Raw genomic sequence first — 53,881 nt, 5'->3', positions numbered from 1 at the left:
GACAACTATTTTTTCGCCGGCAGCGGCGCGGCCTGGACAGGGATTTGCATCCTCGTGGCTGGATTCGCAGCCTGCGCATTGTGTTCGCCGGGCCCGCCCGCGTTAAATACCCCCCACTCGAACAACCGCATCGAACAGGATGAATGATGGAGTTTACCAGCGGCTTTCTGCTGAGCCTTTCGCTGTGCCTGGACATAGGCGTGGCCAATATCGCGATGATTACCCTGGCCATGCAGCGTGGCTACTTCCAGGGTTTCTGCCTGGGCCTTGGCACCTGCGTCGGTGACCTGGTCTACGCGGTGCTGGCGCTGGCCGGCATGACCGTGCTGCTGCAGTACGAGATGGTGCGCTGGGTATTGTGGATCGGCGGGTCGGCGCTGCTGGTGTATTTCGCGGCGAAGATGATCTATTCGGCGATCCACCACAGCGCCGTGCTGGCCGAGGCTGGCGAGGTGGACAACGGTTCGCCGCGCAAGGAGTTTTTCCGCGGCATTTTCCTGGCCATGTCGTCCCCCAGCGCGATCCTCTGGTTCGCCGCGGTGGGCGGTACCCTGATTGCCCGTTCCGGTGGCGGCGACCTGCTCAGTTCCGGGCTGTTCCTCAGCGGTTTCTTCTGCGCCGGGCTGGCCTGGGTCGTGGGCCTGTGCTTTGCCGCGACCCAGGGCGGCAAGCTGCTGGGGGACAAGTTGTTGCGCTATTCCTACCTGGCATCTGCGGCGATCTTCTGCTATTTCGCGGTCTACGTGATTCTATCCGGTTACCAGGAGTTCATCGTCGGCGCGGCGGTCGCGGAACTTCCCGCACTCTGATGCAGGCGATTCGGGTTTGGCCTCTATACTCCCTGCCGAACCCATTTTTCAGGCAGGAGTCGCATCATGGATGAGCAAAAACAGGTCAGCGGGCCGGTGCCGCGCTTCGAAAAGGGGCGCTTTCTGCTGATTGCCGGCCTCGGCGGGCGTTTCACTCCCGAGACGACGCAGCGCATTCCTGAACTCTGGGAACGCTTTATTCCCCATCTCGGCAAGGTCCCCGGCCAGGTGGGGGAGGAGACCTACGGCCTCTGCTGCAACCCCGACGGCAAGGGCGGCTTCGAATACATCGCCGGGGTCGAGATCAGCAAGCTCGACGATTTGCCCGAGCTGTATCGCTGGATCGAGGTGCCGCCGCAGCATTACGCGGTGTTCGAGCACAAGGGGCCGCTCGCGAGCCTGCCGCAGACCTTCCAATACATCTGGAAAACCTGGCTGCCACAGTCCGGGCGCGAAGCCGCCGATGCGCCGGAATTCGAACGCTACAGCGCCGACTTCAACCCCGACACCGGCCAGGGCGTGTTGGAGATATGGCTGCCGCTCAAGGAGTAGTGAGGCGCATCGCGAGTACAGGCCGGGCCCGCGGCGGGCCCGGTCATTTGCCCTTGCCCAACCGGCGGGCGCGCCACAGGTCGATGGACAGGGTGACAAAACCGAACGCACTGATGCCGAACAGCACCAGCAAACCGATCTGAACATTGCTCATGGCGACTTCCGTACTCGACCAGGATGGGATTGATTGAGCCCTGATAAATAGCCTGATTGGCATGCGGATGACAGCGACTATATGCAGGTTTTACGGGCTTGCCGCCATTCGATATGCAAGCCTTATTACTTTATGATCGGCGACATTTCCCATAGCCGATCTGTTCCCCATGACCTTATCCAACCTGTTGATCCGTCAGGTCGCCGCCGCTGACCTGGACCGCTGCTTCGCCATCGAAACCCTGGCCTACGAAGGCGACGAAGCCGCCACCCGAGAAAAGATCGCCACCCGCATCGCCACCTGGCCCGAGGGTTTCATCGTCGCCGAGGTGGATGGCGTGGTGGCCGGTTTCATCAATTCCGGCGCGGCCTTCGAGGTCGAGATGGCCGACGAGGCCTTCAAGGAACTGATCGGCCACGACCCGGCCGGGCCTCACGTGGTGATCATGTCGGTGGTGGTGCATCCGGACTATCAGGGCCAGGGTGTTTCCCGGCGCTTGCTGGAGGCCTTTATCGAGCGCATGCGCGGCCTGGGCAAGGCCAGCATCAACCTGATGTGCAAGGAGCGGCATGTGCCGCTGTACGAGCGCTTCGGCTTCGTCTACCTCAAGGCCTCGGCGTCGGACCATGGCGGCATGGCCTGGCATGAGATGGTGCTGGAGTTGTGAAATCGAAGGGCTGCGACGAGGCAGCCCTTTTTTCTGCTTGCGATTCCACGACAGCGCCCTGTAGGAGCGAGGCTTGCCCGCGATAGGGGCGTCGCGGTCTGGCTGATGTACCGCGTTAACCTTTATCGCGAGCAAGCTTCGCTCCTACAGAAGCATTCAATACAGGCTGTTGCGCACCCGTTCCGGCATTTCCCGGTCGTAGCGGTCGGCGTCGAACTGGCCGTCGCAGAGGCGCTTGAGGATGGCGCCGGCCGAGGGCAGGGCCGAGCGTTCCAGGTAGTGCTCGGGGTTCCACAGGTCGGAACGCACTATGGCCTTGGAGCAGTGGAAGTAGGCCGCCTCGACGTCCACCAGGATCACCGTGCGCGCCGGCTTGCCGTTCACCGCGAAGCTGTCCAGCAGCGCCGGCTCGGCCGAGATCCGCGCCCGGCCATTGACCCGCAGGGTCTCGCCGATGCCCGGGATGATGAACAGCAGGGCCACCCGCGGGTCGCTGACGATATTGCGCAGGCTGTCGATGCGGTTGTTGCCCGGGCGGTCGGGCAGGGCCAGGGTGCGCTCGTCGATGATCCGCACGAAACCCGGGGCATCGCCGCGGGGCGAGCCGTCCATGCCGTCGGGACCGCTGGTGCTCAGGATCACCAGCGGCGAGGCGCGCACCATGGCCTGATAGTCCGGGTTGAGGAAGGGGATTTCCTTGCGCACGGCCCGCTCGAGGGGCAGGCCGTAGATCGCTTCCAGTTGTTCGAGGGTGGTCAGCATCATGCTTCTCCTGGGTAACGTCAGAAAATCAGGGCCAGGCGGCGTTCGTAACCGATGCGGCCCCGGTAGGCCTCGCCGCTGTCGACCCAGCCTTGCTTCAGGTAGAGGTTGAACGCCGCTTGGTTGTCCGCGTCCACCGACAGCATCAGCCCCTTGATCTCCGGCCACACCAGGCGCGCGGCGGCGGGCAGGGCTTGCAGGCAGGCGCGGCCGTAGCCTTTACCCTGGACCCGGTGATCGACCTGCAAGGCATGCAGGGTGGCGGTGTCGGGGTCGGCCCAATGGGGTAGGAACGGCGGGCGCTTGAGCAGCAGGAACGCCACCGGGACTTCGTCGGCCAGCAGGGCGAAGCCCTTGATCCCGGGTTCCGGTGCCTTGAGCAGGGTATGCAGCGCGGTGTAGATGTCGCCGGAATAATTCTTCTGTTGCGGGTGCACCTCGAGCGCGTCGAGCTGCTGCAATTGCGTGGCATCGAGCTGTTCGTAGGGCACGAGTCGGGTGGTCGTTGGGCTATCCATATCCAAGCACTAGGGGGAGGCTGTAGGAGTGGCGATTCTAGCGATTTTGCCCGGGGTCCCGGTTTTTTTTCCTGGCCTTGTCGATTTGCCCGGCGGCCAGACGACTAAGGGTGTCTTCACGATTTAACGGTCGCCTCTGGCGGCCACCTTGAGCCCCTGTCACTCAATCGCAAGGAGAATCGCCATGAACGCCCAAACCACCGAAAGCGAAATCCGCAGCCTGATCGACGCCTGGCGCCAGGCCGTGATGGTCAAGGACATCGATCGTATCGTCAGCTACTACGCCGACGACATCACCTCGTTCGACGCCGTGACCGCGTTGCAATTCAAGGGCAAGGAGGCCTACCGCGCGCACTGGAAGACCTGCATGGAAGTCTGCCCCGGCCCTGGCATCTTCGACTTCGAGCAACTGCACATAGTCGGGGCCAACGACATCGCCTTCGCCCACTGGCTGGCCCACTGCGGCGGCACCGACGACAAGGGCGAGACCAAGGCCTGCTGGATGCGCGTGACCGCGGGTTACCAGCGTATTGGTGGGCAGTGGAAAGTGGTGCACGAACACTGGTCGGCGCCGTTCGACATGATGAGCGGCACCGTGCTGTTCGACCTGCAACCCTGATCGTCGGGTTTTTCGCCAAAGCCTGAAACTGCAGCCATAGTTGATCAGCCCGATCAAGGAGAGCCCCATGAAATACCTATGCCTGGTCTACAGCGACGAACAGCTGTTGCACAGCCTGCCGGAGAGCCCGAAGGACGCCGAGTGCATGGCCTACGCCGAGTCGGTGCAGGGCAGCGGCCGGATGATCGCCGCCGAGGCCCTGGAGTCGGTGCAGACCGCGACCACGGTGCGCATGCGCGGCGGCCGGCTGTCGATCACCGACGGCCCGTTCGCCGAAACCAAGGAACAGTTGGCCGGGTTCTACCTGATCGATGCCAAGGATCTCAACGAAGCCATCCAGGTCGCCGGCAACATCCCGGCGGCCCGGGTCGGCAGCATCGAGGTGCGCCCGGTGCGCGAGTTGAATCCCTGATCGCAACCTTTGCAAACGAGTCCTGAAAACAAGCATAAGCAGGAGTTTCGCAATGACCGAGCACAGCGCGGGCCGTGCGCCCGCCCAATACGAGTTGTCCATCAGTCGCCTGATCGATGCGCCGCCCGGCAAGCTGTTTCGCGCCTGGACCGAACCCGAGTTGCTGGTGCAATGGTGGGGCCCCCACGGCATGACCACCCCCGAGTGTGAAATGGACCTGTGGGTCGGCGGCCAGTTTCGCACCCTGATGCGCGCACCGGATGGCAACGAGTACCCGACCATGGGCGTGTTCCTGGAGATAGTCGCGCCGCGGCGGCTGGTGTTCACCGACGCCTTCCTGCCGGGCTGGATCCCTTCGGGCAAGGCCTTCATGAGCGCCGAGGTGACCTTCGACGAAGTGGATGGCAAGACCCTCTACACCGCCCGCGCCATGCACTGGAGCGAAGAGGATCGCCAGGCCCATGAAGCCATGGGCTTTCACGAGGGCTGGGGGCAGAGCCTGGATCGCCTGGAAAGCCTGGTGACCCGAGGCATGCCGGACTGATGCCGACGGCCGCGCAAGACAGCGTCAAGGCGCTGGTGGAGAGGGTCTACCGCAACGAGTCGCGGCGGATCCTGGCGACCCTGATTCGCCTGCTGGGGGATTTCGACCTCGCCGAGGAAGCCTTGCACGAGGCGTTCTTCGTCGCGGTCGAGCGCTGGCAGCGCGACGGCGTACCGGACAACCCGCGGGCCTGGCTGGTGTCGGCCGGGCGTTTCAAGGCCATCGACGGCTTGCGTCGGCGGGCGCGGTTCGCCGCGTCCCAGGCGGCGCTGGTCAGTCAGCTGGAAGAGCTGGAGCAGGCTGACTGGAGCGAGGAAGACCTGGAAGACGACCGCCTGCGCCTGATCTTCACCTGCTGCCACCCGGCGCTGGCGGCGGACGCCCAGGTGCCGCTGACCCTGCGGGAAATCTGCGACCTGACCACCGAGGAAATCGCCCGGGCCTTTCTCTGCGCGCCGGCCACCATCGCCCAGCGCATCGTGCGCGCCAAGGCCAAGATCCGCGATGCGCACATCCCTTATCAGGTGCCGTCCCTGGGCGAACTGCCCGAGCGCCTGGACAGCGTGTTGCGGGTGATTTACCTGGTGTTCAACGAAGGCTACTCGACGTCGATGGGCGCGGAGCTGACCCGCGAGGACCTGACCCAGGAGGCGATCCGCCTTGGGCGCCTGTTGCTGGAACTGCTGCCGGAACCGGAAGTGATGGGCTTGCTGGCCTTGATGATGCTGCATGAGTCGCGGCGCCCGGCGCGAACCTCGGCCACCGGGGAGCTGGTGCTGCTGGACGAACAGGACCGCTCGCTGTGGGATCGCGAACTGATCGCCGAAGGTTGCGCCCTGGTGGAGCACGCCCTGGGCACCCGACGTTTCGGCCCCTACTGCCTGCAGGCGGCGATCGCCGCGGTGCATGCCGAAGCGGCGACGGCCGGGGAAACCGACTGGCAGCAGATCATCGGCCTGTATGACGTGTTGTTGCGCGCCATGCCGTCGCCGGTGATCGAGTTGAACCGCGCGGCCGCCATCGCCCAGCGGGACGGGCCCTTGGCCGGCCTGGAGCGGGTCGAGGCGATCCTGGCCCGGGGCGAGTTGCAGGATTACCACCTGGCCCATTCGGCGCGGGCCGAGTTCTGCCGGCAGTTGGGCCGGGTGGAGTCGGCGCGGGAAGCCTATCTGCGAGCCCTGGAACTGACCCGGCAAGAGCCGGAACGGCGTTTTATCGAGAACAAGCTCGAAGCACTGAAAACCCTCTGAATTGAATCCTGCCGAACCCTGTAGCCGCTGCCGCAGGCTGCGATAAGGCCGAAGGCCTACGGCGATTTCGAATACGCCGCAGCCGTTCCGGCCGATCGTCGCGACTATTCCAGCATCCGCCCCAGCAACCAGCTGCCCGCCGGGCCAGGCGGGTGCAGGCGCGACCACAGGGCATCGACCGCCACGTTACGCGGCCAGCCACGGGCATCGAGTTCCACCAGGCTGTCGGCGCCGAAACGCTCCACCAGCCAGCGCGGCAGGGGCGCCCAGCCAAAACCGCCCTGGGCCATTTCCAGCAGCATCAGGTAGCTCGGCGCCGACCATACCCGGCCCTTGGCCCGGCTGTCGTAGGGATTGACGATGGTTGCCAGGCGCAGTTCGCGGTGCTGTTGCAGCCGGGCCTGGTCGATATTTTTCAGCGCCGCCAAGGGGTGCTTGCGCGACACGAACAGGGCGATTTCCGTGCGCTCGTCCACCGTCGAATGGTCCAGGTCCGCCGGGTAGTCGGGCTGCATTTCGGCGAAGGCGATCTGCGCCCGGCCGCGCTGGACCAGCTCGATCAGGTCGTCGCATTCGGCGATCAGGCATTCCAGTTCCAGGTCCGGGTAGCGTTGTTCGAAGGCGCTCAGCGAGGTTTCGAAACGATCCGACTGATAGGTGTCGGACAGGGCCACCGTGAGCTTGGCCTCCACGCCCTGGGCCAGCTGGCTGGCGGCCATTTCCAGGCGGCTGGTGGCGGCCAGGATGTCTTCGGCCCGCTGCAGCATGACGTGGCCTTGCGGGGTGAGGGCGGGCTTGCGGCTGCTGCGGTCGAACAGTTGCAGGTCGAGGTCGATCTCCAGGCTCGCCACCGCCGCGCTGATGGTCGACTGACTCTTGCCGAGCTTGCGCGCGGCCGCGGAAAACGAGCCTTGGGTGGCGGCCTGGACAAAGGCCAGCAGTACTTCGTGTGAGGCCATGAACTATCGCCTTGATCGATGGTTAATGATTATGAAGTATCGGTAGTTGAGGTGATCATGGCAACCACATTCACTGGCGGGAGCCGGATCATGAGCACTACCAAATCTTTGACCGAGCGGGTTTTCCAGGCCGTGGGCTTCGAGTTGCTGGCGTTCGCGCTGTGCACGCCGCTGCTGGCCTGGATCATGGACAAACCCTTTGTCGACATGGGTGTGGCGACCATCGCCATCGGCCTGATCGCCCTGGCCTGGAACGTGGTCTTCAATGGCCTGTTCGACCGCCTGCTCAAGCGCCTGGCCCTGGCGCCCAGCGGCTGGACCCGGGTCGCCCACGCGCTGCTGTTCGAGGGTGGCCTGGTGGCGGTGAGCGTGCCGCTGATTGCCTGGTGGCTGCAGGTCAGCCTGATGCAGGCGCTGATTCTCGACATCGGCGTGCTGCTGTTCTTCCTGCCGTACACCTATGTCTATCACTGGGGTTACGACCTGGTGCGGGAACGGCTGATGCTGCGTCGCCCGCTCGATAGCGCCAGTTGAAAACAGCAGAGGTCAGCGGGCGGCGTGGTGCCGCTCGATGGCCTCGAGGTAGGCCTTCATCGCCCTGGGCACTTCCTGCAGCAGCAGAATGCTCTTGAGCTGGCTATGCTCCAGAGCAACCTGGAACAGTCCGATGGGCAAGCCAAGCATCGCTGTCACATAGGTCTCGCGTTGCGCGGCAGTGGCGCCGGGCAGGCGCAGGGCGAGCATCCGGGCGTAGGTTGCCTGGATTCGCTCCCGCGCCTCTGGGGCCTGGAGCTGGCCGGGGGCGAAGGCGGGGCTGATCATCTGCAGCAGGTCGGGATGGGTCTCGAGGTATTCCATGATCGGCATGATCATCCGCTCGATCACCTGCTGGCTGCTCGATTCGACCCAGGTCGCCGGGTCGATGGCCAGGAGGTTGGCGGTGATCTGGTCGATGGCGTCGATGTGGCGCTGGCCGAGGGCGTCGAGCACGCTCTGCTTGTCGCTGAAGAAGTGGTACAGCGAACCGATGGAGGTGCCGGCTTCGCGCGCGAGGCCATGCATGGTCAGGCTGGCCACTCCCTGGCTGACCAGCAGGTGGGCGCAGGCGTCGAGAATCGCCGTGACTCGTTCATGGCCACGAGTCTGTTTCGGCGAGCGCGGGGTTTTAGCCGGGAGCATTTTTGAATCGTTCATGGTCTGAGTGGCAGCAAGGGGCATACATTATGGCGCACCAGAGCGTTTGCAGTCCTCAGGTAAAACTAGACACCATCCTCTACTTTTGCAGAGAATACGCGCCATGGATCAGCGCCCTCCGCTGTCCCACCTGACTCGAAGACCATGACACTCTCTCCCAACTGGATCATCTGCGAGCATTGCGATTCGCTGTACGAATCCGTGCCGCTTGCAAAAGGCCAGACCTCCCAGTGTTCGCGCTGCGGGGCGGTGCTGGAGCGCGCCCGGAACCTGAACGTGCAGCAGCTGCTTGCCCTGTCGATCACCGCGGCGCTGCTGTTCGTGTTCGCCAATGCCTTCCCGGTGATCGGCATCAGCCTCGAAGGCCTGAGCAATGAAGCCACCCTCTGGCAGTCGGTCGAAGCCCTGGCCCAGGGCCGCATCAGCCTGATCGCCGCCGTCACCGGCCTGGCCATCATCCTTGCCCCCGGCTTGCAGATCCTCCTGCTGTGCTGGGTGCTGGGCTTCGCCAATATCGGGCGCGCGGCGCCGGGCTTCAAGGCCTGCATGCGCGCCCTGGAACACCTGCGGCCGTGGAGCATGCTGGAGGTGTGCCTGCTGGGCATCCTGGTGGCCATCGTCAAGCTGGCCGGCATGCTCGACGTGCACCCGGGCCTGGGGCTGTGGTCGTTGTCGATGCTGACGGTGCTGATCATCCTGATTTCCGGCAAGGGCATCCGCCGCCTCTGGGACGACCTGGAGGGCCGCTACTGATGCACCAGCCTCCCTACGCCCGCGACCTGGGCCTGATGCTGTGCCACACCTGCGGCCAGACCTGCCCGCAGGACGTTCACTACTGCCCGCGCTGCGAGGCGGTGGTGCATGCGCGCAAACCCAACAGCCTGAGCCGCACCTGGGCCTTCCTTGTGGCCAGCCTGATTCTCTACATCCCGGCCAACGTGCTGCCGGTGATGTACACCCAGATATTCGGCAGCGGCAGCGAAAACACTATTCTCAGTGGTGTGCTGGAGTTCTGGCAGCACGGCTCCTGGGACATTGCCCTGCTGATCTTCATCGCCAGCGTGGTGGTGCCGTGCATCAAGTTCTTTGTCCTGGGGATGCTGCTGATCACCTGCCAGCGTCGCAGCCATTGGGCGATGCGCGAGCGCGCCAAGCTGTACCGCTTTATCGAGGTGATCGGCTACTGGTCGATGCTCGACGTGCTGGTGGTCGCCCTGGTGGCGGCGCTGGTGCAATTCCACGCCCTGAGCTCGATCGAGCCGCGCATGGGCATCCTGTTCTTTGGTTTGGTCGTGGTCCTGACGATGTTCGCGGCCATGAGTTTCGATCCCCGGCTTATCTGGGATGTAGAGGTTGAAGATGTCTGATCATCCAGGTTCCAACGCTTCAAGCGCGCCAGCGAGGCCGGGCACCCCCGCGGTCAGGACGCGCCGGTTCAATATTTCGCTGGTGTGGATCGTGCCCATAGTCGCGGCCCTGGTCGGCCTGTCGATGCTGGTGCACAAGTCGCTGTCGGCCGGGCCCGAGATCTCCATCAGCTTCCAGACCGCCGAAGGCCTGGAAGCCAACAAGACCCAGGTCAAGTACAAGAACGTGGTGATCGGCAAGGTCACCTCCATCGCCTTGAGCAAGAACCGCAGCAAGGTGATCGCCAAGGTCGAGCTGGACCAGTCGGCGGAGTCCTTCACCGCCGCCGACTCGATGTTCTGGGTGGTGCGCCCACGCATTGGTGCGGGAGGCGTGTCGGGTGTCGACACCCTGCTGTCGGGGGCCTTTATCGGCGCCGACGCCGGCCGGGAAGAAAAACGCAAGAAAAGCTTCGTCGGCCTGGAAACGCCGCCACCTGTGACTTACGGGCAAAAGGGCAAGCGCTTCACCCTGCGCACCGATGACCTGGGGTCGCTGGACGTCGGTTCGCCGGTCTATTACCGGCGCATCGAGGTAGGCCAGGTGATTTCCTACAAGCTCTCGGAAAACGGCAAGGGCGTGGACGTGCGGATCTTCGTCAACGCCCCCAACGACCAGTTCGTCACCACCGACTCGCGCTTCTGGAACGCCAGCGGCGTGGACGTGACCCTGGGCGCCAACGGCCTGAAGGTCAACACCGAGTCCATCTCGTCGATCCTCGCCGGCGGCATCGCCTTCGTCGAACCCAAGTACAGCCCCAACGCCAAGCCGGCCGACGAGAACGCCAGCTACCAGCTGTTCGCCGACCCGGACACCGCGCTGGCGCCGCCCGACGGCGACCCGTACTACATGCGCATGCGTTTCGACCAGACCCTGCGCGGGTTGGCGCTCAATGCGCCGGTGGAGTTCCTCGGGGTGAACATCGGCCGAGTGGTGTCGATGGACCTGGATTACGACGAGCAGAAAAAGAGCTTCTCCACCGTGGTCGGCGTGGTGATCTACCCGGCGCGGCTGGGCAAGGTCCATCAGCAACTGGAGAAACTCAGCGGTGCCGACGAAAGTCGCGCGGGCTACCTGATCAGTACCTTCGTCCAGCATGGCCTGCGGGCCCAGGCGCGTAGCGGCAACCTGCTGACCGGCCAGCTGTATATCTCCATGGACTTCATTCCCAACGCCAAGCCGGTGGCTTTCGATGCGACCGCGCGACCGTTGGAAATCCCCACCGTGCCGGGCGGGCTCGACAAGCTGCAGGAGCAGTTGCAGCGAGTGGTGGAGAAGATCAGCAAATTGCCGATCGATGCCATCGCCAACAACCTCAACGGCAGCCTGACCGAGATGCAGAAGACCTTGCAGAACGTCAACGGCAAGGTATTGCCAGAGATGCGCGACACCCTGGAACAGACCAAGAAAACCCTGACCACGGCCAACGACAGCTTCGCCGAGGACTCGCCGCAGCGCCTGCAACTGGGCCAGGCGATGGACGAAGTGCAGCGTACCGCCCGTTCGGTGCGGGTGCTCACCGACTTCCTCAGTCGTCATCCCGAAGCACTGATCCGTGGGCGGCTCAAGGACAACCAGCCGGACGCCTACAAATCCTCGACCTCGTCTTCTCGTGAGCCTGAATCGGAAGTCCAGCCATGAAAAAAACTCTAGTGTTGCTGATCGCGTCCCTGGGCCTGGCGGCCTGCAGCTCGGCGCCGACCCATTACTACACCCTGATGCCGCCGGCGCCCGAGCCGGCGCCCGCTGGCGTCACGGCGCCGGCCCTGCAGTTCGAGATGGCCGGGGTGCGCATTCCGATGCAGGTCGACCAGCCGCAAGTCGTGGTGCGCCAGGACGGCGGCACCCTGGCGATCCTGGAAACCGCGCGCTGGAGCGCGCCGCTGGTGGACGAGTTCCACGACGCCCTGGCCAGCCAGATGGAGCTGCAGCTGGGCACGCGCAACCTGGAAGGCCTGCCCAAGTCAGCGGGACAGCCGATCCTGTCGCTGCAGACCGATGTGCGCCGCTTCGAATCGGTGCCGGGGCGTTATGCGCTGATCGACGTGGTGTGGAACCTGCGCCTGCGCGGTGACGGCGTCGAGCGTCGCAGCCTGACCTGCAGCAGCCGCATCAGCCAGCCGGCCAGCGTCGAGCTGTCGAGCCTGGTCCAGGCCCATCAGCGAGCCATCGACGAGCTGGCCAAGCGCATTGCCGGCACCGCCAAGCGCTGGGCGCAAAACCCTGCCACGCGCTGTTCCTGATACCCATCCCCTGTAGGAGCGAGCCAGCTCGCTCCTGGCGTTCTGGCGCGGCCTAACGCCGTGCCGACAGCTGCTGCGGCGCGAGGAACGCGTCGTGGAAGTAGTCGCGAAACGCCTGCATCGCCGGGGTGAACGCCCGTTCGCGATGCCAGGCCAGGCCGACGCTCATGGGTGTCACCGGGTCGCTCACGGTCAGGGTTTCGATGCGTTTGCCTTCCAGCGACCAGGGGCGGTGCACCAGGTCCGAGAGGATCGCCACGCCGCTACCGTTGGCCACCATGCTGCGCACCGCCTCCACCGAACTGGTGCGCACCCGCACCCGGGGTTTCTGCCGGGCGTTTTCCCAATAGCGCATGGCGCTCTGTTCGGCTTCGTCGACGGTCAGCAGGATGTAGGGTTCCTGCGCCACGTCGGCGAGGCTGACGGTGGCGCGCTCGCACAGCGGGTGATGGCTGGGCAGCCACAGGCGGCGTTCGGAGTTGAACAGGGTTTCGGAGACGATGTCCGGGTGGGTGAGGTTGGCGGTCAGCACTACGGCCATGTCGAAGCGACCTTCCAGCAGGCCCTGTTCGATGGCCTGGCGTTCCTGTTCGTGGACCTCGATGGTCACGTCCGGATGCCAGTGTTCCAGGCGTTGCAGGTGGTGCGGCAGGAAGTAGCCGATCACCGTGTAGCTGGCCGCCAGGTGCAGCACGCCGCTGGCGCGGTAGTCCGGCAGCGGGCTGTTCAGCGCGTCGTCGACGCTGCGCAGGATCACATAGGCGCGGTTGAGAAAATGCCGTCCGGCGTCGGTCAGGTTCATGCCCTGGGCCGAACGCAGGAACAGCTGCACGCCGAGCATGGCTTCCAGTTCCTTGATCGCCGTGGTCACCGCCGACTGGGAGATGTTCAGGTGGATCGCCGCCTGGGAAATCTGCCCGATCTCGGCGGTGGCGACGAAGTAGCGGACCTGGCGCAGGGTGAGGGACATCACGAATTCCTCAAAGCTTCTGTAGGAGCGAGGCTTGCCCGCGAGGCGTCAGTGATCACACCACCGGTTCAGGAGTCTGGCCCGGTGGCGTTTGTCATGGCCTCATCGCGGGCAAGCCTCGCTCCTACATGAATGTCGGTATCTGTTTTTCAGAAGATGCCGTATCTGATAATAGATCTTCCCAAGGGGTCAAGGGCGGCCGTAATTTCCACTGCACGAAGTCACGAGAAGTTGGAGCAACAGTGATGCAGGCAGTGGATTTCAATTCGGACATGGGCGAGAGCTTTGGCCCCTGGACCATCGGCGATGGCGTCGACAACGAGCTGATGGGCTTCATCAGCTCGGCCAACATCGCCACCGGCTTTCATGCCGGCGACCCCGGCACCATGCGGCGTACCGTCGAGCAGGCCAAGCGTCTGGGCGTGGCCATCGGTGCCCATCCGGGGTTCCGCGACCTGGTGGGGTTCGGCCGCCGGCACATCAATGCCCCGGCCCGGGAACTGGTGGACGACATGCTCTATCAGCTCGGCGCCCTGCGTGAACTGGCGCGGGTCCAGGGCGTGGCGCTGCAACACATCAAGCCCCATGGCGCGCTCTACATGCACCTGGCGCGGGATGAGGAAGCCGCCCGCTTGTTGGTTGAACACTTGCAAGTCCTGGAACCCGGGCTGCTGCTGTATTGCATGCCCGGCTCGGTGATCTGGCGGGTCGCCAGGGAGCTGGGCCAGCCAGTGATCCGCGAGTTCTACGCCGACCGCGAGTACGACCTCAGCGGCTCCATCGTCTTCACCCGCAACGTTCGTGCCCTCGATCCGGCCACGGTCGCCGCCCGTGTGGTGCGCGCTTGCCAGCAAGGCCTGGTGCGCACCGTGGAGGGCGAGGACCTGGAGATCGAGTTCGACTCCATCTGCCTGCACAGCGACACCCCTGGCGCCCTGTGCCTGGTGGAGGCCACCCGCGCCGCCCTGGACCAGGCCGGAATCGAGGTGCGTGCGCCGCGCTGAGCCGCTCCGCAACCCCCAGCCACAACACCAGGCGCGAAGACGCCGGGGTTCGCCGAAGATTTTTTGCCTGCCTTTCTACAACTATTCCAAGAGGAACAGACATGGCCGAACATTCCGTTATCACCCCCTTGCCGGGTACCTTCTATCGCAAGGCCACGCCCGAGTCGGCGCCCTTCGTCGAGGTTGGCGAGCGCGTCGACGCCGACACCGTGATCGGCCTGATCGAAGTCATGAAGCAGTTTTCCGAACTGACCGCCGGGACGGCCGGTCGCCTCACAGCCTTCGCGGTAGAGGACGGCGATCCGGTGGAACCGGGTCAGGTCGTTGCCACGCTCGATGACCAGTGAGGGCAGGCCCATGACTCGGACCATCAGTACTCAAGCCATCAGCAAACTGCTGGTGGCCAACCGTGGCGAAATCGCCGTGCGCATCATTCGCGCGGCCAAGGCCCTGGGCATTCCCACCGTGGCCGCGTGCAGCGAAGCGGACGTCGATTCCATGGCCGCGCGCCTGGCCGATGAGGTGCAGGTGCTTGGCCCCGCCCGCGCCGACCAGAGCTACCTGAACGTGCAGGCTTTGCTGGGTGCCTTGCACGCCAGTGGCGCCAATGCGGTGCACCCCGGCTACGGGTTTCTTTCGGAGAACGCCGAGTTCGCCGCAGCCGTGGAAGCGACGGGGGCGATCTTTGTCGGGCCGAGCCCGGACACCATTCGCCGCATGGGCGACAAGGCCGAAGCCCGGCGCACCGCCCAGGCCGCCGGGGTGCCGGTGGTGCCGGGTTCACCCGGGGAACTGTTCGAACTCGACATGGCCCTGCAAGCCGCCGAGGCCGTGGGTTTTCCGCTGCTGATCAAGGCCTCGGCCGGTGGTGGAGGACGGGGTATTCGCCTGGCGGAAAACGCCAGCCAACTGGCGGAAGAATTCCCCCGTGCCCAGCGCGAGGCGCAGACCGCCTTCGGTAATGGCGCGCTGTACCTGGAGCGTTTTATCGGCAAGGCCCGGCATATCGAAGTGCAGGTGCTGGGCGATGGCAAGCACGCGGTGCACCTGTTCGAGCGTGAGTGTTCGCTGCAACGGCGGCGGCAGAAAATCTTCGAGGAAGCGCCGTCGCCGGTCCTCAACAACCTGCAGCGGGAAACCCTGTGCGCCAGCGCCGTGCGCCTCAGCGAAGCCCTCGGCTACAGGGGCGCGGGTACCCTGGAATACCTGTATGACGAGAGCAGCGGCGAGTTCTTTTTCATCGAGATGAACACGCGGATCCAGGTCGAGCATCCGGTCAGCGAGCTGGTGACCGGCATCGACCTGGTCCAGGCCCAGTTGCGCATTGCCGGCGGCGAGCCGCTGGGGTTGCGGCAAAGCGATATCCGCCTCAATGGCGCGGCCTTGCAGATGCGCATCAACGCCGAAGACCCGGCCCGGGACTTCTTCCCCAGCCCCGGGGTGGTGCAAGAGTTGATCTGGCCGCAGGAGGCGGGTGTGCGGGTCGACAGCCATCTGTACCCGGGATACCGCGTGCCGCCGTACTATGACTCGCTGCTGGCCAAGCTGATCGTCCATGGTCGCGACCGTGGCGAGGCCCTGGCCCGGGCGCGCATCGCCCTGGAACACTGCACATTGACCGGCATGGCCAGCACCCTGGGCCTGCACCGGGAACTGCTCGCCGAGCCCTGGCTGCACCACGCCGACTTCCACACCGGCACCCTGGAAACCTGGCTGGCCGCGCGCCGTATGGGAGGTGCCGCATGAACACCGCGATCCGCTACAGCTTCGGCGCCGACGAACACCTGTTCGCCGAGGTCAGCGACAGCATGTCCCTGGAAGCTTTCTTCAAGGGCATGGCGGTGACCCGCGCCGTGGAGCGCCTGGAACTCGATGGCGTACTCGACGTGTGCCTGGCCAACGCCTCGTTCCAGATCCGTTTCGACCCCGACCGCATTGCCCCCCATGCGCTGCTTGAAGCCGTGCAAGGGGCCGAGGCCGAGGCGGTGGCAGAGCGCACCCTGCACACCCGGATCATCGAGATCCCGGTGCTGTACAACGACCCCTGGACCCATGAAACCCTGATGCGTTTTCGCGACCGGCACCAGGACCCGAGCGCCACCGACCTGGAGTACGCGGCGCGGATCAATGGCCTGGCGGACGTCGAGGCGTTTATCGCCGCCCACAGTGGCGCACCCTGGTTTGTGTCGATGGTGGGTTTCGTCGCCGGCCTGCCGTTCATGTTCCAGATGGTCGAGCGCGAGCGCCAGTTGCAGGTGCCCAAGTACCTGCGGCCACGCACCGACACGCCAAAGCTGACCCTCGGCCACGGTGGCTGTTTCGGCTGCATCTACTCGGTGCGCGGCGCCGGCGGCTACCAGATGTTCGGCGTCACCCCGGCGCCGATCTACGACCCGCAGCAGAACCTGGCGTACCTCAAGGAACACATGGTGTTCTTCCGTCCGGGCGACATCGTGCAGTTCAAGCCCATGGACCGCGAGGCCTATGACCGGGCGGTGGCCGAGGTCGAGGCCGGGCGGTTCGACCTGCGTATCCGTCCGGTGGAGTTCTCCCTGGATGCGTTCCTCGCCGACCCGGTCGGTTATCCCAAGTCGTTGCAGGAGGTGCTGGCATGATCAAGGTTATCAAACCCGGCCTGGCCACCTCGGTGCAGGACCTGGGCCGCGAAGGTTATTACCACCTGGGCATTCCGCCGTCCGGAGCCCTGGACCAGTACGCCCTGAGCGCAGCCAACCAGCTGGTGGGTAACCCGGCCGGCGCGGCGGGGCTGGAGTGCACACTGCTCGGCCCGGAACTGGCGTTCACCCGCGATGCGCTGGTGGCGGTCTGTGGCGCCCACATGACGCCCAAGGTCGATGGCGTGGACATGCACCTGGACACCGCCTTCGCGGTCAAGGCCGGGCAAGTGTTGCGCTTCGATTTTCCCAAGGCCGGCGCCCGGGCCTACCTGGCGGTCGCCGGTGGCATCGATGTGCCGCTGGTGCTGGGCAGTCGCTCGACCTATGCCCTGGGCGGCCTCGGTGGTTTCCAGGGCCGGCGGCTGGTGGCGGGGGATGAGTTGCCGGTGGGCGTCGACAGCGCCAAGAGCCGGCCGGGCGCCAGCCTGCCCATGGCCCTGCGCCAGGCGCTGGGCGGCGAGATCAGCCTGCGGGTGGTGCCCGGTCTGTACTACGAGCGCCTGACCGACGCGGCCAAGGCCAGCTTCTTCGCCGAGCCCTGGACCGTGGGTTCGGAAGCCGACCGCATCGGCTATCGCTTCAAGGGCGGTAGCGCCCTGGGCTTCCAGCCACGGGAGCAGCCGTTCGGCGCCGGTTCCGATCCGTCGAACATCGTCGACAGCTGCTACCCCATAGGTTCGATCCAGGTGCCCGCCGGGCTCGAACCCATAGTGCTGCACCGCGATGCGGTGTCCGGTGGCGGCTACGCCATGATCGGCACGGTGATCAGCGCCGACCTCGACCTGATCGGGCAGATGCAACCCAACCAGAAGGCCCGTTTCGTCGCGGTGACCCTGGAAGAAGCGCTGGAGGCCCGGCGCTCCTACAAGAAAAAGCTCGCCTGTCTGAGCAAGCTGTTCCCTTCCTGATTCTGCCCGCCGCCTGGCGCGGGTAAATGCCAAAAGGTTGGTCGCCACCGCGCTTCGGTGCGGTGGCGGCTGCCCGCGCTTCAACCCTTGACTGGTCCTGGAGTTCACGCATATGGCTGCTTTATCGCAAGCGAATCAAACCGGGCAGGACCCGGCCAATCTCCCTGTCGCCGCGGATGCGCGCATGGGCAAGCTGTCGCTGACCATGGCCTGGTGGGCCGTGTGCAGCGCCATGTTCTACATCGTGGTCGGGGCGTCCCTGGCGTTGGCCCACGGCACCCGCAATGCGCTGATCGGCATGCTGCTGTCGGTGCTCTGCTATGGCCTGGTCAACAGCGTGCTCAGCCGTTTCGCCATGCGCAGCGGGTTGTCGGTGGCGCTGTTTTCCCGGCTGCTGTTCGGCAGCAGCGGGGCCTGCCTGGCGACGCTGATCTTCTTCTCCACGGCGATCTACTACGCGGTGTTCGAAGGTTCGGTGATCGCCGTGGCGCTCAATCACCTGTATCCGCAGCTGGTGTATCCGCTGGCCGCCCTGCTGGTGGTGCTGTACAGCGTGCCGCTGATTCTGGGCAGCGTGCAGCACTGGCTGGACAAGCTCAACGGCGTGCTGCTGCCGGTGTACCTGGGCGGGTTGCTGGTGGCGGTGGGGCTGTCGATCGCGCGTTATGGCTACCAGCCGCAGTGGCTGGATTTCGGCCCGGCCAGCCCGGGCGCCTTTGCCTGGTGGGACTGTTTCGTGGCGTACATGGGGGTGTGGATCCTGATGCTGTTCACCTTCGACTACGCGCGTTTCGGCAAGCCTGAAGACGCCAGCTACCACGGGCGCTGGAACTTCGGCATGCCGTTCTACGCGGTGACTTTCCTGCTCAACGGCGCGGCGGGCATCTACCTGGTCAGCAGCATTCCCCACGAAGGCGCGCTCAACGAAGTCTCGGTGGTGATGGCGATCCTGCAACTCATGGGGCTGTGGGGGCTGCTGTTCGTCTGGGCCACGCAAACCCGGATCAACACCGCCAATTACTACCTGGCGACCCTGAACATGCAGGCGTTCTTCGGCCGCTTCGGCGTGCGCGGTTCATACCTGGTGTGGGCGCTGGCGGTGGGGGTGATCGTCTACGTCCTGATGCTGGCGGACGTGTTCGCCTATCTGCTCAAGGCGCTGGCCTACCAGGGCATCTTCGTCGTCGCCTGGGTTGGCGTGGCGCTGGCGCAGATCCTGTTCGGGCGCACCGAGGTGGCGGCCATCGAGCGTGTCGCGGCGTTCAACGGCGCGGGGCTGGGCGCCTGGTTCGGCGGGACCGCCCTGGGCCTGCTGCTGATGTGGGCCGGCGGTGGGCTGGCGAGTTTTTCCGCGCCGCTGACCGGGGTGCTGGCGTTTGTCTTGCAAGTGGGGCTATCCAGCCGTAGCCGCGGCAGATTGCCCGCCATCAGCTGAGATCCGTTCTGTAGGAGCGAGGCTTGCCCGCGATAAGGCTGCGACAGACACCACCCGCTTCGAATCCTTGAACGGTGTAGTGACCACCGACGCCATCGCGGGCAAGCCTCGCTCCTACCGGGAGAGGCGGTGTTCAGAACAGTTGGGTGAACAGCCAGTACAGGCTGCCGGACAGCAGGATCGCCGCGGGCAGGGTCAGTATCCAGGCCATCAGCAGGTTGCGGATGGTCTGCATCTGCAGGCCGCCGCCGTTGGCGACCATGGTCCCGGCCACACCTGAAGACAATACGTGGGTGGTGGACACCGGCAGGCCAAACATATCGGCGGCGCCGATGGTCAGCATCGCCACGGTTTCCGCCGAGGCGCCCTGGGCGTAGGTCAGGTGGGTCTTGCCGATCTTCTCGCCGACGGTGACCACGATGCGTTTCCAGCCAACCATGGTGCCCAGCCCCAGGGCGATGGCCACGGCGATCTTCACCCACAGCGGAATGAAGCGCGTGGCGTTGTCGATCTGCTGCTTGAACAGTTGCAGCTTGCCCTGGGTGTCGGCGTCGAAGTCGCCGACCTGGTTCTTGTCCATCAGGCGAATGGTCTCGCTGCTCAGGTACATGTCGTTGCGCACGTTGCCCATGGCCTCGGCCGGTACCTTGGCCAGGGAGCCGTAGCCCTTCACTTCGTCACCGATATGGCCGGTCAGGGCGGCGAGGGCCGGGACCAGCTGCGGCGTGGCTTCCTTGCTGCGCACATAGTCGGAAAGCACCGCGCGCGGGTCGGCGGGAGCCGGTTGCGGGGCGCTTTTCACCAGGGCCTGTTGGGTGACTTGCGCCACGGCGGCGAATTGCAGGGCCTGGTCGGCCGGCATGGTGCGGTTCAGTGCGTAGGCCATGGGCAGGGTGCCGACCAGGATCAGCATGATCAGGCCCATGCCTTTCTGGCCGTCGTTGGAGCCGTGGGCGAAGGATACGCCGGTGCAGGTGACGATCAGCATGCCGCGAATCCACCACGGCGGCGGGGTGTTGCCCTTGGGCGCCTTGTACAGCGCGCGGTTCTTCACGAACAGGCGCAGGGCCAGGAGCAGCAGGGCGGCGAAGGCGAAGCCGATCAGCGGCGAGAACAGCAGCGCATAGCCAACCTTGGTGGCCTGGCTCCAGTCCACGCCGCTGGTGCCGTCGCGGCCGTGCATCAGGGCGTTGGCCACGCCGACGCCGATGATCGAGCCGATCAGGGTGTGGGACGACGAGGCCGGCAGGCCGAGCCACCAGGTGCCGAGGTTCCACAGGATGGCAGCGATCAGCAGGGCGAAGATCATGGCGAAGCCGGCCGACGAGCCGACCTGCAGGATCAGCTCCACCGGCAGCAGGGCGATGATGCCGAAGGCTACCGCGCCGCTGGACAGCAGCACGCCGAGGAAGTTGAAGAAACCCGACCAGACCACCGCGAAATGCGGCGGCAGCGAGTGGGTGTAGATCACGGTGGCCACGGCGTTGGCGGTGTCGTGGAAGCCGTTGACGAACTCGAAGCCCAGGGCGATCAGCAGCGCCACGCCGAGCAGCAGGAACGGGGTCCAGGTGGTGACCGTGGTGCCCAGCTCGTGCATGTCGTGCATCAGGCTATAGGCGGTGAACAACAGGCCCATGGCGAGGATCGCGAAGAACACCACCAGGGTGAAGGGACTGGCTTTTTTATCCAGCTGCGGTCTGGCTTCGAGGGCGGGGGAAGGGGAGGCGGCGGTCAGTGAAGGGGTGGCCATTGCCGGACAATCCTGTGGCAGGGAGGAGTGTCGCCCATGATCGTTGCCAAATATTACAGAGAGACTGCCTCAGGTCAGTGTTTGGGTGAATCCTTTAACCACTGGTCAAGAAGCAGCCCCCTTTCTGTAGGAGCGAGGCTTGCCCGCGATGAGGCCGCCTTGGGCTCCGTCGGATTCAAGCCTTGTCACCTTGGGCGTACTCACCGACGCCATCGCGGGCAAACCTCGCTCCTACGACAAGCGGCAGCCTACATATCCTGGCGCTTGCGAAACGCCCAGCGGCCGGCGATGACGGTGAAGGTGGCGACCAGCGCGACGAGGATCCAGAAGCCTTCCGGGTCCCCGGAGAAGGGGATGCCGCCGACGTTCATGCCGAAGAAGCCGGCGATGATGTTGATCGGCAGCGCCAGCACCGTGACCACGGTCAGGGTGAACAGGGTGCGGTTGGTCTGTTCGTTGATATTGGCGGCGATCTCTTCCTGCAGCAGCTTGATCCGCTCGCCGAGGGCAGTGAGGTCGTTGATGATCAGGGCGAACTCCTCGGTGGACTTGCGCAGCTCCTTGACGTCCTCCTTCTGCAGCCATTGCGGCGGACGGTTGAGCAGCCGCAGCAGCGAGCCCGGCTCCAGCGCCAGCAGGCGTTGCAGGCGCACCAGCACCCGGCGCATGGCCCCCAGTTCGGCGCGGTTGGTGGAGATCCGCGCGGCCAGCAACTGGTCTTCGATCTGGTCGACGTTGAGGCTGGTCTTGCGCACGATCTGGGTCAGCACTTCGCCCTGGTCGCGCAGCAGGTGCACCAGCAGTTCCAGGGGCGAGCGGAAACGTTCGCCGGCCTTGACCGAGGAGCGCAGCTTGTCCACCGAATGCAAGGGTTGCAGGCGCGCGCTGACGATCAGCCGGCTGCGCACACAGACCCACAGGGTGGAGATGTCCGAGGACACCATGCTGCCGAAGTTGAACACCACGTCGTTGACCACCGCCAGCAGGGCCGAGTCCACATGCTCGATGCGGGTCGAGCGCGAGCCTTCGTGCAAGGCCTCGAAGAATTCTTCCGGCAGGGCCAGGTGGGTCTGCATCCAGCGTTCGCAGGCGGCATGCGCCAGGTTCAGGTGCAGCCAGAGAAACTCCCCACCATCGTCCGGCTGTTGCAGGGCTTGCAGGGCCTTGGCCGAATCCAGTTCGCGCCCCCGCTCGCCGGGGCGAAACGCAAAGCCGTAGAGCAGGCCGAACAGATCCGAATCGCGATGGGCATGGTCGATGCTGTGGTTCATGGAGTCTCGCAGGAGGGAAGGCACCTGTAGGCGGTTTTACAGGTTCACTTGAGCCCGATCATCGCAAGCCGTCATGACGATTTTGTGACGGTTTGAAGTGCAATATCCGGCGCTTATAACCGGCTGTCGGAGGCCCTCAAGAAAGCCTCTTTCAGGCCGATCACGCATACAACGACTGCGCGACCGGCTTGCCCCGATTCGCCTGACAGGGATGTTCGCACGCTACCCATGCCCGCCTCGGGCGTGCTCTATCCCTGTTGAGAGATCTCATTCGATGTCCTTGCAAAAATCCCTGAGAGCGCAAGTTCTGGCTTTGTTGAGCGGCAGTCTGCTGGCGATGCTGTTGATCGCGCTGGCGTGTTTCCACTTCCTGTCCAATGGCGTGCAAGGTTATCGCGACTTGATCGAGGGGCCGCTGCGCACCTCGCAGTTGATTGATGAAGCCAACCTGCAATTCAAGGTCCAGGTGCAGGAATGGAAGAACGTGTTGCTGCGTGGCAAGCAGAGCGCCGACCTGAACAAGTACTGGCAGCAGTTCGAGGATCGCCAGCGCGATGTGCAGGGCATTCTGGGCCAGCTGGCGGCGGAGTCGGGTATAGACGCGACCCTCAAGGGCCGCATCGAGCGCCTGCGTGAAGAGCATCGGGTGCTGGGCACGGCCTACCAGAAAGGCCGCGATGCCTTTGTCGCCGCCGGTGCCGACCCGGCCGCCGGCGACGCCGCGGTCAAGGGCGTGGACCGCACCGCCAGCGAGCAGATGAGCGAACTGGTGAGCGAGCTGCGCAAGCAGGGCAGCGAGCAGTCGCGGGACATCAGCGCCGGTGCCCAGCGCACGGTGTGGATCGGCCTGCTGGTGATGCTGGCCTCGGGTTTGCTGATCGGCCTGCTGAGCCTGTGGCTGGTCAACCGCAGCCTGGTGGAGCCGATCCGCCAGTTGATCGACTACGTGGCGCAACTCAGCCGTGGGCGGATTGCCGAACCCGTGGCCAGCAGCCGTCAGGACGAGTTGGGCAAGCTGGCGGTGGCCGCCAACACCTTGCGTGATTTCCTCGCCGAAACCTTCAGCCGCCTGCAGCGCAGCGGGTCCGACCTGGACAGCGCCAGCGGCGAGCTGAATGCCATTGCCACCCTGATGTCCCAGGGCACCAACGACCAGTTCAACCGCACCGACCAGGTCGCCACGGCGATGAACGAAATGTCCGCCACCGCCCAGGAAGTGGCGCGTCATGCGGCGGATGCGGCGCGGGCCGCCGATGACGCCGACCAGTCGGCCCAGCAGGGCGAGCAGGTGATGCAGGGCACCATCCACACCATCACCCTGATGCGCGGTGAAATCGCCAACACCGCCGAGGTGATCCGCCGTCTGGAAGCCGACAGCGGGCGTATCGGCAAGGTCCTGGAAGTGATCCGCGGCATCGCCGAGCAGACCAACCTGCTGGCGCTCAACGCGGCCATCGAGGCGGCGCGGGCCGGCGAGGCCGGGCGTGGTTTTGCCGTGGTCGCCGACGAGGTACGCAGCCTGGCGCAGCGCACCGCGGCATCGATCATCGAGATCAACCAGATTATCCAGACCGTGCAGACCGGCGCGCTGGACGCCGCCCATGCGATCGAGAGTGGCCAGGCGCGCAGTGATGCGAGTGTCGAGCAGGTGACCCAGGCCGGCGCCATGCTGGAGCGGATCACCGAGGCGGTCGAGGCGATCCGCGACATGAACCGGCAGATCGCCACGGCGGCGGAAGAGCAGACCTCGGTGGCCGAGGACATCTCGCGCAACCTGACCGAGATCACCTCGATCGCCAGCACCAACCTGGATAACGTGCAGCGCACCGAGCGCGCCAGCCAGAACCTGCACGAGCTGTCGGGGCAGTTGAACGAGGTGACGGCACGCTTGAGTGCCTGATGCGCCAGAGCGCCAGAGCATGAAAAAAGCCGCGTGGCCTTTCGGTCACGCGGCTTTTTTGTTCTGGAGAATTACTTGTCTTGCTTGTTGCTCAGGACCTTGCCGGTCTTGGCATCCAGATTGACGTCCCACTCGATGCCCTTGGCGTCGCGCAGCTCCACTTGGTAGACGTACGCGCCGGCCGCGGTCTGTTCCAGTTCGGTGTCGGTGATGTTGGCGGCGGTGGTGCCAGGGTGCTCGGCCAGTGCTGCCTGGTTGAGTTTTTCCAGGTCCATGATGGTGCCGGCCTTGAGCAGGCCCGGGATCAGGTCCGGGCGCACGTCGGCCTGGGCCAGGCCTGCGGTCAGGGTCAGGGCGGTAGCGGCGAACAGGGCAGTCAACGTTTTCATAGCATCTTTCCTTGGGGTGATTCGTTTTGAGTGGGCTCAGATTAGCCGGCGCAACTTAATTCACCCTTAATTCAGCTCAAGCTTTGCGCCGTTTGTTCAATTCCAGTGGCCCTCGGGTATTTCAAGCTGTGCTCTCGAACAGGAGAGGCAGTGATGAAAGCAATGATCAAAGGCTTGTACGGTCCCGCGTTTTTCGCCGGTTTCATCGGCGCTGGCGTGTGGGTGATAGGCACGCCGGGGCTGGCCCCGGGCTGGTTGCTGCTGGTGTTCGCCGGGGCGCTCGGGGTGTCCTTCCTGGCGGAGTGGTGGTTGCCCTATGAGGTGGACTGGAACCGCCCGCAGCAGGATCGCCTGCGTGACGTGCTGCACGCGCTGGTCAATGAAAGCCTGAACGCCCTGGGGTTGCTGCTGTTGCCGGGGCTGGTGAGCCTGCTGGCGTTCGATGGCTTGTGGCCGCGTGGCTGGTCGTTGTGGGCGCAGTTGGCGCTGGCGATTGTCGTCGCCGACTGCGGCCTGACCCTGGCGCATTACTTCAGCCACCGGCTGTCCTGGCTGTGGCGCCTGCACGCGGTGCATCACAGCGTGCAGCGCTTGTATGGCTTCAATGGCTTGATGAAGCACCCGCTGCATCAGTTGCTGGAAGCCAGCGCCGGGTTGTTGCCGCTGCTGTTCTTGGGGATCCCGTTGCCGGTGGCGCAACTGCTGGCGTTTGCCATCGCCATCCAGTTGCTGTTGCAGCACTCCAATGTCGACATGCGCCCCGGTCCCCTGGGCTGGGTGTTTGCCTGGGCGCCGATGCACCGTTTTCACCACATGAAGTACGGCACCGCCGGCAATGTGAATTTCGGCCTGTTCTTCAATGTCTGGGACTGGCTGCTGGGCACGGCGTTTTATTCCTCGGCCTACCCGATTCACCAGGGCGACCTGGGCATCGGCAGCCAGCCGGATTATCCCAAGGCGTATTGGCGACAGTTGCTGGCCCCCTTCAGCAGGCAAGCCGTGCATGAGGAACCGCTGGTGCCTTTGCCGTTGCGGCGTTGAGTCAGTCCAGCAGGCGCAGTTCGATGTGTTGCAGGGCCTGGCGCGCGGTGACGCCGAACAGGGTTTTCAGGGTGCGGGAGAAGTGTGCTGAATCGGCAAACCCGGCGCCATGAGCCGCCTCGGTGATGGCCTGGCCCGCCAGCACCAGGCCCATCGCCAGGCGCAGGCGCCGCCACAGCACCAGGCGTCGCACCGGCAAGCCGAGCTGGCCACTGAACAGCCGTTCGAGCTGGCTCAGGGACAGGTGCGCATGGGCCGCTAGGGCACTGGCCGAGACCTTGCCGGTCAATTGCCGGTCGAGGGCGGCCAGGGCCTTTTCGAGCCTTCGGTCCTGGAGGATTCGACGCGGGCAACGCTGCAGCGCTTCGGTCAGCGCCGGCAGCGTCAGCTCGACACCCAGCAGGCTGTCTTGCAGGGCCTGGGCGTCAATCGTCAGCGGTTCGGCGTAGAGGGTGAACAGGGTCCCGGGCGCGTCGAGGATGGCATGCCGTTGCATGGCCGGGATAAACACGTGGCGGGCGGTGCGGGGCTGGCCATCGAGGCTGACGGTGACCGGTGCAGCGGGGGCGAGGATCAGTTGATGGGCGTAGTGAGCGTGGGGCAGGGTGCGCCCCAGCTCGCCCTGGATCAGTCCGTAGTCACGCCCGAGCCACAGCTGGCCTGTCCACTCGGGCGTGCGCACAGCGACCGGCTCAGTAGCCGTTGGCCTCGAGCAGCTGGCTCACGCTGCCGCTGGCCGGACGCTTGACGTACTTGAGCAGCTCCGAGGCGCGGTTGGTGAAGATACCGTCGACACCGGAGTCCAGGACCTTCTTGAAGTCCACCGGCTCGTCGATGGTGTAGACGTGCACCAGCAGGCCCTGGTCGTGGGTGAACTGGTTCATCCAGGGTTGCACCAGGTCGAAGTAGCTCTGGGCGCCGCCATTGGTCAGTGCCGCCGACGGACCGGTGCCGATGGCGCCCTGGGCCTTGGCGTAGCTGACCCACTGTTCGAACTCGGCCTTGTCCTTGGGTTCCTGCTTGGCGTAGTAGGCCGCCTTGTCTTTCTCGCCGCTGTTGGCGAAGGTCAGGTCAGACTTGGGCTGCATGCCACCTTCACCGATCCACAGCAGGAGGATCTTCGGCACCTTGGGCATTTCTTTCTGCAGCAGTTCCAGGCTGCTCTTCTCGAAGGTCTGCAACACCACCTTGCCTTTGCCCTGGCCTACCGCCAGGTCGCTTTTTGCCAGCTTGGAGCCGGCCGGGCTGAGCCAGCCGCGATCCTGGAGTTTTTCCTTGAGGTCGTGCTCGATACCGGGGAACTGCTTGGGCTCCTTGGTCTCGATGTACAGGCCGGGCTTGTGCTGCGGGTTGCTCTGGGCAATGTCGATGATTTCGTCGAGGGTCAGGATCTTCAGGCCGACGTAGCTCGCACGGGCGCGGTCGGGGTAGGCCTGGTTGAACCAGCTGCCGGCGTCGAGGGTTTTCAGTTCGGCCATGGTGAAGGCGTTGGCCGGGCTGTCCTTGCGCTCGGGAAACTTGCTGGCGACGTCAGTGGTGCGCTGCAGGTTGTTGTCATGCAGGGCGAACAGCACGCCGTCCTTGCTGCGTTGCAGGTCCATTTCCAGGTAGTCGGCGCCCAGGTCGCGGGCCAGCTTGTAGGCGGCGGCGGTGGACTCCGGCGCATCGAAGGACGCGCCCCGGTGAGCGATCACCGCGGGGTGTGGAATGCCTTGGCTGACAGCCAGTGCGGTGGGGCTTGGGCTGGCGGCCTGTGCCTGGCCCAGGCCAAGCATCAGGCTCAGCATCAGGGCGCTTTTGGTGAAGGTGGCAGGCATGGTCGAGGTCCTTTCGTGGAGGGCGGTTTTCAAAGGACTACCTTTTAACAATTGAATGGCCGTTGTGCTATCGCGAAACCGACATAAATCTGCACCTGCGGCAAATTTTCCGACGCTTTTGTGGGGTGCTTTGCAGTAGGCTTGCGCCCTGAAGTTTCCCCGTCAGAGGGAAACCCGAGATTTCCACTCTTGCCTGGCGTGTAAACCATCGATCACCTGTCCTTCGGGACGCTCAGTGAGGTTTACCATGCGCATCACATCCGAACTCATCTGCCAGGCCGCCGACCAGCTCAAGGGTTTTGTCGGTTTCAACCGCAAGAGCGGCCAGCACATCGTGCGCTTCAGCGAAGATTCCTTCGGCATGGACGTCGCCGACGACGCCATCACCCCCGCCAGCGAATTCGTCTGGGCCACCGCCGAGGGCCAGGTCATGGTGCTCAAGCGCGAGCTGATCCAGTTGCTGCTGGAGCAGAACATCGACGAGCGCATCAACATCAGCGAACCCTTGCGTGTGTACATGCGCCGCACCGACCTGCCGGAGATTTCGGCGGTGCGCAATCGGGTGCCGGCGGCGCAATAGTCCAGGCGTCACGCTTGGCTGGGCCGAGGTCATCGCGGGCGGGCTCGCGATGAGGTATCAGCGTTCGAACAGGTAGGCGCGTTCGACCTTGCACACCCGGGTATGACAGGCCGCGTACCAGTCGCTGCGCCCGCGTTCGCGGGCGATGCGGTGTTCGGCATGCTGCTTCCAGGCGAGGATCGAGGCCTGGTCCTGCCAGTAGGAGACGGTGATGCCGAAGCCCTCCTCGTTGCGCGCGAACTCCATGCCGAGAAATCCCGGCTGCTGCTGCGCCAGTTCGACCATGCGTTCGGCGGTCTGCTCGTAGGCCGGGTCCGGTTCGCGGCGCTGGGCGCTGAAAATCACCGCGTAATAGGGCGCCTCGGGTGTGCGGGCGATCATGGGTGACGCTCCAGGCAAGCGGCGAGCAGGGCGCTGACCAGGGGCGGCACGACGCCTTTGAGCGCCGCCCGTTCCGGCTGGAACAGGGTGGCGACAAAAAACCTATGGTCGCTGAGCTCCACCGCCCGCAGGTCGCCGGCCAAGTCGTAGCCGCTGGGGCGCAGGTTGTGCTGGAGCAATTGCGCCGCGAACTCCGGGTTGACCCCGTAGCGACAGCGATAACCCTCGCTGATCTGGAGCTCGCCATAGGCTTCGGCGATGCGACTGCCTTCGCACAGGTGAATGCTGTCGGTGGCCTCCACCAAGGCGCAGGTCAACGGCGTGAGCAAGGCGCGTGCTGCTTCGGGATGGGTTTCGCCGTGTTCGGCATCGGCCCAGCCCAGGACGTTGCGCGCGTATTCCAGCACCGCATGCTGAAAACCGCCGCAGGTGCCGAGGAAGGGCCGCTGCTGTTCGCGGGCAAAACGGATCGCCCGCAAGGCACCGTCCATCGAGCGGTAGGGGCTGGCGGGCACACACCAGATGCCGTCGACCTCTTGCAGTGGCTCGTCGCAGGTCAGGCTGTCGGTGGTCATCCAGCGGTAGTGCACCTTGAGGCCGGTTTCCTCGGCGGCCATTTCCAGGGCCCGGGGAATGGCTTGGTGCGCGGTGACCTGAGGGTCGTAGTCGCCTACCAGGGCGATGTGCAGGATGGGTGGACGTGCGATGTGCGGCATGGACTACTCCCGGTATGGCCAGCGCTTGTGGGTGGCTGGCAGTCACTATAGATTGGCGTTCACGCATTCAATATTGGCATTTACCCAAGTGAACAATGCAGCTACGCACTATCGGCTCGACTACCCCGACCTGTCGCTGATCCTCGCCCTGGTGCGTGGCGGCTCCCTGGCCCGCGCGGCGGCGTTGCTGAAGGTGGATGTATCGACGGTGTTCCGCGCTGTGCGTCGCCTCGAGGCCGCGCTGGGCCAGCAGCTGTTCGACAAGAGCCGCGCCGGCTACCTGCCCACCGGCCTGGCCCGCACCCTGGCCGAGCAGGCCGAACGCGCCGAACAGGCGCTGGAAGCGGCACGGGTCGGGGTGGAGCAGGGCGGCGCGGTGGTCAGCGGCACGGTGCGCCTGACCTGTACCGATTCGGTGTTGCAGGGCTTGCTGTTGCCGGCGCTGGGGCAATTCATGCCGCGCTATCCGGCACTGGCCTTGGAGCTCAGCACCTCGAATGATTTCGCCAACCTCAGCCGGCGCGACGCCGACCTGGCCCTGCGCCTGACCCGCACACCGCCCGAGCACCTTGTAGGTCGGCAGTTGCGGGCGGTGTCCTACCGGGTCTGTGCCAGCCCGAGCTATCGGCAGTCGGTCGGGTCGACGGATCTGGCTGGGCTGACCTGGATCGCCCCGGACGATTTCCTCCCGGACCACGCCACGGTGGCCTGGCGTCGGCAGGCATTGCCGGGCGTGGTGCCGGGCTATCGCTGCAACAGCATGCTGGCGGTCAGCGAACTGGTGAAGGCCGGGCTGGGTGTGGCGGTGTTGCCGGATTTCCTGCTCGACGACACGACGGCCCTGCAACCCCTGAGCGACCCGCTGCCGGGGTGCGACACCGCGCTCTGGCTGTTGACCCGGGCCGACTGCCGGGCGCTGCGCGCGGTGGTGACGCTGTTCGACGAGTTGAGCCAGCGCCTGCGCGCGCCGCGGTGAGTCATGCCTGGGGCGGGCCCTTGTGCAGGACGTGCTGATGCATTTCCGAGGTCAGGCTCTCGATGCGTTCGGTCAGCTGTTTGGTCATCTCGGTCAGGCGGGTGTTCTGCTCCAGCAGTTCGAGCAGTTGCGCGGAGTGTTGCGCGGCTTGCGCCTGACGTTCGCTGTTGGCGATAGCGATGGCTTCGCGGTGCTGGGCATCGGCCTCGGTCTGGGCTTTGTCGCGCGCGGCCTGGCGGGTCTGGGCCAGCAGGATCAGCGGCGCGGCATAGGCCGATTGCAGGCTGAAGGCCAGGTTGAGGAGGATGAAGGGGTAAACGTCGAAGTGTGTCACACCGCTCAGGTTGAGCCCGACCCAGACCAGCACGATCAGGGTTTGCGCGCCGAGAAAGGTCGGTGTGCCGAAAAAACGGGCGAAGGCTTCGGCCTTCAGGGCAAAGCTGTCGGTGCCGAAGGTCGGGGCCAGATGGGCATGGGGACGGTGAAAACGCAGGTGGTCGACGGGGGCGGCTGAGGCTGTTTCGGATGGGTTCGGGTTCATGGCGGGCTCGGGGCGATGGGACTGCCGGTCACTATAGCCCGTTGCCCGACGCCTTCCCTGGCGTCGATGTCGTTGATTCAGAACGGCTGGTTCAGAGCGTGGCGCGTTCGTTGGCGAACATGCTCACCGCCTGTACCGCCTCGCTGGCACCGTCACGAATCTGCAGGATCACCGTGCCGGCCTGGTCCGCCAGGTCCACGCCCTTGGCCGCCCGGTCCCGGGTGCCGTCCATGCTTTTGATGGCCTGCTGGGTTTCGTGCTGGATCATGTCGATCATCCCCGAGATTTCCGCGGTCGAGCCGCTGGTACGGGCGGCCAGTTGCCGGACTTCGTCGGCGACCACGGCAAAACCGCGGCCCTGTTCGCCGGCGCGGGCGGCTTCGATCGCGGCATTGAGCGCCAGCAGGTTGGTCTGCTCGGCGATCGCGCGGATGGTGTTGACGATGGCGGTGATCTGCTCGGAACGCTCGCCGAGCTTGGCGATCAGGGTCGAGGAGTCTTCGATGTTGGCGGCGATCTGGCGCATCTCGCTGGCCGCCTGCTGGATCACCGCGGTGCCCTGTTCGGCGACTTGCCGGGTTTCCACCGAGATGTGGTAGGCCTGGGTCGCGCTCTGGGCGTCCTGGGCGTGTTTTTCCACCATCGCGGTCACGTCGGAGGCGAACTTCACCACCTTGCACAGGCGTCCGGCGGCGTCGTACACCGGGTTGTAGTTGGCCTCCAGCCACAGCGATTGCCCGCGTTTGTCGACACGCTCGAACTGCCCGCTGAAGAACTCGCCCTGGTTCAGGCGCCGCCAGAAATCCTGGTAGGCGCTGCTGTTGGCCAGCTCGGGCTTGCAGAAGATCCGGTGATGCTTGCCCTTGAGTTCGGCGAGGCTGTAGCCGAGGCGATCGAGGAAGTTCTGGTTGGCCGTGATGACGCTGCCGTCGAGGTTGAACTCGATCACCGCCATGGCGCGGTCGATGGCGTGCAGCTTGCCCCTGGACTCGCTTTCCTGCTGGATTTTCTCGGTGACGTCGAGGGCGTACTTGACCACCTTGCAGACCTTGCCGTCGGCATCCCTGATCGGGTTGTAGCTGGCCTCCAGCCACACCGGCTGGCCTTGGGCATTGATCCGTTCGAAGGTTCCCGATTCGAACTGGCCATTTTTCAGGCGCGTCCAGAGTTCGCGGTATTGATTGCCGCGGGCGAACTCGGCGTTGCAGAACTGGCGATGGGGTTGGCCGATGACCTGCTCAGCGCGATAGCCCATGGTCTTGAGGAAGTTGTCGTTGGCCCGCAGGACAGTGCCTTCCAGGTCGAACTCGATCACCGCCATCGAACGGTCGATGGCCTCGAGCAGGCTGGCTTGCTGGGCGATGGTGTGGTGCAAGGCGTCGATGGTTTTGTTATGGCGATTGAATAGCATGATGGCTGGTGCTCAGTGGGAAAAACCTGGAGTCAGTCCCTGTTGTCTGCGCCTGCATGCCGAAAGCCCCGGGGCCTCGGCACTGTCTGCTCAATGCCAGCATTCCATGACTGACAGATAACCCTTGGAAGGGCACGCCCCTATCCGGCGCGCACCCTTGCTCAACGTCTGAGGTGAGACGCTGGGCCTGCGAGTTAATTTAGGGAAGTTATGTTGCACGGCGGCGAATGCGCCGCGCGGCTTTTTTGGGATAACCGCATGGCGGCATTATGCCGGCTTGGCTCGGAGTGATGTTCGTGAAAGTTGTACAAGATGTTGTTTTTTACAAGGTTGTACAACTTTTCAGGAGCCAGCCGACACTACGAAGAACGCGTCGTTTGCCGTGGCGGTCGCGACTTTGTTGCGCCCGGTGTTTTTCGCGGCATACAGGGCCTTGTCGGCTTCCATGAGCCACATCGCCGCATCGCGCAGTCCCGGATGCCAGGCGGCCAGGCCGATACTCAGGCTGACCCTGAGTTGCGGTACGCCCGGATGGCGATAGTTGCCGAAGACTTCCCGCAGCCGTTCCATCACTTCGCCAGCCTGCTGGATCGAGGTCGTCGGCAGGATCACGCAGAATTCGTCGCCTCCATAACGCCCGGCCAGGTCGTCCTGGCGCAGGTTGAGCTTGAGGTCTCGGCTCAACTGATGCAGCACGGCATCGCCGAGGATATGGCCGTAGCTGTCGTTGATGTGTTTGAAGTGATCGATGTCGATCAAGGCAATGGTGCCGTGGCAGTGTTGCTGCTGGCACTTGGTGAACTTGAGGTGCAGCAGGTCTTTCCAGGCGCCGTGGTTGAGCAGGCCGGTCAGGCTGTCGGTGCGGCTCAGCGCGCGGAGGGTGCGCTTGTGCTCGGAGAGCTTGATCGCCAGCTGGTAGCAGACCATGCCCACCGCCATCGGGTAGAGGGTCAGCATCGGCAGGCAGGCGTAGATCTGCAGCTGGGTGGCCTGCCCGGTGAAGGCCGGACCGAGCAGCAACCATGACAGCAGTACCCCGCTCAGTTGCGCCACGGAGCCGTGGATGAACAGGCGCAAGCCTCCAGCCGCGACGTTGTTCATCGCCATCATGGCCAGAATGGTCACCGTGGGCAGCGGGTTGAACTGCATCGCCGCCGCCCAGAAACCACCGAAGAGCGAGTCGCACAGCAGGTTGCGGCGTTCGGCCTGGTAGGGGAAGGTCGCGCGGCTCGAGATCAGGTACGCCATGTGCGGCCAGATAAAACCGTTGAACAGCAGGAACACCCAAACCCAGGTCGGTTGCTCCACTGGGTACAACCCGGCGAATACGCTGAGGCTGCCAATCCCCAGCCCGACGATCCTTGGCATGTAAATACGTTTGGCAAACGACAGCCCTTTGCCTTGTTGGTTATCCATAAATGTCCGCGTCAGCCCGGGTTTGAAACACTTTGTGGTGTTTTTATTGGCCGTCACCCCTTATCGGGCAAGGCGACGAATATTGTCATTTATTCCAAGAAGAATAATCAGTGTCCTTGCAGGCCATTTAGTGGAACGAGCGTACGCAAACACCCATTGCAGAGCGCTCGGTGCAAGCCATGGCGGCTGGCAGATCCGTTCGTTGGAGCAACCGGGGGAGAAGGGAGTCAGGCTTGATAGCAGGCCAGGAACATGTCCAGCGTGGACTCGACGACGCGCTGCTGTTCGTCTTCCTTGAGGGGCGGCTGGTTCATGGTGATCTGCGGCCAGAAGGCAAACGCCTTGAGCATGCCGTGGAGCTGCTGGGCGGCGAAGTCCGGGTCCAGCGGCTTGAGTCGGCCGTCCGCCCGGGCCGAGCGAATCCACACCATCAGGCTTTCTTCACGCTCGCCCATGCGCGCCACCATGTACTGGGCGCGTTCGGGGGAATGCAGGGTAGCGGCAATTGCGACCCGCGCCAGGTTGAGGAAGTTGTCATCGGCCAGCAGTTGCAGCTTGGCCATCAACAATTCCCGCAACTGTTCACGCAGGGTTAATCCGGGGTGGTAAAGAATGTCCGTTCGCGCCCTGATGCTCGCCCATAACTTATGCATGATCTCGGTGAACAACTCCTCCTTGCTGGGGAAGTGGTTGTACACCGTGCGCTTGGACACTCCGGCCGTTGCCGCGATCTTGTCCATGCTGGTGATATCGAACCCGCTGGCGTGGAATTCGGTAATCGCCGCCTGGATGATGGCTTCGCGTTTGAGGTCGGTCAGGCGCTTTGGAGCTGTCATAAGTTGGGTTCGATGGCGGTCGTTGGCAGTTATCCGGGGCAGTTTACTTAGTCCCGGGTTTGTTGCAATCTAGTAAAACTACACTGTGCAGTGTAGTTCTTCACAGAAAAATGATGGTCGGCTGACGCTTGCGTGCATTGGCCTTTGTCGTTCCGCAGAGAATCACCGGAGCCTTGTCGGGTTCCTTGGAGTCACTGATTCATGGCCACTCTCTCTTCCCGTGCAGACAGCGCCTCACGTCCCGAAACCTCCCGGCAGGAACAAGGTGCGTTCCGCAATCACGCGCCGGTCCGGCGTGCCGGGCTGGGCAAGACGCTGGGTATTTTCTGGCGCATGTTGTTCCACAAACCGCGTAACACCCGCCCGGTCGGGGCCATCCCGGTGCAGCCACTGACCCAAGAACAGCTGTTGGCGGCGCCGAACCAGAGTGTCTACCGCCTGGGGCATTCGACGGTGTTATTGAAGCTGCACGACAAGTTCTGGATCACCGATCCGGTGTTCGCCGAACGCGCATCGCCGGTGCAATGGGCCGGCCCCAAACGTTTCCACCAGCCGCCTATCAGCCTGGCCGAATTGCCGCCGATCGAGGCGGTGATCCTGTCCCATGACCACTACGATCACCTGGACCACCAGACCGTGCTCAAGCTGGCGGACAAGACCCGCTATTTCCTCACCCCCCTGGGCGTGGGCGATACCCTGGTGAAGTGGGGCGTGCCGGCCGACAAGGTGCGCCAGCTGGATTGGTGGGAAGGCACTGAAGTCGATGGCATTCGTTTTATCGCCACGCCTTCGCAGCATTTTTCCGGCCGTGGCCTGTTCGACGGCAACAGCACGCTGTGGGCGTCCTGGGTGATGATCGATGGCGACAGCCGGATCTTCTTCAGCGGTGACACCGGTTACTTCGACGGCTTCAAGCGGATCGGCGAACGTTACGGCCCTTTCGACCTGACCCTGATGGAAACCGGCGCCTACAACGTCGAGTGGCCGGGCGTGCACATGCAGCCTGAGCAGACCTTGCAGGCGCACATCGACCTCAAGGGTCGCTGGTTGTTGCCCATCCACAACGGCACGTTCGACCTGTCGATGCATGCCTGGTACGAGCCGTTCGACCGCATCCTCTCGCTGGCCTGGGAACGCAGCATCGCCATTGCCACGCCGCAGATGGGCGAGGCCTTCAACCTGGCGCATCCGCAACGGGGGCACGCCTGGTGGATGGAGGTCGACCCTGTGGCCGAGCAGGCAACGGCGAGCGATCTGTAGACCCTTCGTCGGCCATAGCCTTGAGTCCGGCCACCGCCAGGTTGCCGTGTTGGCGTCTGGGGGAGTATCTAGAAAACTCTCCTCAATGCTCCAACGGACGGACCTTGCGATGGCTTATCGGCTTCATCTGTTTGGCGCGTCCGGTTCCGGTACCACGACCTTGGGCCAGGCGCTGGCCCAGCATTTGGCTATCGCGCACTTCGACTCCGACAACTTCTTCTGGCGCCCCAGTGAACAGCCTTTCAGCCTGCGACGCCCACGGGACGAGCGTATCCAGCTGTTGCAGCAACAGGTGGCCGGGTTGGACAGCTGGGTGCTGTCCGGTTCGTTGTGCGGTTGGGGCGACCCGATGATTCCGGTCTTCACCCATGCCATTTTCCTTTGCCTGGACCCCGAGATCCGCCTGCAGCGTTTGCGGGTGCGCGAGTTTCAGCGTTACGGCGAGCAGATCCATGAGGGCGGCGAACGCCACCTCGCTACTCAAACCTTTCTTGCCTGGGCGGCCGGCTACGACACGGGAGGCCAAGGCACGCGCAGCCTGCGCCGGCATGAGAGCTGGATCACCGGGCTGAGCTGCCCGGTAATCCGCCTCGATGCCACTCACCGCTCGGTGCAAGCGCTGCAGGAAGAAGTGCTGAGTGCACTTGATCACTCGATCATGGCGTAGTCGGGCCGCTCCATCGGGTTGGGCGTGGCGCCCTTGATGTTCATGCCGCGCCCTGGGGCGAAGCCGGGGAAGAACACCAGGCCTTCTGCTTCCAGGCGAAACGCCAGGGCCAGTCGGGTCACGTCGAGCAATTCGCCGCCAGCCTCGAAGCGGTGAATGGCGGCTACCGAGACGCCGGACTGCTGTGACAGATGTTCCTGGCTCCAGCCCAGCATGGCGCGGGCTTGAATGCAGTGTTCTGGGGTGAACTGGAAGAGAGCGATACGTTCCAGGGTGACTTTCATCGCGAGTGAGGCCATGGGGTTTCTCCGGAAGCGGGTGAAGATGAGTCGATAAAATACTGTTTATTTGTACAGTTGTTTTGCGCCCGGATCAAACTCATTTTGCCGATCGCCTCAACGTCTTAGTGACAAGGCTTGTCCCGGCGCTATGCCCCGGTTTCCAGGTAGGCGCTGGGCGGTTGCCCCGCTACCCGGCGGAACATGGTGGAAAAGGCGGCGGGGCTGTCATAGCCGAAATCGAGGGCGATTCGCGTCACGGCCTCACCCGCGGCCAGCCGGGTCAAGGCCCTGACCACGCAGGCGCGCTGGCGCCATTGGACGAAACTCATGCCGGTCTGCTCGCGGAACAGGCGGTTGAAGGTGCGCAGGCTGATATGCAGCTGCTGTGCCCATTGTTCGGGAGACTGGTGGGCATCGGGTTGTTGCAGGAAGGCCTGGCACAGCGTGAGCAGGTGTGGAGTCTCGGGCAGGGGAATGTGCAGGGGCAGGCGGGTGGTACGGCTCAGCTCATGCAGCAACAGGCTGATCAGCACACCGTCGCGTCCGTTCTCGTCATACGCCAGCGGCAGATCCACCGCCTCCATCAGCAACTGGCGCATCAGCGGCGACACGCTGATCACCTGACACTCATCGCCCAAGGCCGGCATCGCCGCCGGTTCGATGTACAGGCTGCGGGTACTGACCCCGAGCATCAGCACCTCATGGGCCACCCGGGGTGGAATCCATACCGCACGCTGTGATGGCACCACCCAGCGGCCGTTCGTGGTGCTGACCTGCATCACCCCGGTGGCGCCATACAACAGCTGCGCACGACGATGGCTGTGGCTCGGCAACAGGTGGCCCTGGGGGTAATCGGTGCCGATCGCCACCACGGCGCGTGGGGTGTGATCCAGCAGATCGATCGAAGTGTTACGCATGGCGTCAGGTGTCCACGGGTTGGCGTAAATGCAAACAGTATTGGCTGACTTGCTAAAGCCGGCCAAGCCCTGGCGCTCTATCGTCGAGGTCTTCTGCTAACGGAGAACCTTCGATGTTTTATCTATGGCTGGCGCTGTTCGGCTGCATGAGCGGGATCAGCGCGGTGCTGTTCGGTTTTGGCGGCGGTTTTGTGGTGGTACCGCTGCTGTATCGCATGCTGCTGGGCAGCCACGGCGCTGACGATGCCGTCGCCCAGTCGGCCATGCATATAGCGGTCGCCACCTCGACCTGCGTGATGATCGTCAACGCGCTGATGGCCACCGGCAAACACCGTCGCGCCGGCAACCTGATTCGGCATTATCTGTGGCCGCTGGGCGGCTATATCGGGCTGGGAGCGATAGCGGGAGCGGGCCTGGCAATGGTGGTGAGTGGTGAGGTGATGCGTTACGCCTTTATCGCCTACCTGGCGCTGACCATTGCCGATTGCCTGATGCGTCGTGGCTTTCTTGAACCGGTCGACACCCGCACGCCGCGCCGCCTGGGGCGACTGGAAACCACCGGCGGCCTGGGCATCGGCGTCATTGCTACCTTTCTGGGAGTTGGCGGCAGTGTGATGACCGTACCCTTGCTGCGCCGTTGTGGCCTGAGCATGACCCAGGCCACCTCGATGGCCAACCCGCTGAGCGTGCCGGTGGCCCTGGCCGGAACCTTGACCTACATGGCCCTGGCCGGCTTCAGCCGCTTCGATCTGGGCCCCTGGTTTATCGGCTATGTCGACCTGCTGGCCTTTGTCGTGCTGACCCTGGGTTCATTGTTGGGCATTCGCTTGGCCTCGCCGTGGATCGGGCGTATTCCCGACCGGCTGCATGCGCGGGTGTATATCGGCCTGCTGGTACTGGTGATGCTCGGCATGCTGGTCCGTTAAGGATTAGCCCGTCGCCAACCCCGGCGCTTCACGAATGATGAAGTGGTCGAGGTTTTCGATGTTGGCACTGAATACCCCGAACGTCTGTTCGGGGAGTTTCTTGCTCGGCACCTGTTTCAGCTCCGGGGTCACCCCATAGAAGAAGCAATACAGTTCTTGCTCGCTGTCGATGGCATGCTTGATCTCTTCGAGGAAGGCTTTGCGCTTGCGGTAGTTCTCGATCAGCTTTTTGCTCAGGTAGACGTTGACCGAGTAGGGCTTCTTTTTTGCCTCGTCCGCTTGCTTGAACCAGACCTTCTGTTCGAAGTCGATGCGAAAGCTCTGGGTGTAGTCCTTGATCTCCTTGATCTTGCCCCAGTAGATCAACCCCTTGTTGTCCTGCAGGTATTCGATCTTCTTGAAAAACGAGGCATAGGACGCCGTGTGCTCGCCGATCTTCAACGGCATGTGCTTGAGCAGCTCCTTGTCGTCGATATTCGACACGAAACACTCCACCGGATGGGCGAAGACGCTGGTCTTGTCCGGGGTGCTGGCCTGGGCCGGGTGAGGCGTGCGTGGGCTGGAGGAGGGGGCTGGTGCGGCAACTCGTGGAGTGTCGACATCCGCAGCTGGAGTGGCGGGTTGGCGCACATATTCGCGGCGGGTCAGCAGCAATTCCGATGGGAAATGTTCCTCCCGATCATCCTCGTCCGGTGCACCCTCCACCCCGGCAGTGAGCATCCTGCTGCTGCCGTAAGGGCAGCCCTCGATATGCCGGGTGGCGGGCAGGTTCTTGAAGTGCGGGGTGCGGATGTAATTGACGTTCTTGGCATTGAACGTGCCCAGCTGATTGTCCGCGGCAAAGGCAGCGCGACAGGCTTCGTTGGGGCACTGGAACTGCTCCTTGGCCGAGTCGAAGGCCATGGTCTCGTCGAAATTCAGATCGCGCACGTCATAGATCGACAGCTTGTCGTCGAGGCTGATGCAGTAGGCGGTGTCGAATTTCATGGGGGCTCGGGTCCTTGGGTGAAGAAGGCTATTAATAGCGGGTGGCGGAGGGCAGTGCACTGATCTTTTCAAGCATGGGCGCTTATCTCGGCATAACCTTGTAGGTAGCACGTTCCACTCATCACCGGAAAAGGCTCAGGTTCATGTCTGACGGTAACCGCATCAATATCGGCTCCATTGGTGATGCCAACCACATCAACATTGCCCAGAACCAGGTGCCTGAACGCACCAGCATTCAGTTCGCCATCGACCCCAGGAGTGTCGAGCGGGTGAGCCGGGGCAGCGTCATCAAAGGCGCGGTGGCGTTTTTCCTGTCGCTGCCGGCGCTGGCGCTCTCGGTCATGTCGATCCTGGCCGATGCCCTGGGCATCCTTTCCTACTTCAATGTGGAGTCGCGGATCCTGGCCTACCTCATCATGGCCGTCGCCATGGGTGGAGTGATGCTGTGCAACGGCAAACGCAAAATAGCCACCGCCAGCATTGCGCCCGACCAGGCCCGATTCATCGATGGGCGTTGGGTCGAGCGGGATGAAAGTGGCGATTACCTGCTGTATCGCAATACCGCGCCCTGCAACTACGAAAACTGCCACGGCACCGTGCGTATCCAGACGCCACCGCCTCGCGAACAGCATAACCACGACCTGATCGGTGTCTGTGATATCGGCGGCAAGCAGCACACCTATCGCGTCGACTTCAATGGTGTCGGCGAACGGCAGCATTTCGATTGGCGTCCGCTTGAGCAGAACAAGCCATGATCCTGTTCCAACCGCTCCCTTTGTAGGGCGAGCGTGCTCGCGAAAAAATCCCCCGTCAGGGCCAATCAAACAGACAGCCTCCCTGAATCTTTCCATGTCATCGCGGCTGCATTTCAACGTTTTGGGCGGGGTGGGGCTACGAAATTCCCTACAGCTCTAATTAACAAAACTCTCACCATCTAGAGACGAGCCCTACATACTAAAGCTTGTAAAAACAAAAACTTAGATTGCCGAGCCAGTCCTGGCATCGACTGTCATCCCCCTGGCAGGGAGGGACAAGTAAGCCCCAAGGAAATGGCCGATAAGAGGTCGCCGGTCTCATGAGTGAAGGTCCGGTGGGAACAAGCCAAACGGCTTTTCTCCTCACTATAACGAGGACCTTGATATGCCTGTTCTGACGCGTTCATTGCTGTTTTTTCTGGCCCTGTCCGGCGCGGGGATCGTTCTGGCGGAGCAGGCGGCCTTGCCTTATCTGCCGGCGAATCAGTTCCAGCTGGCTGACTACTTGCCACCGCCCCCTGCCATCGACTCGTCACTGCAGCAAAACGACCTGAAAGCCGTGCTGGCGGCCCAGGCGGTGCGCAGCAGTGTCCAGGTGAGCCAGGTCCAGCAGGATGATGAATGGGAGGACAGCGTATTCCACTTCGCCAGGGAATCCCTCGGCGTTGGTTTCAGTGTCGAGCGCCTGCCCCTGACCCGCGCCTTCTTCCGGCGGGCCCAGGAAGACCTGGTGCAGTTCCTGATGCCGGCCAAGCACAGTTATGGTCGGCCGCGTCCTTACGAAGCCTCGGCACTGGTGAAGCCGGTACTGCCGCCACCCGAGGGCGATTCCTACCCCAGCGGTCACTCGATGAATGGTTATCTCAATGCCACCTTGCTGAGCATGGCGCTGCCGGAGAAACGCAACGAGCTGTTCAGCCGCGCACAGATCAATGCCGACAGCCGGGTCATCGCCGGCGTGCATTTCCCCAGCGACCTGGAGGGCGGAAAGATAAGCGCCGCGGTGTTGGCGGCCCGGTTGCTGGACGATCCTAGAGCGGCAGCGGATTTCGAGGCGGTGAAAAAGGAGATTCGTGGAGTCCTGGCCTCCATCGATTGAGCAGGTATCGACCCTGGCCGGGTGATTGGCCTGGAAGCGGGGGAGTTCGGTCCCCCAATAAAAAAGCCCTGAACAAGTCAGGGCTTTTTTGATCTTTCGTTGTGCCGATTCGGATCGAAATCGGCACAAGGCTGGAATCAATCCCAGCTCAGCGCGCCACCAGTCTGGTACTCGATGACCCGAGTCTCGAAGAAGTTCTTCTCTTTCTTCAAGTCCATGATTTCGCTCATCCATGGGAACGGGTTGGTGGTGCCTGGGTATTCTTCTTTCAGGCCGATCTGCGACAGGCGACGGTTGGCGATGAACTTGAGGTAGTCCTCCATCATCGCCGCGTTCATGCCCAGTACGCCGCGTGGCATGGTGTCGCGAGCGTATTCGATTTCCAGTTGGGTGCCCTGGAGGATCATCTGGGTGGCTTCTTCCTTCATCTCGGCATCCCACAGGTGCGGGTTTTCGATCTTGATCTGGTTGATCACGTCGATACCGAAGTTCAGGTGCATGGATTCGTCGCGCAGGATGTACTGGAACTGCTCGGCGACGCCGGTCATTTTGTTGCGGCGGCCCATGGACAGGATCTGGGTGAAGCCGCAGTAGAAGAAGATGCCTTCCAGAACGCAGTAGTAGGCGATCAGGTTGCGCAGCAGCTCTTTGTCGGTGTCGACGGTGCCGGTTTCGAACTTCGGATCGGAGATCGAACGGGTGTACTTCAAGCCCCAGGCAGCTTTCTTAGCGACCGATGGAATCTCGTGGTACATGTTGAAGATCTCGCCTTCATCCATGGCCAGCGATTCGATGCAGTACTGGTAGGCGTGGGTGTGGATCGCCTCTTCGAACGCCTGGCGCAGGATGTACTGGCGGCATTCCGGGTTGGTGATCAGGCGGTACACGGCCAGCACCAGGTTGTTGGCAACCAGGGAGTCTGCGGTGGAGAAGAAGCCCAGGTTGCGCATCACGATGCGGCGCTCGTCGTCGGTCAGGCCTTCCGGGTTTTTCCAGAGGGCGATGTCAGCGGTCATGTTGACTTCTTGCGGCATCCAGTGGTTTGCGCAACCGTCCAGGTACTTCTGCCAGGCCCAGTCGTATTTGAATGGCACGAGCTGGTTGAGGTCGGCGCGGCAGTTGATCATGCGCTTTTCATCGACGGCGACACGGGCGGAAGCACCTTCCAACTCGGCCAGGCCTTCGGCGATGTCGAGCTGGTCCAGAGAGGCTTTGGCGCGGGCAACGGCAGCGGAATCGTTGGCGGTTACGGCGCGGGCTTCCAGAGCAGCGGCACCGCCGGCACTGTCGAGGCGGTCCATGGTTGCTTCGGCAGCGTGACCGGCGTTGGCGCCTTTAACGGCGACTTCGCCTTCTTCTTTGTCGAATTCGTCCCAGCTCAGCATGACGTGTCGTCTCCTGCGTGAGGGCCAGATGCCCGTGTGAAAACTGATGGTTGGCTTTTCACACGGCCGAACTGGCCGCGTTGGATCTTAAGGAATCGTTTGTTGCAGCAGCTAACGCAGGCAATAAACAAAAATATGTACGGGAGTTCCGAGGCGGTTATGGGCACAGAGGACCGGGTCGATTTCTGCGCTGGCTTCGGATTGGCTGTTTATCCCTGTAAGGGAATATTGCAGGCCCGTTTTAAGGCCGCATTATAAGGACTTTTTTGCCGCTGTGGTGCGACGAAGTGGCTCACGAATCGGTCGGCGAGGGGTGTTATCGCGGCGGAGCGAGGGTTTACAAGGCTTTGGTCGGCGAAGATTTTTTTTCACCTGGTTGGGCGTGTTTTTGCCGTCGTGAGCTGATCGCAGGCATCGAAAACTTCGAGCGACGTTCTGTAAGCCCCGTAGCGCGTGGCTTACAGGGATGGAGGGGGGCTTTGGTAGACAGGATTGTGTTCAATTTTCGGTGAAAATTGTCATTTGGATTTTTTGCTCAAAAAATAAGCAAAAAAACTCTTTTGCCACTACATCTTGTGTTGGATGGTCAATTTTTGACCTTTGAAACACTACTGTCTCGGTTTGCAATCCGAGGTCGTTTTTGACGCTCGAGAAGGCATTTCTGGACCTTCATCAAGCCCCTTGGAGCGATACAGAAACGCTCCCCCGCAAGGTGGCTCGACGGTGAAAAAAGGGAGTGCGAAGGCCGTGGTCGCACTGCATGGGGCGATGGCTTGCAACAAGTCTGGGGTCAGTTGTGCGTCTGGCCATCTTTGCCGCAAGAAAGATTTCTTGCGGCCGGCACTTGTTGGAACTTGAAGAGCAACTTGAGTATCAGCCGTTAGAGCAGCCGTTACCCATGACACGGTATTGCAAGATATGCCGCAGGCCTTTCGAGTCTTCATATTCCATACGCGCTGGTACAACTTCGCATACATTTGGAACTTCGCTCATGGAGATAACTTTGGCGATGTCCAGGTCGGACGAGTAAGAGTATTCCTCTACGGGCGGTTGCTGGTTTGCGACATCAGTCGGGATCTCGTCGGCCATTGCTGTAACGCAAAGACTGCTGAGGGCCAGAACTAATAAAGCTTTCATTTTGATTTCACCTTTCTAAGGTCGTGTGGGGTCACGCAGCCTTTGTGGGGCTGCGTGTGGAACTTGAGTAGAAGTTTGGATTAACTGCCTTCGTGGGGGCTGTAACTTGGTTAATCACATTGCCTTGTTGGCGAGGTTGATTTTAGGCGCCTGAGTAGGCGCTATACAGGCGTGCTTTTGATAAACACTATTGACGGTTTTTGTAACAATCCCGGTAAAAACGACCCCCAGTGGCCTGGCAGCGGTCTTCTACTTGCCGCAGAAACTGCCGCAAGTACCGTAATAGAGAGGGTAAAGCTCTTTTCAGGGGGATTGGCCGGGGGTTGTTACTACCATCGTCGAATGGTTCTATAGGCCCGCCCCGGCTACAACGGGGTCATACAACAACAACTATGTCACCGAGGTAAGAAAGATGAGTGCGGCTTCTCTGTATCCCGTTCGTCCCGAGGTTGCGGCCAACACGCTGACTGACGAGGCGACCTACAAGGCCATGTACCAGCAGTCGGTCGTCAACCCGGACGGCTTCTGGCGCGAACAAGCCAAGCGCCTCGACTGGATCAAGCCTTTCACCACGGTGAAGCAGACCTCCTTCGACGATCACCATGTCGATATCAAATGGTTTGCCGACGGCACCCTCAACGTCTCCTACAACTGCCTGGATCGCCACCTGGCCGAGCGCGGCGATCAGATCGCGATCATCTGGGAAGGCGACGATCCTTCCGAAAGCCGCAACATCACCTATCGCGAACTGCACGAACAAGTCTGCAAGTTCGCCAACGCCCTGCGTGGCCAGGACGTGCACCGCGGCGACGTGGTGACTATCTATATGCCGATGATTCCCGAAGCCGTGGTCGCCATGCTGGCCTGTACCCGGATCGGCGCGATTCACTCGGTGGTGTTCGGCGGCTTCTCGCCAGAAGCACTGGCGGGCCGGATCATCGACTGCAAGTCCAAGGTGGTGATCACCGCTGACGAAGGCATCCGCGCGGGCAAGAAGATTCCGCTTAAGGCCAATGTCGACGACGCGCTGACCAACCCGGAAACCAGCAGCATCCAGAAGGTCATCGTGTGCAAGCGCACATCGGGCGACATCAAGTGGAACCAGCATCGCGACATCTGGTACGAAGACTTGATGAAAGTGGCAGGTACCGTCTGCGCGCCAAAAGAGATGGGCGCCGAGGAGGCGCTGTTCATCCTTTATACCTCCGGCTCCACCGGTAAGCCCAAGGGCGTGCAGCACACCACTGGCGGCTACCTGCTGTATGCGGCCCTGACCCACGAGCGCGTGTTCGATTACCGTCCGGGGGAAATCTACTGGTGCACCGCCGACGTCGGCTGGGTCACAGGCCACACCTATATTGTCTATGGCCCGCTGGCCAATGGTGCGACCACCCTGCTGTTCGAGGGCGTGCCGAACTATCCGGACGTGACTCGCGTGGCGAAGATCGTCGACAAGCACAAGGTCAATATCCTCTACACCGCGCCGACCGCGATCCGCGCCATGATGGCCTCGGGTAACGCCGCCTGCGCAGGCGCCGATGGCAGCAGCCTGCGCCTGCTGGGTTCGGTGGGTGAGCCGATCAACCCGGAAGCCTGGGACTGGTACTACAAGAACGTCGGTCAATCCCGCTGCCCGATCGTCGATACCTGGTGGCAGACCGAGACCGGCGCGACCCTGATGAGCCCGCTGCCGGGCGCCCATGCCCTCAAGCCGGGTTCGGCGGCTCGTCCGTTCTTTGGTGTGGTGCCGGCGCTGGTGGACAACCTGGGCAACATCATCGAGGGCGCCGCCGAAGGCAACCTGGTGATCCTCGATTCGTGGCCGGGCCAGGCGCGCACCCTGTATGGCGACCACGATCGTTTCGTCGATACCTACTTCAAGACCTTCCGTGGCATGTACTTCACCGGTGACGGTGCCCGTCGCGATGAAGATGGCTACTGGTGGATCACCGGGCGGGTGGACGACGTGCTCAACGTCTCCGGCCACCGCATGGGGACCGCCGAGATCGAAAGCGCGATGGTCGCTCACCCGAAAGTCGCCGAAGCGGCGGTGGTTGGTGTGCCCCATGACATCAAGGGGCAGGGCATCTATGTCTACGTCACCCTCAACGGTGGCGAAGAGCCGAGCGAAGCGCTGCGCCTGGAGCTGAAGAACTGGGTGCGCAAGGAGATCGGTCCGATCGCCTCGCCGGATGTCATCCAGTGGGCGCCAGGGCTGCCGAAGACCCGTTCCGGGAAGATTATGCGCCGTATCCTGCGCAAGATCGCCACGGCGGAATACGACAGCCTGGGGGATATCTCCACCCTGGCCGACCCTGGCGTGGTGCAGCATCTGGTCGATACCCACAAGACCATGAACGTCGCCTAAGACGAATCCATGTCAGCGAAAGCCCCGCCTGGCCTTGTACCGGGCGGGGCTTTTTTGTGAGCGCTATCGGGGGCTTCTGTAGCCGCTGCCGAAGGCTGCGATCGGCTCCGCAGGAGACGCGCTCTTGAAGGTCCTGAAAGGCCCTTCGGGCTTTATCGCAGCCTTCGGCAGCGGCTACAGGCAGCGGCTTTTTGATCGAATAAATATCGGCATGTCCATCAGGCGTATCTGAATGTTACCGGCGGGAGGGAATGTGTAACCCGCTGCCCGGATTCGGGGCAATGAGAAACGCCAGGCCCCGTTTCAGGGTCTTTTCGGGGTCGATAAAAAATAAGTCATAACGCTGCGCTTGCCGGAATAGAAGGCTTTGCGAATAATAGGCCCGCAATTTGCAACGTAGATTGGTTTACCGTCTTTTGCTCTTGCATAAACTTGAAGAGCTGTCAATGTGCTCGACCTGGTTTCTCAGTGCTTCTGTAATTTGTTGTCGCATTGAGGAAATATCGGCTTCGGGCCTGTCGTTAGAATGCCGATCACTCGCTCGTCGTTGCCTGCCGAGGAACCCGCATGGGGTTCATGGCCAGGTCCTCAAGGACGCAGCACCGCTATCAGGTTCCACCCATTCGCATATTGGGCTGTCGCTCACTCTGCCGTTTTCGCTCTTTACCGATGGAGTCCTAAGATGAAGAAACTCGTGCTTCTTGGCGCCCTGGCACTGTCCTCCGTGCTTTCCCTGCCGACGTTCGCCGATGAAAAGCCTCTGAAAATTGGTATCGAAGCGGCTTACCCTCCATTCGCCTCCAAGGCTCCGGACGGCAGCATCGTCGGTTTCGACTACGACATCGGCAACGCCCTGTGCGAAGAAATGAAGGTCAAGTGCGTGTGGGTCGAGCAGGAGTTCGACGGCCTGATCCCTGCACTCAAGGTGCGCAAGATCGATGCGATCCTGTCGTCCATGTCGATCACCGACGACCGCAAGAAGTCCGTGGACTTCACCGGCAAGTACTACAACACCCCTGCGCGTCTGGTCATGAAGGCCGGTACCCAGGTCAGCGACGGTCTGGCCGAGCTCAAGGGCAAGAACATCGGCGTGCAGCGCGGTTCGATCCACGAGCGTTTCGCCCGTGAAGTACTGGCTCCGCTGGGTGCCGAGATCAAGCCATACGGCTCGCAGAACGAGATCTACCTGGACGTGGCGGCCGGTCGCCTCGACGGCACCGTGGCAGACGCTACCCTGTTGAATGACGGCTTCCTGAAAACCGACGCCGGCAAAGGCTTCGCCTTCGTCGGCCCGGCGTTCACCGACACCAAATACTTCGGCGACGGCGTGGGTATCGCCGTACGCAAGGGCGATGCGCTGAAAGACAAGATCACCAGTGCTATCGCTGCCATTCGCGAGAACGGCAAGTACAAGCAAATCCAGGACAAGTACTTCGACTTCGACATTTACGGCAAGTAAAACGTCGAGTCAGCAAGTCCGAGATGGCGCAAGCAGCAGAATCTCTGAAGTTTGCGCCATTTTTTCATCCCAATTTTCGAGGACCTGAATCATGTTGAAAGGCTACGGGGCTGTCATCCTCGATGGCGCTTGGCTGACGCTTCAGCTTGCCTTGTCGTCCATGGCCCTGGCCATCGTTCTGGGTCTGATCGGGGTCGCACTGCGCCTCTCGCCGGTGCGCTGGCTGGCGTGGCTGGGCGACCTGTATTCCACGGTGATCCGCGGGATTCCCGACCTGGTGCTGATCCTGCTGATCTTCTACGGCGGCCAGGACCTGCTCAACCGTGTCGCGCCCATGCTGGGTTACGACGACTACATCGATCTGAACCCGTTGGCTGCCGGTATCGGCACCCTGGGCTTCATCTTCGGTGCCTACCTGTCGGAAACCTTCCGCGGTGCCTTCATGGCGATTCCCAAGGGGCAGGCGGAAGCGGGCATGGCCTACGGCATGAACAGCTTCCAGGTGTTCTTCCGGGTGCTGGTGCCGCAGATGATCCGTCTGGCGATTCCAGGCTTCACCAACAACTGGCTGGTACTGACCAAGGCCACCGCGCTGATTTCGGTGGTGGGCCTGCAAGACATGATGTTCAAGGCCAAGCAGGCGGCTGACGCCACCCGCGAGCCTTTCACCTTCTTCCTCGCGGTGGCGGCGATGTACCTGGTGATCACCAGTGTCTCGTTGCTGGCATTGCGTCACCTTGAGAAGCGCTACTCGGTAGGCGTAAGGGCGGCTGATCTATGATCTTCGACTACAACGTCATCTATGAGGCCTTGCCGCTGTATTTCAGTGGCTTGCTGACCACCCTGAAACTCTTGGCCCTGTCGCTGTTCTTCGGTCTGCTGGTGGCGCTGCCTCTGGGACTGATGCGGGTGTCCAAGCAGCCGATCGTCAACCTGAGCGCCTGGCTCTATACCTACGTGATCCGCGGCACGCCGATGCTGGTGCAGCTGTTCCTGATCTACTACGGCCTGGCGCAGTTCGATGTGGTGCGTCAGAGCTTCCTCTGGCCATGGCTGTCCAGCGCGACCTTCTGTGCCTGCCTGGCGTTCGCCATCAACACCAGCGCCTACACCGCGGAAATCATCGCCGGCAGCCTCAAGGCCACGCCGAACGGTGAGATCGAGGCGGCCAAGGCCATGGGCATGTCGCGCTACAAGATGTATGCCCGCATCCTGCTGCCGTCGGCCCTGCGCCGGGCGCTGCCGCAGTACAGCAACGAAGTGATCATGATGCTGCAGACCACCAGTCTGGCCTCCATCGTGACTCTGATCGACATCACCGGTGCGGCCCGTACGGTCAACGCGCAGTACTACCTGCCGTTCGAGGCCTACATCACCGCCGGCGTGTTCTACCTGTGCCTGACCTTTATCCTGGTGCGCCTGTTCAAGCTGGCCGAAGGCCGCTGGCTGCGCTACCTGGCGCCGCGGAAGCACTGATATGGAACGCATTGACCACGCATTGCCGTGGAGCCACCTGGGCAGCGAGCGGCAGATCTCGGTGTTCCGTTTCGGCCACGGCGAGCGCAAGGCCTATATCCAGGCCAGCCTGCATGCGGACGAACTGCCTGGGATGCGCACTGCCTGGGAGCTGAAAAAGCGCCTGGCCGAACTGGAAGCCCAGGGCGCGCTGAATGGCGTGATCGAACTGGTGCCGGTGGCCAACCCGATGGGCCTGGGCCAGCTGTTGCAAGGCAATCACCAGGGGCGGTTCGAGGCCGGCAGCGGCAAGAACTTCAACCGTGATTTCGTCGAGCTGAGCGCGCCGGTCGCGGCCCGTCTGGAAGGGTGCCTGGGAGATGATCCGCACGCCAATATCCAGATGATTCGCCAGGCCATGAGCGATGTGCTGGCCGAACTGCCGGCGCCATCGAGCCAGCTGCAAGGCATGCAGCGCATTCTCCTGAGCCACGCCTGCACCGCGGACGTGGTGCTGGACCTGCACTGCGATACGGAAGCGGCGCTGCATATGTACGCCTTGCCGCAGCATTGGCCGCAGTGGCGTTCCCTGGCGGCCCATCTGAATGTGCGTGTTGGCCTGCTGGCGGAAGATTCCGGCGGCAGCTCGTTCGACGAAGCCTGTTCGCTGCCCTGGTTGCGTCTGTCGCGCCAGTTCCCGCAGGCGCAGATCCCGCTGGCCTGCCTGGCGACCACCCTCGAGCTGGGCGGTCAGGCCGACACCGGTCGCCCGCAAGCGGAGGCGCACGCTGATGGCATCCTGGCGTTCCTCGCCGAGCAAGGACTGATTGCGGGCGAGTGGCCGGCGGCGCAGCATGAAGCGTGTGAAGCCATGCCTTTCGAAGGAACCGAATTGTTGTTTGCGCCGCATCCCGGCGTGGTGAGTTTTCTGCGTCCGGCCGGTAGCTGGGTGGAGAAGGGCGAGCCGATTTTTGAAGTGATTGATCCCTTATCCGATCGGGTCAGCACCCTGTGTGCTGGCACCAGCGGCGTGTTGTTCGCCGTTGAGCGGCTGCGTTACGCCCAACCCGGTTTCTGGCTGGCCAAGGTGGCGGGGCGCGAAGCGCTGCGGCACGGGCGCTTGCTCAACGACTGACTGCTTTTGTGAGAACCGACAGCATGTACAAACTTGAAGTCCAAGACCTGCATAAACGCTATGGCAGTCACGAAGTGCTCAAGGGCGTGTCCCTGAAAGCGGCGGCTGGCGATGTGATCAGCATCATCGGCTCCAGTGGCTCCGGCAAATCCACCTTCCTGCGCTGCATCAACCTGCTGGAGCAGCCGCACGCCGGCAAGATCCTGCTGAACAACGAAGAGTTGAAGCTGGTGGCGAACAAGGACGGCGCGCTGAAGGCGGCGGATCCAAAACAGCTGCAACGCATGCGTTCGCGCCTGTCGATGGTGTTCCAGCACTTCAACCTGTGGTCGCACATGACCGCTATCGAAAACATCATGGAAGCGCCGGTGCATGTACTCGGTGTGCCCAAGGCCGAGGCCCGTGAAAAGGCCGAGCACTACCTGGCCAAGGTTGGCGTGGCGCATCGCAAGGATGCCTACCCGGGCCATATGTCCGGTGGTGAGCAGCAGCGTGTGGCGATCGCCCGTGCGCTGGCGATGGAGCCTGAAGTCATGCTGTTCGACGAACCGACTTCGGCGCTCGACCCCGAGCTGGTGGGCGACGTGCTGAAAGTGATGCAGGCCCTGGCCCAGGAAGGCCGGACCATGGTGGTGGTGACCCACGAAATGGGCTTTGCCCGTGAAGTCTCGAACCAGCTGATATTCCTGCACAAGGGCCTGGTGGAAGAGAGCGGCAATCCGCGCGAAGTGCTGGTCAATCCGCAATCGGAACGTTTGCAACAATTCCTCTCGGGCAGCCTGAAGTAAATCACTCCCGTAATGCACCAAATTAGGTCATGCTGCGCACCGCGCGCCAGATGGTCTAATTTGGTTGCAGCCGCCTTTGGCCTCTAACACTGTTTCGTTTCGGATTGCCCGCCATGACTGCCCATCGAATTGGTTTCCTGATTTGGCCCAGCACTAAAGCCTTGACGCTGGCGCTGGCCGAGGAGGCCTTGCGTGTCGCTCAGCGCGTGCATCCGGAAGTGGTCTACGAACTGGCCTTCCTGCAGGCCGAAGCGCCGGCCGAAGGCGCCTGGCAACTGCCGGGCGAGCCTTGGTCGGGCAAGCTCGAAGGCTGCCAGAAACTGTTCCTGCTGGCCGATGAGCCGCCTGCCACCCTGGCACCGGCCCTGAGCAGCGCGCTCAAGCAACTGGTGCGTGCCGGCTGTGTGATCGGCGGTTTGTCCGCCGGTGTGTATCCCCTGGCGCAGCTGGGTTTTCTCGACGGTTATCGGGCTGCGGTGCACTGGCGCTGGCAGGACGATTTTGCCGAGCGTTTCCCCAAGGTCATCGCCACCAGCCACCTGTTCGATTGGGATCGCGATCGCCTGACGGCGTGCGGCGGGATGTCGGTGCTGGATCTGTTGCTGGCGGTGCTGGCTCGTGACCACGGCGCGGAGCTGGCCGGCGCGGTCTCGGAAGAATTGGTGGTGGAGCGTATCCGCGAAGGCGGCGAGCGCCAGCGCATTCCATTGCAGAACCGCCTGGGCTCCAGCCACCCGAAGCTGACCCAGGCGGTGCTGCTGATGGAGGCCAATATCGAGGAGCCGCTGACCACCGACGAAATCGCCCAGCATGTGTGCGTCTCGCGTCGGCAACTGGAGCGGATCTTCAAGCAATACCTCAATCGCGTGCCGAGCCAGTACTACCTGGAACTGCGCCTGAACAAGGCGCGGCAGATGCTGATGCAGACCAGCAAGTCGATCATCCAGATCGGCCTGTCCTGCGGTTTCTCCTCGGGCCCGCATTTCTCCAGCGCCTACCGCAACTTCTTCGGCGCCACGCCGCGGGAAGACCGCAACCAGCGTCGCAGCAGCAGCCCGTTCGAGCTGTCTTCGGTGCCTTCCGAGCGCGGTTGATTCGCCTCTTCGTTTTACCTGTCAAATTGCTATCGCGAGCAAGCTTCGCTCCTACGGAAGAATGAGTTCCGTGTAGGAGCGAAGCTTGCTCGCGATGGCGTCGTCACGCCGGGCGTAAATCCCTTGTCCAATCCTGCCGTTAAAGCCTCCAGCAGTTTAAACTGCGCCTTTGCGACGCTATTTGTCGCATTGCCGTAAACCCGCGTAAAACCGGGGTTGGCGCTATAAGAAGTTGTCGCTTGGCGACAAGGCCGGGCAGAAAACTGTCCTTACAATCCCCCCATCGCTCGCCAGTTTCAGGCAGGCGTTCCTCTTCAGGAGACTCCGATGTCCGTTGAGCAAGCTCCGGTGCAACGCGCCGATTTCGATCAGGTCATGGTTCCCAACTATGCACCTGCGGCCTTCATTCCTGTGCGTGGCGCGGGCTCCCGAGTCTGGGATCAGTCGGGCCGAGAGCTGATCGACTTTGCCGGCGGGATCGCGGTCAACGTACTGGGCCACGCCCATCCGGCGCTGGTCGCCGCACTGACCGAACAAGCCAACAAGTTGTGGCACGTATCCAACGTCTTCACCAACGAGCCGGCCCTGCGTCTGGCCCACAAGCTGGTCGACGCCACCTTTGCCGAGCGCGCGTTCTTCTGCAACTCCGGCGCCGAAGCCAACGAGGCCGCCTTCAAGCTGGCCCGTCGTGTCGCTTTCGACCGTTTCGGCGCGGAAAAATACGAAATCATCGCTGCCCTCAACAGCTTCCACGGTCGCACCCTGTTCACCGTGAACGTGGGCGGCCAGTCGAAGTACTCCGACGGCTTCGGTCCTAAAATCACCGGTATCACCCACGTTCCTTACAACGATCTGGCGGCATTGAAAGCAGCGATTTCGGACAAGACCTGCGCGGTGGTACTGGAGCCGATCCAGGGCGAAGGCGGTGTGTTGCCAGCCGAGAAGGCTTACCTGCAAGGCGCCCGCGAGCTGTGCGACGCGCACAACGCGCTGCTGGTGTTCGACGAAGTGCAGACCGGCATGGGCCGCAGCGGCGAGCTGTTCGCCTATATGCACTACGGCGTGACCCCGGACATCCTGACCAGCGCCAAGAGCCTGGGCGGCGGTTTCCCGATCGCTGCGATGCTGACCACCGAGGCGCTGGCCAAGCACCTGGTGGTCGGTACCCACGGTACCACCTACGGCGGCAACCCGCTGGCGTGCGCGGTGGCCGGCGCGGTGATCGACGTGATCAACACGCCCGAAGTGCTGAACGGCGTGAAGGCCAAGCACGATCGCTTCAAGACCCGTCTGCAGCAGATCGGCGAGAAGTACGGCCTGTTCACCGAAGTGCGTGGCCTGGGCCTGCTGCTCGGTTGCGTGCTCAGCGATGCCTGGAAAGGCAAGGCCAAGGACGTGTTCAACGCCGCTGAAAAAGAAAACCTGATGATCCTCCAGGCCGGTCCGGACGTGGTGCGTTTCGCCCCGAGCCTGGTGGTCGAGGAAGCGGACATCGAAGAAGGCCTGCAGCGCTTCGAGCGCGCGGTAGCCAAGCTGACCCAGGCCTGATTCGGGCCGCGGTACTCCTCGGCGCTTGTCTTCAGGGCAAGCGCCGAGCCTAATTTTCGGTGCCGGGCTGTCCCGGCATTTTTTTCCCTGAGTCGGCCTCCTGGCCGGCCTGTTTCGAGTAAGGAGTGACACCATGCTGGTGATGCGCCCCGCGCAAATGGCTGATCTGGGCGAGGTACAGCGTCTGGCTGCGGACAGCCCGATTGGTGTCACTTCCTTGCCGGATGACGTGGAACGCCTGAGCGACAAGATCGCGGCAAGCGAGGCTTCGTTCGCCGCCGAGGTGAGCTTCAATGGCGAGGAGAGCTACTTCTTCGTCCTCGAGGACACCGAAGCCGGCAAGCTGGTCGGTTGCTCGGCCATCGTCGCCTCGGCCGGTTACTCCGAGCCGTTCTACAGCTTCCGTAACGAGACCTTCGTGCACGCCTCCCGCGAGCTGAAGATCCACAACAAGATCCACGTGCTTTCCCAGTGCCACGACCTGACCGGCAATAGCCTGCTGACCAGCTT

General features: G+C 63.0%; 56 protein-coding genes and 3 pseudogenes (1 of these 59 cut by a window edge). 37 read left to right on the top strand and 22 right to left on the bottom strand.

Translation table 11 applies throughout. The features are described 5' to 3' along the window. Window positions 1-146 precede the first annotated feature (146 nt). The 3 genes from C4K38_RS24405 to C4K38_RS24395 all read left to right on the top strand — a co-directional run bounded on the left by C4K38_RS24405 (window position 147) and on the right by C4K38_RS24395 (window position 2,182). Entirely contained in the window at window positions 147-809 is a 663-nt protein-coding gene (locus C4K38_RS24405; protein ID WP_053280526.1) for a LysE family translocator, read from the top strand. 66 nt (window positions 810-875) lie between these two features. Beyond that, window positions 876-1,361: a GyrI-like domain-containing protein gene (locus C4K38_RS24400; protein WP_053280525.1), complete on the top strand. Its 486-nt coding sequence runs from the start codon at window positions 876-878 to the stop codon at window positions 1,359-1,361. Window positions 1,362-1,684: 323 nt separating this feature from the next. After that, window positions 1,685-2,182, top strand: a complete 498-nt coding sequence (locus C4K38_RS24395) for a GNAT family N-acetyltransferase (RefSeq protein ID WP_053280524.1) — start codon at window positions 1,685-1,687, stop codon at window positions 2,180-2,182. A 156-nt stretch (window positions 2,183-2,338) separates the two neighbouring features. Here the strand turns inward: C4K38_RS24395 and C4K38_RS24390 are convergent, their stop codons facing one another. Further along, a complete protein-coding gene (locus C4K38_RS24390; RefSeq protein ID WP_053280523.1) occupies window positions 2,339-2,944 on the bottom strand; it encodes a pyridoxamine 5'-phosphate oxidase family protein in 606 nt (201 codons plus the stop codon). A 20-nt stretch (window positions 2,945-2,964) separates the two neighbouring features. After that, entirely contained in the window at window positions 2,965-3,462 is a 498-nt protein-coding gene (locus C4K38_RS24385) for a GNAT family N-acetyltransferase (protein WP_053280522.1), read from the bottom strand. Window positions 3,463-3,646: 184 nt separating this feature from the next. On the opposite strand from C4K38_RS24385, the gene C4K38_RS24380 reads away from it, so the two are divergent. The 4 genes from C4K38_RS24380 (at window position 3,647) to C4K38_RS24365 (ending at window position 6,287) form a co-directional block, all read left to right on the top strand. Next, entirely contained in the window at window positions 3,647-4,081 is a 435-nt protein-coding gene (locus C4K38_RS24380; RefSeq protein ID WP_053280521.1) for a YybH family protein, read from the top strand. 67 nt (window positions 4,082-4,148) lie between these two features. After that, the gene (locus C4K38_RS24375; RefSeq protein ID WP_025805797.1) at window positions 4,149-4,493 is read left to right on the top strand and encodes a YciI family protein; all 345 of its coding nucleotides are present in this window, start codon (window positions 4,149-4,151) and stop codon (window positions 4,491-4,493) included. 52 nt (window positions 4,494-4,545) lie between these two features. After that, window positions 4,546-5,037: an SRPBCC family protein gene (locus tag C4K38_RS24370; protein ID WP_053280520.1), complete on the top strand. Its 492-nt coding sequence runs from the start codon at window positions 4,546-4,548 to the stop codon at window positions 5,035-5,037. Beyond that, window positions 5,037-6,287, top strand: a complete 1,251-nt coding sequence (locus tag C4K38_RS24365) for an RNA polymerase sigma factor (protein WP_053280519.1) — start codon at window positions 5,037-5,039, stop codon at window positions 6,285-6,287. Before C4K38_RS24370 ends, C4K38_RS24365 begins: the two co-directional genes overlap by 1 nt. Window positions 6,288-6,391: 104 nt before the next feature. On the opposite strand, the gene C4K38_RS24360 is transcribed toward C4K38_RS24365, so the two are convergent. After that, on the bottom strand, window positions 6,392-7,246 hold the full coding sequence (locus tag C4K38_RS24360) for a LysR family transcriptional regulator (RefSeq protein WP_053280518.1): 855 nt from the start codon (window positions 7,244-7,246) through the stop codon (window positions 6,392-6,394). A 90-nt stretch (window positions 7,247-7,336) separates the two neighbouring features. Here C4K38_RS24360 and C4K38_RS24355 point away from each other — a divergent pair, with 90 nt between their 5' ends. After that, window positions 7,337-7,780 (top strand): multidrug/biocide efflux PACE transporter, encoded by a 444-nt coding sequence (locus C4K38_RS24355; RefSeq protein ID WP_053280517.1) that lies wholly within the window; start codon window positions 7,337-7,339, stop codon window positions 7,778-7,780. A gap of 12 nt (window positions 7,781-7,792) precedes the next feature. Here the strand turns inward: C4K38_RS24355 and C4K38_RS24350 are convergent, their stop codons facing one another. Beyond that, window positions 7,793-8,440, bottom strand: coding sequence for a TetR/AcrR family transcriptional regulator (locus C4K38_RS24350; protein WP_053280516.1), 648 nt, complete (start codon window positions 8,438-8,440; stop codon window positions 7,793-7,795). 144 nt (window positions 8,441-8,584) lie between these two features. Between C4K38_RS24350 and C4K38_RS24345 the strand changes: the two genes are divergently transcribed. The 4 genes from C4K38_RS24345 to C4K38_RS24330 are packed head-to-tail and all read left to right on the top strand — an operon-like array spanning window position 8,585 to window position 12,090. Then, window positions 8,585-9,193: a paraquat-inducible protein A gene (locus C4K38_RS24345; protein WP_025805790.1), complete on the top strand. Its 609-nt coding sequence runs from the start codon at window positions 8,585-8,587 to the stop codon at window positions 9,191-9,193. Beyond that, on the top strand, window positions 9,193-9,807 hold the full coding sequence (locus tag C4K38_RS24340; protein WP_053280515.1) for a paraquat-inducible protein A: 615 nt from the start codon (window positions 9,193-9,195) through the stop codon (window positions 9,805-9,807). Before C4K38_RS24345 ends, C4K38_RS24340 begins: the two co-directional genes overlap by 1 nt. Next, window positions 9,800-11,488, top strand: coding sequence for a PqiB family protein (locus tag C4K38_RS24335; protein ID WP_053280514.1), 1,689 nt, complete (start codon window positions 9,800-9,802; stop codon window positions 11,486-11,488). Before C4K38_RS24340 ends, C4K38_RS24335 begins: the two co-directional genes overlap by 8 nt. Beyond that, window positions 11,485-12,090, top strand: a complete 606-nt coding sequence (locus C4K38_RS24330) for a PqiC family protein (RefSeq protein ID WP_053280513.1) — start codon at window positions 11,485-11,487, stop codon at window positions 12,088-12,090. Before C4K38_RS24335 ends, C4K38_RS24330 begins: the two co-directional genes overlap by 4 nt. Window positions 12,091-12,142: 52 nt before the next feature. Here the strand turns inward: C4K38_RS24330 and C4K38_RS24325 are convergent, their stop codons facing one another. After that, on the bottom strand, window positions 12,143-13,060 hold the full coding sequence (locus tag C4K38_RS24325) for a LysR family transcriptional regulator (protein ID WP_025805786.1): 918 nt from the start codon (window positions 13,058-13,060) through the stop codon (window positions 12,143-12,145). A 245-nt stretch (window positions 13,061-13,305) separates the two neighbouring features. Between C4K38_RS24325 and C4K38_RS24320 the strand changes: the two genes are divergently transcribed. From C4K38_RS24320 to C4K38_RS24295, 6 genes are all read left to right on the top strand, one after another. Then, window positions 13,306-14,064, top strand: coding sequence for a 5-oxoprolinase subunit PxpA (locus C4K38_RS24320; RefSeq protein ID WP_053280512.1), 759 nt, complete (start codon window positions 13,306-13,308; stop codon window positions 14,062-14,064). A gap of 101 nt (window positions 14,065-14,165) precedes the next feature. Then, on the top strand, window positions 14,166-14,411 hold the full coding sequence (locus C4K38_RS24315; RefSeq protein ID WP_025805784.1) for an acetyl-CoA carboxylase: 246 nt from the start codon (window positions 14,166-14,168) through the stop codon (window positions 14,409-14,411). A gap of 10 nt (window positions 14,412-14,421) precedes the next feature. Beyond that, on the top strand, window positions 14,422-15,810 hold the full coding sequence (locus tag C4K38_RS24310) for an acetyl-CoA carboxylase biotin carboxylase subunit (RefSeq protein ID WP_053280511.1): 1,389 nt from the start codon (window positions 14,422-14,424) through the stop codon (window positions 15,808-15,810). Further along, the gene (locus tag C4K38_RS24305; protein WP_053280510.1) at window positions 15,807-16,679 is read left to right on the top strand and encodes a 5-oxoprolinase subunit B family protein; all 873 of its coding nucleotides are present in this window, start codon (window positions 15,807-15,809) and stop codon (window positions 16,677-16,679) included. The genes C4K38_RS24310 and C4K38_RS24305 overlap by 4 nt, the downstream gene beginning before the upstream one ends. Then, on the top strand, window positions 16,676-17,650 hold the full coding sequence (locus tag C4K38_RS24300; protein WP_053280509.1) for a 5-oxoprolinase subunit C family protein: 975 nt from the start codon (window positions 16,676-16,678) through the stop codon (window positions 17,648-17,650). Before C4K38_RS24305 ends, C4K38_RS24300 begins: the two co-directional genes overlap by 4 nt. Window positions 17,651-17,762: 112 nt before the next feature. Continuing rightward, window positions 17,763-19,085, top strand: coding sequence for a purine-cytosine permease family protein (locus C4K38_RS24295; RefSeq protein WP_053280508.1), 1,323 nt, complete (start codon window positions 17,763-17,765; stop codon window positions 19,083-19,085). A gap of 133 nt (window positions 19,086-19,218) precedes the next feature. Here C4K38_RS24295 and C4K38_RS24290 read toward each other — a convergent pair whose 3' ends face one another. Further along, entirely contained in the window at window positions 19,219-20,835 is a 1,617-nt protein-coding gene (locus tag C4K38_RS24290) for an inorganic phosphate transporter (protein WP_053280507.1), read from the bottom strand. 248 nt (window positions 20,836-21,083) lie between these two features. Continuing rightward, window positions 21,084-22,106 (bottom strand): transporter, encoded by a 1,023-nt coding sequence (locus tag C4K38_RS24285; RefSeq protein ID WP_053280506.1) that lies wholly within the window; start codon window positions 22,104-22,106, stop codon window positions 21,084-21,086. A gap of 211 nt (window positions 22,107-22,317) precedes the next feature. On the opposite strand from C4K38_RS24285, the pseudogene C4K38_RS33015 reads away from it, so the two are divergent. Both C4K38_RS33015 and C4K38_RS33010 read left to right on the top strand, forming a co-directional pair. Then, window positions 22,318-23,073, top strand: a pseudogene (locus C4K38_RS33015) (methyl-accepting chemotaxis protein); the annotation flags it as partial. A 165-nt stretch (window positions 23,074-23,238) separates the two neighbouring features. Further along, complete coding sequence (locus tag C4K38_RS33010; RefSeq protein ID WP_414860361.1) at window positions 23,239-24,006, top strand: methyl-accepting chemotaxis protein; 768 nt, start codon at window positions 23,239-23,241, stop codon at window positions 24,004-24,006. 71 nt (window positions 24,007-24,077) lie between these two features. Here the strand turns inward: C4K38_RS33010 and C4K38_RS24275 are convergent, their stop codons facing one another. After that, window positions 24,078-24,395 carry a PepSY domain-containing protein gene (locus tag C4K38_RS24275; protein WP_053280504.1) on the bottom strand — a complete coding sequence of 106 codons (318 nt, stop codon included), beginning with the start codon at window positions 24,393-24,395 and terminating at the stop codon, window positions 24,078-24,080. 153 nt (window positions 24,396-24,548) lie between these two features. On the opposite strand from C4K38_RS24275, the gene C4K38_RS24270 reads away from it, so the two are divergent. Next, window positions 24,549-25,436 (top strand): sterol desaturase family protein, encoded by an 888-nt coding sequence (locus C4K38_RS24270; protein WP_053280503.1) that lies wholly within the window; start codon window positions 24,549-24,551, stop codon window positions 25,434-25,436. A gap of 1 nt (window position 25,437) precedes the next feature. On the opposite strand, the gene C4K38_RS24265 is transcribed toward C4K38_RS24270, so the two are convergent. Together C4K38_RS24265 and C4K38_RS24260 are read right to left on the bottom strand one after the other, a co-directional pair. Further along, window positions 25,438-26,118, bottom strand: a complete 681-nt coding sequence (locus tag C4K38_RS24265) for a helix-turn-helix domain-containing protein (RefSeq protein ID WP_053280502.1) — start codon at window positions 26,116-26,118, stop codon at window positions 25,438-25,440. A gap of 10 nt (window positions 26,119-26,128) precedes the next feature. Then, on the bottom strand, window positions 26,129-27,253 hold the full coding sequence (locus C4K38_RS24260) for a glycerophosphodiester phosphodiesterase (RefSeq protein WP_053280501.1): 1,125 nt from the start codon (window positions 27,251-27,253) through the stop codon (window positions 26,129-26,131). A gap of 247 nt (window positions 27,254-27,500) precedes the next feature. Here C4K38_RS24260 and C4K38_RS24255 point away from each other — a divergent pair, with 247 nt between their 5' ends. Beyond that, window positions 27,501-27,833, top strand: a complete 333-nt coding sequence (locus C4K38_RS24255; RefSeq protein WP_053280500.1) for a DUF2025 family protein — start codon at window positions 27,501-27,503, stop codon at window positions 27,831-27,833. Window positions 27,834-27,890: 57 nt separating this feature from the next. Here the strand turns inward: C4K38_RS24255 and C4K38_RS24250 are convergent, their stop codons facing one another. Continuing rightward, complete coding sequence (locus C4K38_RS24250) at window positions 27,891-28,214, bottom strand: antibiotic biosynthesis monooxygenase family protein (protein WP_053280499.1); 324 nt, start codon at window positions 28,212-28,214, stop codon at window positions 27,891-27,893. Next, window positions 28,211-28,930: a CTP synthase C-terminal region-related (seleno)protein gene (locus tag C4K38_RS24245; protein ID WP_053280498.1), complete on the bottom strand. Its 720-nt coding sequence runs from the start codon at window positions 28,928-28,930 to the stop codon at window positions 28,211-28,213. Before C4K38_RS24245 ends, C4K38_RS24250 begins: the two co-directional genes overlap by 4 nt. On the opposite strand from C4K38_RS24245, the gene C4K38_RS24240 reads away from it, so the two are divergent. Beyond that, window positions 28,929-29,906 carry a LysR family transcriptional regulator gene (locus C4K38_RS24240; RefSeq protein ID WP_414860360.1) on the top strand — a complete coding sequence of 326 codons (978 nt, stop codon included), beginning with the start codon at window positions 28,929-28,931 and terminating at the stop codon, window positions 29,904-29,906. The genes C4K38_RS24245 and C4K38_RS24240 overlap by 2 nt on opposite strands. 1 nt (window position 29,907) lies before the next feature. Here C4K38_RS24240 and C4K38_RS24235 read toward each other — a convergent pair whose 3' ends face one another. The 5 genes and pseudogenes from C4K38_RS24235 to C4K38_RS24220 form a co-directional block, all read right to left on the bottom strand. Next, window positions 29,908-30,447, bottom strand: coding sequence for a DUF1003 domain-containing protein (locus C4K38_RS24235; RefSeq protein WP_053280497.1), 540 nt, complete (start codon window positions 30,445-30,447; stop codon window positions 29,908-29,910). Between the two features lie 91 nt (window positions 30,448-30,538). Further along, a pseudogene (locus C4K38_RS33005) lies at window positions 30,539-30,976 on the bottom strand (methyl-accepting chemotaxis protein); the annotation flags it as partial. A gap of 165 nt (window positions 30,977-31,141) precedes the next feature. Continuing rightward, window positions 31,142-31,768: pseudogene (locus C4K38_RS33000) on the bottom strand (PAS domain-containing protein); the annotation flags it as partial. Window positions 31,769-32,200: 432 nt separating this feature from the next. Beyond that, window positions 32,201-33,274: a diguanylate cyclase gene (locus tag C4K38_RS24225; protein WP_053280495.1), complete on the bottom strand. Its 1,074-nt coding sequence runs from the start codon at window positions 33,272-33,274 to the stop codon at window positions 32,201-32,203. 227 nt (window positions 33,275-33,501) lie between these two features. Continuing rightward, window positions 33,502-34,110 (bottom strand): TetR/AcrR family transcriptional regulator, encoded by a 609-nt coding sequence (locus C4K38_RS24220; RefSeq protein WP_025805765.1) that lies wholly within the window; start codon window positions 34,108-34,110, stop codon window positions 33,502-33,504. Window positions 34,111-34,311: 201 nt separating this feature from the next. On the opposite strand from C4K38_RS24220, the gene C4K38_RS24215 reads away from it, so the two are divergent. Then, window positions 34,312-35,370, top strand: a complete 1,059-nt coding sequence (locus tag C4K38_RS24215; RefSeq protein WP_053280494.1) for an MBL fold metallo-hydrolase — start codon at window positions 34,312-34,314, stop codon at window positions 35,368-35,370. Window positions 35,371-35,479: 109 nt separating this feature from the next. Continuing rightward, window positions 35,480-36,037, top strand: coding sequence for an AAA family ATPase (locus C4K38_RS24210; RefSeq protein WP_053280493.1), 558 nt, complete (start codon window positions 35,480-35,482; stop codon window positions 36,035-36,037). Here the strand turns inward: C4K38_RS24210 and C4K38_RS24205 are convergent. Together C4K38_RS24205 and C4K38_RS24200 are read right to left on the bottom strand one after the other, a co-directional pair. Beyond that, window positions 36,019-36,336 (bottom strand): helix-turn-helix domain-containing protein, encoded by a 318-nt coding sequence (locus C4K38_RS24205; protein ID WP_053280492.1) that lies wholly within the window; start codon window positions 36,334-36,336, stop codon window positions 36,019-36,021. The genes C4K38_RS24210 and C4K38_RS24205 overlap by 19 nt on opposite strands. Window positions 36,337-36,464: 128 nt before the next feature. Then, on the bottom strand, window positions 36,465-37,235 hold the full coding sequence (locus C4K38_RS24200) for an AraC family transcriptional regulator (RefSeq protein ID WP_053280491.1): 771 nt from the start codon (window positions 37,233-37,235) through the stop codon (window positions 36,465-36,467). 113 nt (window positions 37,236-37,348) lie between these two features. On the opposite strand from C4K38_RS24200, the gene C4K38_RS24195 reads away from it, so the two are divergent. Beyond that, window positions 37,349-38,161, top strand: a complete 813-nt coding sequence (locus tag C4K38_RS24195) for a sulfite exporter TauE/SafE family protein (RefSeq protein ID WP_053280490.1) — start codon at window positions 37,349-37,351, stop codon at window positions 38,159-38,161. 3 nt (window positions 38,162-38,164) lie between these two features. Here C4K38_RS24195 and C4K38_RS24190 read toward each other — a convergent pair whose 3' ends face one another. After that, window positions 38,165-39,148: a hypothetical protein gene (locus C4K38_RS24190; protein ID WP_053280489.1), complete on the bottom strand. Its 984-nt coding sequence runs from the start codon at window positions 39,146-39,148 to the stop codon at window positions 38,165-38,167. 143 nt (window positions 39,149-39,291) lie between these two features. Between C4K38_RS24190 and C4K38_RS24185 the strand changes: the two genes are divergently transcribed. Together C4K38_RS24185 and C4K38_RS24180 are read left to right on the top strand one after the other, a co-directional pair. Continuing rightward, window positions 39,292-39,903 (top strand): phage holin family protein, encoded by a 612-nt coding sequence (locus C4K38_RS24185; protein ID WP_053280488.1) that lies wholly within the window; start codon window positions 39,292-39,294, stop codon window positions 39,901-39,903. Window positions 39,904-40,288: 385 nt separating this feature from the next. After that, window positions 40,289-41,002 (top strand): acid phosphatase, encoded by a 714-nt coding sequence (locus C4K38_RS24180; RefSeq protein WP_053280487.1) that lies wholly within the window; start codon window positions 40,289-40,291, stop codon window positions 41,000-41,002. Window positions 41,003-41,139: 137 nt separating this feature from the next. Here C4K38_RS24180 and C4K38_RS24175 read toward each other — a convergent pair whose 3' ends face one another. Beyond that, complete coding sequence (locus tag C4K38_RS24175; RefSeq protein ID WP_025805755.1) at window positions 41,140-42,387, bottom strand: ribonucleotide-diphosphate reductase subunit beta; 1,248 nt, start codon at window positions 42,385-42,387, stop codon at window positions 41,140-41,142. Window positions 42,388-43,260: 873 nt separating this feature from the next. Continuing rightward, window positions 43,261-43,524 (bottom strand): DUF2790 domain-containing protein, encoded by a 264-nt coding sequence (locus tag C4K38_RS24170; protein WP_053280486.1) that lies wholly within the window; start codon window positions 43,522-43,524, stop codon window positions 43,261-43,263. 412 nt (window positions 43,525-43,936) lie between these two features. On the opposite strand from C4K38_RS24170, the gene acs reads away from it, so the two are divergent. The 9 genes from acs to aruF all read left to right on the top strand — a co-directional run. Then, window positions 43,937-45,892, top strand: a complete 1,956-nt coding sequence (acs, locus tag C4K38_RS24165; protein WP_025805753.1) for an acetate--CoA ligase — start codon at window positions 43,937-43,939, stop codon at window positions 45,890-45,892. A gap of 682 nt (window positions 45,893-46,574) precedes the next feature. After that, window positions 46,575-47,351 carry an ABC transporter substrate-binding protein gene (locus C4K38_RS24160; protein ID WP_025805752.1) on the top strand — a complete coding sequence of 259 codons (777 nt, stop codon included), beginning with the start codon at window positions 46,575-46,577 and terminating at the stop codon, window positions 47,349-47,351. Between the two features lie 91 nt (window positions 47,352-47,442). Continuing rightward, window positions 47,443-48,132, top strand: coding sequence for an ABC transporter permease (locus C4K38_RS24155; protein ID WP_007921541.1), 690 nt, complete (start codon window positions 47,443-47,445; stop codon window positions 48,130-48,132). Further along, window positions 48,129-48,827 (top strand): ABC transporter permease, encoded by a 699-nt coding sequence (locus C4K38_RS24150; RefSeq protein ID WP_025805751.1) that lies wholly within the window; start codon window positions 48,129-48,131, stop codon window positions 48,825-48,827. The genes C4K38_RS24155 and C4K38_RS24150 overlap by 4 nt, the downstream gene beginning before the upstream one ends. A gap of 1 nt (window position 48,828) precedes the next feature. Beyond that, window positions 48,829-49,941: a succinylglutamate desuccinylase/aspartoacylase family protein gene (locus C4K38_RS24145; protein WP_053280485.1), complete on the top strand. Its 1,113-nt coding sequence runs from the start codon at window positions 48,829-48,831 to the stop codon at window positions 49,939-49,941. Between the two features lie 23 nt (window positions 49,942-49,964). Next, window positions 49,965-50,729 (top strand): ABC transporter ATP-binding protein, encoded by a 765-nt coding sequence (locus tag C4K38_RS24140; RefSeq protein WP_007921545.1) that lies wholly within the window; start codon window positions 49,965-49,967, stop codon window positions 50,727-50,729. A gap of 113 nt (window positions 50,730-50,842) precedes the next feature. Further along, a complete protein-coding gene (gene argR, locus C4K38_RS24135; RefSeq protein WP_053280484.1) occupies window positions 50,843-51,823 on the top strand; it encodes a transcriptional regulator ArgR in 981 nt (326 codons plus the stop codon). A gap of 327 nt (window positions 51,824-52,150) precedes the next feature. Next, entirely contained in the window at window positions 52,151-53,371 is a 1,221-nt protein-coding gene (locus C4K38_RS24130; RefSeq protein WP_009050325.1) for an aspartate aminotransferase family protein, read from the top strand. Window positions 53,372-53,504: 133 nt separating this feature from the next. Continuing rightward, window positions 53,505-53,881: the start of an arginine/ornithine succinyltransferase subunit alpha gene (gene aruF, locus C4K38_RS24125; protein WP_053280483.1), read on the top strand. It continues 643 nt past the right edge of the window; 377 of the gene's 1,020 nt are visible here — the first part of the coding sequence; its start codon is at window positions 53,505-53,507; the stop codon falls past the right edge of the window.

Origin of the sequence: Pseudomonas chlororaphis subsp. piscium (assembly GCF_003850345.1) — a bacterium.
Taxonomy (GTDB): Bacteria; Pseudomonadota; Gammaproteobacteria; order Pseudomonadales; family Pseudomonadaceae; genus Aquipseudomonas; species Aquipseudomonas piscium.
Note: the sequence above shows the minus strand (reverse complement) of the source record. Positions and strands in the feature narration are given on the sequence as shown.

Bases quoted from the DNA above. Each gene is read 5' to 3' on its own strand.
- C4K38_RS24405 (WP_053280526.1), top strand. From the start codon at position 147: ATGGAGTTTACCAGCGGCTTTCTGCTGAGCCTTTCGCTGTGCCTGGAC.
- C4K38_RS24400 (WP_053280525.1), top strand. From the start codon at position 876: ATGGATGAGCAAAAACAGGTCAGCGGGCCGGTGCCGCGCTTCGAAAAG.
- C4K38_RS24395 (WP_053280524.1), top strand. From the start codon at position 1,685: ATGACCTTATCCAACCTGTTGATCCGTCAGGTCGCCGCCGCTGACCTG.
- C4K38_RS24390 (WP_053280523.1), bottom strand. From the start codon at position 2,944: ATGCTGACCACCCTCGAACAACTGGAAGCGATCTACGGCCTGCCCCTC.
- C4K38_RS24385 (WP_053280522.1), bottom strand. From the start codon at position 3,462: ATGGATAGCCCAACGACCACCCGACTCGTGCCCTACGAACAGCTCGAT.
- C4K38_RS24380 (WP_053280521.1), top strand. From the start codon at position 3,647: ATGAACGCCCAAACCACCGAAAGCGAAATCCGCAGCCTGATCGACGCC.
- C4K38_RS24375 (WP_025805797.1), top strand. From the start codon at position 4,149: ATGAAATACCTATGCCTGGTCTACAGCGACGAACAGCTGTTGCACAGC.
- C4K38_RS24370 (WP_053280520.1), top strand. From the start codon at position 4,546: ATGACCGAGCACAGCGCGGGCCGTGCGCCCGCCCAATACGAGTTGTCC.
- C4K38_RS24365 (WP_053280519.1), top strand. From the start codon at position 5,037: ATGCCGACGGCCGCGCAAGACAGCGTCAAGGCGCTGGTGGAGAGGGTC.
- C4K38_RS24360 (WP_053280518.1), bottom strand. From the start codon at position 7,246: ATGGCCTCACACGAAGTACTGCTGGCCTTTGTCCAGGCCGCCACCCAA.
- C4K38_RS24355 (WP_053280517.1), top strand. From the start codon at position 7,337: ATGAGCACTACCAAATCTTTGACCGAGCGGGTTTTCCAGGCCGTGGGC.
- C4K38_RS24350 (WP_053280516.1), bottom strand. From the start codon at position 8,440: ATGAACGATTCAAAAATGCTCCCGGCTAAAACCCCGCGCTCGCCGAAA.
- C4K38_RS24345 (WP_025805790.1), top strand. From the start codon at position 8,585: ATGACACTCTCTCCCAACTGGATCATCTGCGAGCATTGCGATTCGCTG.
- C4K38_RS24340 (WP_053280515.1), top strand. From the start codon at position 9,193: ATGCACCAGCCTCCCTACGCCCGCGACCTGGGCCTGATGCTGTGCCAC.
- C4K38_RS24335 (WP_053280514.1), top strand. From the start codon at position 9,800: ATGTCTGATCATCCAGGTTCCAACGCTTCAAGCGCGCCAGCGAGGCCG.
- C4K38_RS24330 (WP_053280513.1), top strand. From the start codon at position 11,485: ATGAAAAAAACTCTAGTGTTGCTGATCGCGTCCCTGGGCCTGGCGGCC.
- C4K38_RS24325 (WP_025805786.1), bottom strand. From the start codon at position 13,060: ATGTCCCTCACCCTGCGCCAGGTCCGCTACTTCGTCGCCACCGCCGAG.
- C4K38_RS24320 (WP_053280512.1), top strand. From the start codon at position 13,306: ATGCAGGCAGTGGATTTCAATTCGGACATGGGCGAGAGCTTTGGCCCC.
- C4K38_RS24315 (WP_025805784.1), top strand. From the start codon at position 14,166: ATGGCCGAACATTCCGTTATCACCCCCTTGCCGGGTACCTTCTATCGC.
- C4K38_RS24310 (WP_053280511.1), top strand. From the start codon at position 14,422: ATGACTCGGACCATCAGTACTCAAGCCATCAGCAAACTGCTGGTGGCC.
- C4K38_RS24305 (WP_053280510.1), top strand. From the start codon at position 15,807: ATGAACACCGCGATCCGCTACAGCTTCGGCGCCGACGAACACCTGTTC.
- C4K38_RS24300 (WP_053280509.1), top strand. From the start codon at position 16,676: ATGATCAAGGTTATCAAACCCGGCCTGGCCACCTCGGTGCAGGACCTG.
- C4K38_RS24295 (WP_053280508.1), top strand. From the start codon at position 17,763: ATGGCTGCTTTATCGCAAGCGAATCAAACCGGGCAGGACCCGGCCAAT.
- C4K38_RS24290 (WP_053280507.1), bottom strand. From the start codon at position 20,835: ATGGCCACCCCTTCACTGACCGCCGCCTCCCCTTCCCCCGCCCTCGAA.
- C4K38_RS24285 (WP_053280506.1), bottom strand. From the start codon at position 22,106: ATGAACCACAGCATCGACCATGCCCATCGCGATTCGGATCTGTTCGGC.
- C4K38_RS33010 (WP_414860361.1), top strand. From the start codon at position 23,239: ATGTCCCAGGGCACCAACGACCAGTTCAACCGCACCGACCAGGTCGCC.
- C4K38_RS24275 (WP_053280504.1), bottom strand. From the start codon at position 24,395: ATGAAAACGTTGACTGCCCTGTTCGCCGCTACCGCCCTGACCCTGACC.
- C4K38_RS24270 (WP_053280503.1), top strand. From the start codon at position 24,549: ATGAAAGCAATGATCAAAGGCTTGTACGGTCCCGCGTTTTTCGCCGGT.
- C4K38_RS24260 (WP_053280501.1), bottom strand. From the start codon at position 27,253: ATGCCTGCCACCTTCACCAAAAGCGCCCTGATGCTGAGCCTGATGCTT.
- C4K38_RS24255 (WP_053280500.1), top strand. From the start codon at position 27,501: ATGCGCATCACATCCGAACTCATCTGCCAGGCCGCCGACCAGCTCAAG.
- C4K38_RS24250 (WP_053280499.1), bottom strand. From the start codon at position 28,214: ATGATCGCCCGCACACCCGAGGCGCCCTATTACGCGGTGATTTTCAGC.
- C4K38_RS24240 (WP_414860360.1), top strand. From the start codon at position 28,929: ATGGACTACTCCCGGTATGGCCAGCGCTTGTGGGTGGCTGGCAGTCAC.
- C4K38_RS24245 (WP_053280498.1), bottom strand. From the start codon at position 28,930: ATGCCGCACATCGCACGTCCACCCATCCTGCACATCGCCCTGGTAGGC.
- C4K38_RS24235 (WP_053280497.1), bottom strand. From the start codon at position 30,447: ATGAACCCGAACCCATCCGAAACAGCCTCAGCCGCCCCCGTCGACCAC.
- C4K38_RS24225 (WP_053280495.1), bottom strand. From the start codon at position 33,274: ATGGATAACCAACAAGGCAAAGGGCTGTCGTTTGCCAAACGTATTTAC.
- C4K38_RS24220 (WP_025805765.1), bottom strand. From the start codon at position 34,110: ATGACAGCTCCAAAGCGCCTGACCGACCTCAAACGCGAAGCCATCATC.
- C4K38_RS24215 (WP_053280494.1), top strand. From the start codon at position 34,312: ATGGCCACTCTCTCTTCCCGTGCAGACAGCGCCTCACGTCCCGAAACC.
- C4K38_RS24210 (WP_053280493.1), top strand. From the start codon at position 35,480: ATGGCTTATCGGCTTCATCTGTTTGGCGCGTCCGGTTCCGGTACCACG.
- C4K38_RS24205 (WP_053280492.1), bottom strand. From the start codon at position 36,336: ATGGCCTCACTCGCGATGAAAGTCACCCTGGAACGTATCGCTCTCTTC.
- C4K38_RS24200 (WP_053280491.1), bottom strand. From the start codon at position 37,235: ATGCGTAACACTTCGATCGATCTGCTGGATCACACCCCACGCGCCGTG.
- C4K38_RS24195 (WP_053280490.1), top strand. From the start codon at position 37,349: ATGTTTTATCTATGGCTGGCGCTGTTCGGCTGCATGAGCGGGATCAGC.
- C4K38_RS24190 (WP_053280489.1), bottom strand. From the start codon at position 39,148: ATGAAATTCGACACCGCCTACTGCATCAGCCTCGACGACAAGCTGTCG.
- C4K38_RS24185 (WP_053280488.1), top strand. From the start codon at position 39,292: ATGTCTGACGGTAACCGCATCAATATCGGCTCCATTGGTGATGCCAAC.
- C4K38_RS24180 (WP_053280487.1), top strand. From the start codon at position 40,289: ATGCCTGTTCTGACGCGTTCATTGCTGTTTTTTCTGGCCCTGTCCGGC.
- C4K38_RS24175 (WP_025805755.1), bottom strand. From the start codon at position 42,387: ATGCTGAGCTGGGACGAATTCGACAAAGAAGAAGGCGAAGTCGCCGTT.
- C4K38_RS24170 (WP_053280486.1), bottom strand. From the start codon at position 43,524: ATGAAAGCTTTATTAGTTCTGGCCCTCAGCAGTCTTTGCGTTACAGCA.
- acs (WP_025805753.1), top strand. From the start codon at position 43,937: ATGAGTGCGGCTTCTCTGTATCCCGTTCGTCCCGAGGTTGCGGCCAAC.
- C4K38_RS24160 (WP_025805752.1), top strand. From the start codon at position 46,575: ATGAAGAAACTCGTGCTTCTTGGCGCCCTGGCACTGTCCTCCGTGCTT.
- C4K38_RS24155 (WP_007921541.1), top strand. From the start codon at position 47,443: ATGTTGAAAGGCTACGGGGCTGTCATCCTCGATGGCGCTTGGCTGACG.
- C4K38_RS24150 (WP_025805751.1), top strand. From the start codon at position 48,129: ATGATCTTCGACTACAACGTCATCTATGAGGCCTTGCCGCTGTATTTC.
- C4K38_RS24145 (WP_053280485.1), top strand. From the start codon at position 48,829: ATGGAACGCATTGACCACGCATTGCCGTGGAGCCACCTGGGCAGCGAG.
- C4K38_RS24140 (WP_007921545.1), top strand. From the start codon at position 49,965: ATGTACAAACTTGAAGTCCAAGACCTGCATAAACGCTATGGCAGTCAC.
- argR (WP_053280484.1), top strand. From the start codon at position 50,843: ATGACTGCCCATCGAATTGGTTTCCTGATTTGGCCCAGCACTAAAGCC.
- C4K38_RS24130 (WP_009050325.1), top strand. From the start codon at position 52,151: ATGTCCGTTGAGCAAGCTCCGGTGCAACGCGCCGATTTCGATCAGGTC.